Source organism: Pseudomonas sp. F(2018), from assembly GCF_005508865.1.
Classification (GTDB): domain Bacteria; phylum Pseudomonadota; class Gammaproteobacteria; order Pseudomonadales; family Pseudomonadaceae; genus Aquipseudomonas.
In genome coordinates this window covers 330442-380878 of record NZ_SCOM01000005.1, presented here as the reverse complement: position 1 = coordinate 380878, position 50437 = coordinate 330442, and the positions used below count along the sequence as shown (strand labels likewise).

49 protein-coding genes (1 of these 49 cut by a window edge) are annotated in these 50437 nt (G+C 65.3%); 24 read left to right on the top strand and 25 right to left on the bottom strand.

What is annotated here, in order from left to right:
- Positions 1-125 precede the first annotated feature (125 nt).
- A complete protein-coding gene (gene tyrS / locus FFS62_RS21275) occupies positions 126-1325 on the bottom strand; it encodes a tyrosine--tRNA ligase (RefSeq protein WP_137974850.1) in 1200 nt (399 codons plus the stop codon).
- Positions 1326-1506: 181 nt separating this feature from the next.
- Here tyrS and FFS62_RS21270 point away from each other — a divergent pair, with 181 nt between their 5' ends.
- Together FFS62_RS21270 and FFS62_RS21265 are read left to right on the top strand one after the other, a co-directional pair.
- Positions 1507-2910 carry a peptidoglycan DD-metalloendopeptidase family protein gene (locus tag FFS62_RS21270; RefSeq protein WP_137974849.1) on the top strand — a complete coding sequence of 468 codons (1404 nt, stop codon included), beginning with the start codon at positions 1507-1509 and terminating at the stop codon, positions 2908-2910.
- Between the two features lies 1 nt (position 2911).
- A complete protein-coding gene (locus FFS62_RS21265) occupies positions 2912-4003 on the top strand; it encodes an anhydro-N-acetylmuramic acid kinase (protein WP_137974848.1) in 1092 nt (363 codons plus the stop codon).
- A gap of 61 nt (positions 4004-4064) precedes the next feature.
- On the opposite strand, the gene erpA is transcribed toward FFS62_RS21265, so the two are convergent.
- Positions 4065-4415 (bottom strand): iron-sulfur cluster insertion protein ErpA, encoded by a 351-nt coding sequence (erpA, locus tag FFS62_RS21260; RefSeq protein ID WP_043308183.1) that lies wholly within the window; start codon positions 4413-4415, stop codon positions 4065-4067.
- 167 nt (positions 4416-4582) lie between these two features.
- Positions 4583-5617: an N-acetyl-gamma-glutamyl-phosphate reductase gene (argC, locus tag FFS62_RS21255; protein ID WP_137974847.1), complete on the bottom strand. Its 1035-nt coding sequence runs from the start codon at positions 5615-5617 to the stop codon at positions 4583-4585.
- 137 nt (positions 5618-5754) lie between these two features.
- On the opposite strand from argC, the gene hemJ reads away from it, so the two are divergent.
- The 4 genes from hemJ (at position 5755) to FFS62_RS21235 (ending at position 9049) form a co-directional block, all read left to right on the top strand.
- Positions 5755-6180 (top strand): protoporphyrinogen oxidase HemJ, encoded by a 426-nt coding sequence (gene hemJ, locus FFS62_RS21250; protein ID WP_137974846.1) that lies wholly within the window; start codon positions 5755-5757, stop codon positions 6178-6180.
- Positions 6181-6197: 17 nt separating this feature from the next.
- Complete coding sequence (locus FFS62_RS21245; protein ID WP_137974845.1) at positions 6198-7160, top strand: nitronate monooxygenase family protein; 963 nt, start codon at positions 6198-6200, stop codon at positions 7158-7160.
- A gap of 89 nt (positions 7161-7249) precedes the next feature.
- A complete protein-coding gene (locus FFS62_RS21240; RefSeq protein ID WP_137974844.1) occupies positions 7250-8239 on the top strand; it encodes a DUF805 domain-containing protein in 990 nt (329 codons plus the stop codon).
- Between the two features lie 3 nt (positions 8240-8242).
- Positions 8243-9049 (top strand): SDR family oxidoreductase, encoded by an 807-nt coding sequence (locus tag FFS62_RS21235; protein ID WP_137974843.1) that lies wholly within the window; start codon positions 8243-8245, stop codon positions 9047-9049.
- Here FFS62_RS21235 and FFS62_RS21230 read toward each other — a convergent pair.
- The gene (locus tag FFS62_RS21230; protein ID WP_137974842.1) at positions 9046-10527 is read right to left on the bottom strand and encodes an AAA family ATPase; all 1482 of its coding nucleotides are present in this window, start codon (positions 10525-10527) and stop codon (positions 9046-9048) included. The genes FFS62_RS21235 and FFS62_RS21230 overlap by 4 nt on opposite strands.
- A 71-nt stretch (positions 10528-10598) precedes the next feature.
- Here FFS62_RS21230 and FFS62_RS21225 point away from each other — a divergent pair, with 71 nt between their 5' ends.
- Positions 10599-10937 carry a histidine triad nucleotide-binding protein gene (locus tag FFS62_RS21225; protein WP_137974841.1) on the top strand — a complete coding sequence of 113 codons (339 nt, stop codon included), beginning with the start codon at positions 10599-10601 and terminating at the stop codon, positions 10935-10937.
- An 82-nt stretch (positions 10938-11019) separates the two neighbouring features.
- Complete coding sequence (gene coq7 / locus FFS62_RS21220) at positions 11020-11667, top strand: 2-polyprenyl-3-methyl-6-methoxy-1,4-benzoquinone monooxygenase (protein ID WP_137974840.1); 648 nt, start codon at positions 11020-11022, stop codon at positions 11665-11667.
- 54 nt (positions 11668-11721) lie between these two features.
- Here coq7 and speD read toward each other — a convergent pair whose 3' ends face one another.
- Complete coding sequence (gene speD, locus FFS62_RS21215) at positions 11722-12516, bottom strand: adenosylmethionine decarboxylase (RefSeq protein WP_137974839.1); 795 nt, start codon at positions 12514-12516, stop codon at positions 11722-11724.
- A 212-nt stretch (positions 12517-12728) separates the two neighbouring features.
- On the bottom strand, positions 12729-13154 hold the full coding sequence (locus tag FFS62_RS21210) for an OsmC family protein (RefSeq protein ID WP_137974838.1): 426 nt from the start codon (positions 13152-13154) through the stop codon (positions 12729-12731).
- Between the two features lie 234 nt (positions 13155-13388).
- Between FFS62_RS21210 and crp the strand changes: the two genes are divergently transcribed.
- Positions 13389-14033, top strand: a complete 645-nt coding sequence (crp, locus tag FFS62_RS21205) for a cAMP-activated global transcriptional regulator CRP (protein WP_137974837.1) — start codon at positions 13389-13391, stop codon at positions 14031-14033.
- Positions 14034-14201: 168 nt separating this feature from the next.
- Here the strand turns inward: crp and trpC are convergent, their stop codons facing one another.
- The 13 genes from trpC to FFS62_RS21140 form a co-directional block, all read right to left on the bottom strand.
- A complete protein-coding gene (gene trpC / locus FFS62_RS21200) occupies positions 14202-15035 on the bottom strand; it encodes an indole-3-glycerol phosphate synthase TrpC (protein WP_137974836.1) in 834 nt (277 codons plus the stop codon).
- Complete coding sequence (trpD, locus tag FFS62_RS21195) at positions 15032-16078, bottom strand: anthranilate phosphoribosyltransferase (protein WP_137974835.1); 1047 nt, start codon at positions 16076-16078, stop codon at positions 15032-15034. Before trpD ends, trpC begins: the two co-directional genes overlap by 4 nt.
- Entirely contained in the window at positions 16078-16671 is a 594-nt protein-coding gene (locus FFS62_RS21190) for an aminodeoxychorismate/anthranilate synthase component II (RefSeq protein ID WP_137974834.1), read from the bottom strand. The genes trpD and FFS62_RS21190 overlap by 1 nt, the downstream gene beginning before the upstream one ends.
- Positions 16672-16682: 11 nt before the next feature.
- Positions 16683-18161, bottom strand: coding sequence for an anthranilate synthase component I (gene trpE / locus FFS62_RS21185; protein WP_137974833.1), 1479 nt, complete (start codon positions 18159-18161; stop codon positions 16683-16685).
- A 73-nt stretch (positions 18162-18234) separates the two neighbouring features.
- The gene (locus FFS62_RS21180; protein WP_137974864.1) at positions 18235-19008 is read right to left on the bottom strand and encodes a phosphoglycolate phosphatase; all 774 of its coding nucleotides are present in this window, start codon (positions 19006-19008) and stop codon (positions 18235-18237) included.
- A gap of 38 nt (positions 19009-19046) precedes the next feature.
- Positions 19047-19721, bottom strand: coding sequence for a ribulose-phosphate 3-epimerase (gene rpe, locus FFS62_RS21175; RefSeq protein WP_137974832.1), 675 nt, complete (start codon positions 19719-19721; stop codon positions 19047-19049).
- A 113-nt stretch (positions 19722-19834) separates the two neighbouring features.
- A complete protein-coding gene (locus tag FFS62_RS21170; protein ID WP_137974831.1) occupies positions 19835-20662 on the bottom strand; it encodes an ABC transporter permease in 828 nt (275 codons plus the stop codon).
- Positions 20663-20768: 106 nt separating this feature from the next.
- Positions 20769-22016 (bottom strand): ABC transporter permease, encoded by a 1248-nt coding sequence (locus FFS62_RS21165; protein ID WP_137974830.1) that lies wholly within the window; start codon positions 22014-22016, stop codon positions 20769-20771.
- A gap of 123 nt (positions 22017-22139) precedes the next feature.
- Positions 22140-23195 carry an ABC transporter substrate-binding protein gene (locus tag FFS62_RS21160; RefSeq protein ID WP_137974829.1) on the bottom strand — a complete coding sequence of 352 codons (1056 nt, stop codon included), beginning with the start codon at positions 23193-23195 and terminating at the stop codon, positions 22140-22142.
- A gap of 43 nt (positions 23196-23238) precedes the next feature.
- A complete protein-coding gene (locus FFS62_RS21155) occupies positions 23239-24348 on the bottom strand; it encodes an ABC transporter ATP-binding protein (RefSeq protein WP_137974828.1) in 1110 nt (369 codons plus the stop codon).
- Between the two features lie 138 nt (positions 24349-24486).
- The gene (locus FFS62_RS21150; RefSeq protein ID WP_371920166.1) at positions 24487-25524 is read right to left on the bottom strand and encodes an ABC transporter substrate-binding protein; all 1038 of its coding nucleotides are present in this window, start codon (positions 25522-25524) and stop codon (positions 24487-24489) included.
- Between the two features lie 115 nt (positions 25525-25639).
- Positions 25640-26269 carry a response regulator transcription factor gene (locus FFS62_RS21145; RefSeq protein ID WP_137974826.1) on the bottom strand — a complete coding sequence of 210 codons (630 nt, stop codon included), beginning with the start codon at positions 26267-26269 and terminating at the stop codon, positions 25640-25642.
- Positions 26266-28638: a PAS domain S-box protein gene (locus FFS62_RS21140; protein ID WP_137974825.1), complete on the bottom strand. Its 2373-nt coding sequence runs from the start codon at positions 28636-28638 to the stop codon at positions 26266-26268. Before FFS62_RS21140 ends, FFS62_RS21145 begins: the two co-directional genes overlap by 4 nt.
- 106 nt (positions 28639-28744) lie before the next feature.
- Here FFS62_RS21140 and FFS62_RS21135 point away from each other — a divergent pair, with 106 nt between their 5' ends.
- Positions 28745-29743 (top strand): alpha/beta hydrolase family protein, encoded by a 999-nt coding sequence (locus tag FFS62_RS21135; protein ID WP_137974824.1) that lies wholly within the window; start codon positions 28745-28747, stop codon positions 29741-29743.
- Between the two features lie 17 nt (positions 29744-29760).
- On the opposite strand, the gene FFS62_RS21130 is transcribed toward FFS62_RS21135, so the two are convergent.
- From FFS62_RS21130 to FFS62_RS21120, 3 genes are read right to left on the bottom strand one after another with little or no spacing between them, the layout of a single operon-like run.
- Positions 29761-30537, bottom strand: a complete 777-nt coding sequence (locus FFS62_RS21130) for a TerB family tellurite resistance protein (RefSeq protein ID WP_137974823.1) — start codon at positions 30535-30537, stop codon at positions 29761-29763.
- A 1-nt stretch (position 30538) separates the two neighbouring features.
- Positions 30539-31210, bottom strand: a complete 672-nt coding sequence (gene murU / locus FFS62_RS21125; RefSeq protein WP_137974822.1) for an N-acetylmuramate alpha-1-phosphate uridylyltransferase MurU — start codon at positions 31208-31210, stop codon at positions 30539-30541.
- Positions 31207-32232: an aminoglycoside phosphotransferase family protein gene (locus tag FFS62_RS21120; protein ID WP_137974821.1), complete on the bottom strand. Its 1026-nt coding sequence runs from the start codon at positions 32230-32232 to the stop codon at positions 31207-31209. Before FFS62_RS21120 ends, murU begins: the two co-directional genes overlap by 4 nt.
- Before the next feature lie 127 nt (positions 32233-32359).
- Here FFS62_RS21120 and FFS62_RS21115 point away from each other — a divergent pair, with 127 nt between their 5' ends.
- The 11 genes from FFS62_RS21115 (at position 32360) to FFS62_RS21065 (ending at position 46381) form a co-directional block, all read left to right on the top strand.
- Positions 32360-35128 (top strand): LPS-assembly protein LptD, encoded by a 2769-nt coding sequence (locus tag FFS62_RS21115; protein ID WP_137974820.1) that lies wholly within the window; start codon positions 32360-32362, stop codon positions 35126-35128.
- A complete protein-coding gene (locus FFS62_RS21110) occupies positions 35103-36401 on the top strand; it encodes a peptidylprolyl isomerase (protein ID WP_137974819.1) in 1299 nt (432 codons plus the stop codon). Before FFS62_RS21115 ends, FFS62_RS21110 begins: the two co-directional genes overlap by 26 nt.
- 105 nt (positions 36402-36506) lie before the next feature.
- Positions 36507-37502 carry a 4-hydroxythreonine-4-phosphate dehydrogenase PdxA gene (gene pdxA, locus FFS62_RS21105; RefSeq protein ID WP_137974818.1) on the top strand — a complete coding sequence of 332 codons (996 nt, stop codon included), beginning with the start codon at positions 36507-36509 and terminating at the stop codon, positions 37500-37502.
- A 78-nt stretch (positions 37503-37580) separates the two neighbouring features.
- On the top strand, positions 37581-38393 hold the full coding sequence (gene rsmA, locus FFS62_RS21100; protein ID WP_137974817.1) for a 16S rRNA (adenine(1518)-N(6)/adenine(1519)-N(6))-dimethyltransferase RsmA: 813 nt from the start codon (positions 37581-37583) through the stop codon (positions 38391-38393).
- A gap of 31 nt (positions 38394-38424) precedes the next feature.
- A complete protein-coding gene (apaG, locus tag FFS62_RS21095) occupies positions 38425-38805 on the top strand; it encodes a Co2+/Mg2+ efflux protein ApaG (RefSeq protein WP_137974816.1) in 381 nt (126 codons plus the stop codon).
- Positions 38805-39629 carry a symmetrical bis(5'-nucleosyl)-tetraphosphatase gene (locus tag FFS62_RS21090; RefSeq protein WP_137974815.1) on the top strand — a complete coding sequence of 275 codons (825 nt, stop codon included), beginning with the start codon at positions 38805-38807 and terminating at the stop codon, positions 39627-39629. Before apaG ends, FFS62_RS21090 begins: the two co-directional genes overlap by 1 nt.
- On the top strand, positions 39626-39955 hold the full coding sequence (gene glpE, locus FFS62_RS21085) for a thiosulfate sulfurtransferase GlpE (RefSeq protein WP_137974814.1): 330 nt from the start codon (positions 39626-39628) through the stop codon (positions 39953-39955). The genes FFS62_RS21090 and glpE overlap by 4 nt, the downstream gene beginning before the upstream one ends.
- A 277-nt stretch (positions 39956-40232) precedes the next feature.
- Positions 40233-42155 carry a PrkA family serine protein kinase gene (locus tag FFS62_RS21080; RefSeq protein ID WP_137974813.1) on the top strand — a complete coding sequence of 641 codons (1923 nt, stop codon included), beginning with the start codon at positions 40233-40235 and terminating at the stop codon, positions 42153-42155.
- 73 nt (positions 42156-42228) lie between these two features.
- Positions 42229-43500 carry a YeaH/YhbH family protein gene (locus FFS62_RS21075; protein WP_137974812.1) on the top strand — a complete coding sequence of 424 codons (1272 nt, stop codon included), beginning with the start codon at positions 42229-42231 and terminating at the stop codon, positions 43498-43500.
- A gap of 10 nt (positions 43501-43510) precedes the next feature.
- Positions 43511-45076 (top strand): SpoVR family protein, encoded by a 1566-nt coding sequence (locus FFS62_RS21070; RefSeq protein WP_137974811.1) that lies wholly within the window; start codon positions 43511-43513, stop codon positions 45074-45076.
- A 75-nt stretch (positions 45077-45151) separates the two neighbouring features.
- A complete protein-coding gene (locus FFS62_RS21065; protein WP_137974810.1) occupies positions 45152-46381 on the top strand; it encodes a multifunctional CCA addition/repair protein in 1230 nt (409 codons plus the stop codon).
- Here FFS62_RS21065 and folK read toward each other — a convergent pair.
- On the bottom strand, positions 46378-46911 hold the full coding sequence (folK, locus tag FFS62_RS21060) for a 2-amino-4-hydroxy-6-hydroxymethyldihydropteridine diphosphokinase (protein ID WP_137974809.1): 534 nt from the start codon (positions 46909-46911) through the stop codon (positions 46378-46380). The two genes, FFS62_RS21065 and folK, sit on opposite strands and share 4 nt — an antisense overlap.
- The gene (folB, locus tag FFS62_RS21055) at positions 46908-47261 is read right to left on the bottom strand and encodes a dihydroneopterin aldolase (RefSeq protein WP_137974808.1); all 354 of its coding nucleotides are present in this window, start codon (positions 47259-47261) and stop codon (positions 46908-46910) included. The genes folK and folB overlap by 4 nt, the downstream gene beginning before the upstream one ends.
- 75 nt (positions 47262-47336) lie before the next feature.
- On the opposite strand from folB, the gene plsY reads away from it, so the two are divergent.
- A complete protein-coding gene (plsY, locus tag FFS62_RS21050; RefSeq protein ID WP_137974807.1) occupies positions 47337-47906 on the top strand; it encodes a glycerol-3-phosphate 1-O-acyltransferase PlsY in 570 nt (189 codons plus the stop codon).
- Between the two features lie 170 nt (positions 47907-48076).
- On the opposite strand, the gene tsaD is transcribed toward plsY, so the two are convergent.
- Entirely contained in the window at positions 48077-49102 is a 1026-nt protein-coding gene (gene tsaD, locus FFS62_RS21045) for a tRNA (adenosine(37)-N6)-threonylcarbamoyltransferase complex transferase subunit TsaD (RefSeq protein ID WP_137974806.1), read from the bottom strand.
- 204 nt (positions 49103-49306) lie between these two features.
- Here tsaD and rpsU point away from each other — a divergent pair, with 204 nt between their 5' ends.
- Both rpsU and dnaG read left to right on the top strand, forming a co-directional pair.
- Positions 49307-49522, top strand: coding sequence for a 30S ribosomal protein S21 (gene rpsU, locus FFS62_RS21040; RefSeq protein WP_021702507.1), 216 nt, complete (start codon positions 49307-49309; stop codon positions 49520-49522).
- 169 nt (positions 49523-49691) lie between these two features.
- A protein-coding gene (dnaG, locus tag FFS62_RS21035) for a DNA primase (RefSeq protein ID WP_137974805.1) crosses the window boundary here: on the top strand, positions 49692-50437 show its 5' portion. It continues 1249 nt past the right edge of the window; 746 of the gene's 1995 nt are visible here — the first part of the coding sequence; its start codon is at positions 49692-49694; the stop codon falls past the right edge of the window.

Sequence of the window (50437 nt, the reverse complement as noted above, 5' to 3'; positions counted from 1 at the left end):
CCGGTCAATCTCTTTTTTTCATCCAACTCTTTGAATTTCAAGGAGTTTTCCGAGAGAACTGCGCCGGAAGTGGTGCGCATTATAGGGGACCAAATCTAACCGTCAACTCCTTTATGCAAAGATTTTCACTCTGCCTTCAAAGAGATGCGCGCGAAGGCCTTCTTGCCGGCCTGACACACATGACTGGAGCCCAGTTTGAACATGAAGCTGCGATCAACCACCTCGCCATCCACCTTCACGCTGCCAGCATTCAACAGGTCGCGAGCGGCGGCGGCATTCTTCACCAGGCCTGCCTTATTAAGGGCGGAGGAGATCGGCATCTCTTCTATAGAGAGCAGCTCGACTTCCGGCAGGTCGTCCGGCAGCTCGCCATCCTTCAGGCGATTGCCCGCAGAACGGTGCGCACTGGCGGCAGCCTCTTCACCATGGAAGCGAGCCACTATCTCTTCGGCCAGCTTGATCTTGATGTCACGCGGATTGGCGCCATTGGCCACATCGACCTTGAACTGCTCGATCTCTTCCATGGAGCGGAAGCTCAGCAGCTCGAAGTACCGCCACATCAGCGAGTCAGGCATCGACACCAGCTTGCTGTACATGACTCCAGGCGCTTCCTGGATACCTATATAGTTGCCCAGCGATTTGGACATCTTCTTCACGCCATCCAGCCCCTCGAGCAGCGGCATGGTGACGATGCACTGGGACGGCTGACCGTAGGAACGCTGCAACTCGCGCCCCATCAACAGGTTGAACTTCTGATCGGTGCCACCGAGCTCGACATCTGCACGCAGCGCCACCGAGTCGTAGCCTTGCACCAGCGGATAGAGGAATTCGTGGATGGCGATCGGCTGATTGCCTTCGTAGCGCTTCTGGAAGTCGTCACGCTCGAGCATGCGCGCCACGGTGTACTGCGAAGCCAGGCGAATGAAGTCGGCCGGAGTGAGCTTGTCCATCCAGGTGGAGTTGAACGCCACCTCGGTCTTGGCCGGATCGAGGATCTTGAATGCCTGGTTCTTGTAGGTCTCGGCGTTATCCAGCACCTGCTCGCGGGTCAGCGGTGGGCGAGTCGCGCTCTTGCCACTGGGGTCGCCGATCATTCCGGTGAAGTCACCTATAAGGAAGACCACCTGGTGCCCCAGATCCTGGAACTGGCGCAGCTTATTAATAAGCACGGTGTGCCCCAGATGCAGATCGGGCGCGGTCGGATCGAAACCGGCCTTGATCCGCAGCGGCTCGCCACGCTTGAGCTTCTCGACCAGTTCGGACTCGACCAGAACTTCTTCTGCACCGCGCTTGATCAGCGCCAGCTGCTCTTCAACCGACTTCATGACAGGACCCGTGCTACCCGCAAACCAAAAAGGGAACCAACCATACAAGATCACTGACCAATTACAAGCTCTACGCCAGGGGTGTGCCGCTGGGCCGATGCATGGCCTGCAGGGTTGCCTATAGTGAAATTTGATTATATTTTAGACAGTTAATGCACTCTTCCAAGAAACACCCTGAGCCATGACGCATTCTGTACCCAAAGCCACGTCCTATCCGCGGAGCCACTTGCTGGCAGCCAGCGGTATTGCGGCGCTGCTGAGCCTGGCCTTGCTGGTGTTCCCGTCGCGCGAAGTCGAAGCCAAGAAGACCTACCTGAGCCTGGAGCTGGACAACGGCTCCGAGCAGATCGTGCAAGAGAAGGATGATCTCCGACCCGATCAAGCCGCCGCGGAATCGCCTTTCGCCGATAACAAGAACAGCGCCAAAGCAGACGCGAATAAGAAGAACGAAGAAGCACAGCTCACCCAACCCACCGATCCGCTGCAGAAGAGCGTCACCGTCGCCAACGGCGATACGCTGTCAACCGTATTTTCTCGCGTCGGCCTGGATGCCAATGCCCTGCACGAAGCCATTGGCAGCAGCAAGGACGCCAAGCGCTTCAGCCGTCTGCACGTGGGTCAGGTGCTGGACTTCAAGCTCACGCCTGACGGCAAGCTGGAGCGCATGGGCAGCAAGCTGAACGACCTGGAGAGCATCTCCCTGACGCGCAGCGACAAGGGCTTCTCCTTCAAGCGCGAACTGGTCAAGCCGGATGTGCGCACCTCGTATGCCCATGGTGTGATCAACAGCTCGCTGTTCCTCTCCGCCAAGCGTGCCGGGCTGTCGCACAGCCTGACCATGGACCTGGCCAACGTCTTCGGCTACGACATCGACTTCGCCCAGGACATCCGCGAAGGCGACGAATTCGAGCTGATCTACGAAGAGCACGTGGTCAACAACAAGCAGGTCGGCAACGGCAACATCCTCTCCGCACGCTTCACCAACCGCGGCAAGACCTACACCGCCGTGCGCTACACCAGCAAGCAGGGCGTGACCAGCTACTACAACGCCGACGGCATGAGCATGCGCAAGGCGTTCATCCGTACCCCGGTGGATTTCGCCCGCATCAGCTCGAAATTCTCCATGGGCCGTCGCCACCCGATCCTGAACAAGATCCGCGCGCACAAGGGCGTCGATTACGCTGCACCTCGCGGCACGCCGATCAAGGCCGCCGGCGATGGCCGCGTGCTGCTGGCCGGACGCAAGGGCGGCTACGGCAATGCCGTGGTCATCCAGCATGGCAACAGCTACCGCACCCTGTACGGGCATATGCAAGGCTTCGCCAAGGGCGTGCGCACCGGCAGTACCGTCAAGCAGGGGCAGATCATCGGCTACATCGGTACCACCGGCCTGTCGACCGGACCGCACCTGCACTATGAGTTCCAGGTCAACGGTCGTCATGTCGATCCGCTCAGCCAGAAACTGCCGATGGCCGACCCCATCGCTCGCAACGAGAAGCAGCGCTTCCTGCAGCTGAGCAAGCCGCTGATGGCGCGCATGGACCAGGAAAAGGCCACCATGCTGGCCGCCAACAAGCAGCCCTGATATGCCGCGCTACCTGGGGGTAATGTCCGGCACCAGCCTCGACGGACTGGACATCGCCCTGATCCAGCAAGATACCCGCCCCACGCTCCTCGCCCATCACTACATCCCCATGCCCGACGCCTTGCGCGCCGAGCTGCTGGGACTATGCACCTCGGGCCCGGACGAGCTGGCACGCTCCGCCATTGCCGAGCAGTGCTGGGTAGAGCTGGCGGCCGCCGGCATCAATGCGCTGTTGCAACGCGAAGGGCTGAGCGCGAGCGATATCCGCGCCATCGGCAGTCATGGCCAGACGGTGCGCCACGAACCCGCCCGCGGCTTTACCGTGCAGATCGGCAATCCGGCCCTGCTGGCCGAGCTGACCGGCATCGACATAGTCGCCGACTTCCGCCGTCGCGACGTGGCCGCAGGCGGCCAGGGGGCGCCGCTGGTTCCGGCCTTCCACGAAGCGCTGTTCGACAGTGACGAGCAACCCAAGGCCGTGCTCAATGTCGGCGGCTTCAGCAATCTCAGCCTGATCGAGCCGGGCCAGGCCGTGCGCGGTTTCGACTGCGGACCGGGCAACGTGCTGCTGGATGCCTGGATCGGCAAGGTGCGTGGCGATGCGTTTGATCGCGACGGCGCCTGGGCGGCCAGTGGCCAGCCCAATGCGGCGCTGCTGCAAGCGCTGCTGAGCGACCCCTATTTCGCCACGCGCGGCCCGAAGAGCACCGGGCGCGAGCTGTTCAATCTGCCCTGGCTGGAAAACCACCTGGCCGAGTTCCCCGCAGCGTCGCCCGCCGATATTCAGCGCACCCTGCTGGAGCTCACCGCACGCAGCATCGTCGACTCGCTGCAGCAGGCTCAGCAGGACACCGCCGAGTTGCTGGTGTGCGGCGGCGGCGCACACAACGCTGCATTGATGCAGCGCCTACAGGAACTGTTGCCGAGCTGCGAGGTAGCCAGCACCGCCGAGCGCGGCGTGCCTCCGGACTGGGTCGAGGCCATGGCCTTCGCCTGGCTGGCGCACTGCTGCCTGGAGCGCATCCCGGCCAACCGCCCCAGCGTCAGTGGAGCGAAGGGACCACGAGTGCTCGGGGCGATCTACCCGGCCTGATCAGGCCAGTTCCATAAACGAAAAAGCCGCGCAGATGCGCGGCTTTTTTCATGCGAATGGCTCAGATCGAGAAGGACGAACCGCAGCCGCAGGTGGTGGAAGCATTCGGGTTGTTGATCACGAAGCGCGAACCTTCCAGGCCTTCCTGATAATCCACCTCGGCGCCGGCCAGGTACTGGAAGCTCATCGGGTCGACCACCAGGCTGACACCCTCGCGCTCGACGATGGTGTCGTCATCGGCCACATCCTCATCGAAGGTAAAGCCGTACTGGAAACCCGAGCAACCACCGCCGGTGACGAACACACGCAGCTTCAGGCGCGGATTGCCCTCTTCATCGACCAGGCTCTTCACCTTGTTCGCCGCGCCCTGGGTGAAAATCAGGGGGGTTGGAGTGAAGGTCTCGACGCTCATCTTGCTGCTCTCCCGGCGCCAGGCGCCATGTTACGTACTGCACGGGCGGCGATTATCCGCTTACCCGAGCAAATTGGTCAATTATTGCGCGATGACAGGAGCGAAGCTCCTGCTTCTTAGATTGGCGCGCCTGCGACGAATTCAAGTCGTCGCAGGCGCAACCTCGATCAGGGCAGCAACGCGGCGTGGGACAGGCCCAGGCGCTCGTCCAGGCCGAAGAGGATGTTCAGGTTCTGCACCGCCTGGCCGGACGCGCCCTTGACCAGGTTGTCGATGGCCGACAGCACCACCACCAGCTCGCCGCCCTGCGGACGGTGCACAGCGATGCGGCAAACATTGGCACCACGCACGCTGCGGGTCTCCGGATGGCTGCCCGCAGGCATCACGTCGACGAAAGGTTCGTTGGCGTAGCGCTTCTCGAACAGCGCCTGCAGGTCGACGCCGCGATCGGCGACGGTGGCGTACAGGGTGGCATGGATGCCACGGATCATCGGCGCCAGGTGCGGCACGAAGGTCAGGCCGACCGGGCCGTTGGCGGCGCGACGCAGGCCCTGACTGATCTCCGGCAGGTGACGGTGGCCCTTGACCGAGTAGGCCATCATGCTCTCGCTGGCCTCGCACAGCAGCGAGCCGACCTTGGCACCGCGACCGGCGCCGCTGACGCCGGAGGCACAGTTGGCGATCAGGCGGCTGTTATCGGCCAGGCCGGCCTCCAGCAGCGGAAGCAGGCCGAGCTGGGTGGCGGTCGGGTAGCAGCCGGGCACGGCGATCAGGCGCGCGCCCTTGATGGCCTCGCGATTCACTTCCGGCAAGCCGTAGACCGCTTCCGGCAGCAGCTCCGGCGCGCCGTGCGGCTGGCCGTACCACTTGGCCCACTCCTCGGCGTCCTGCAGACGGAAGTCGGCGGACAGGTCGATCACCTTGGTGCCGGCGGCCAGCAGCTCGCCGGCCAGGGCATGGGCCACGCCGTGCGGGGTGGCGAAGAACACCACGTCGCAGGCACCGAGGGTGGCCACGTCCGGCACGCTGAAGGCCAGATTATCGTAGTGGCCGCGCAGGTTGGGGTACATGTCGGCAACCTTGACCCCGGCCTCGGAACGCGAGGTGATCACCGCCACTTCGGCCTGCGGATGCTGGGCCAGCAGACGCAGCAGCTCCACTCCGGTGTAACCCGTGCCGCCGACGATTCCGACCTTGACCATTGCATAACCCCCGCAGAGAGACCGATAAGAAAGGCTGCCGATGATAAAGCCCATGGCCCCGGCGGCCAACCTCAAGGGTGACGCGCGACCACGGCTTTCTCTACTATCGGCGACAAATATCCCGCTGGAAGTCGCTAATGCTCTATCTCTGGGTCAAGGCCCTCCACATCATCGCCATGGTCTGCTGGTTTGCCGGGCTGTTCTACCTGCCGCGCCTGTTCGTCTACCACGCCTCGGCCGACGACGTGCCCAGCCAGGAGCGCTTCTGCGTGATGGAGCGCAAGCTGTACCGCGGCATCATGAACCCCTCGATGATCGCCACCCTGGTCTTCGGCGGCTGGCTGCTCTACCTCAGCCCGGCCTGGCTGCAGCAGGGCTGGCTGCACGCCAAGCTGCTGCTGGTGGTACTGTTGGTCGCTTATCACCATGTCTGTGGTGCGCAACTCAAGCGCTTCGCCCGCGGCGAGAACGTTCGCGGCCATATGTTCTACCGCTGGTTCAACGAGGTGCCGGTGCTGTTCCTGCTGGCGATCGTGATTCTGGTGGTGGTCAAACCCTTCTGAGAACAAGAGGAACGCCCATGTCACTGCCCGCCCTGCTCGATCAACGCCTGCGCCTGCCGGTGGTGGCCGCTCCGATGTTCCTGGTGTCCACCCCACCCCTGGTGCTGGCCACCTGTCACAGCGGCGTGGTCGGCAGCTTCCCGGCCCTGAACCAGCGCGAGAGCGCCGGCTTCAAGGCGTGGCTGGAAGAGATCGAAGCAGGATTGAAGCCGGACTCGGCACCCTATGCGGTCAACCTGATCGTGCACGGCAGCAACCCGCGTCTGCAGGCGGACCTGGCCATCTGCGTGGAGCACAAGGTGCCGGTGGTGATCACCAGCCTCGGCGCGGTGAAGGAAGTGGTCGACGCCGTGCACAGCTATGGCGGCCTGGTGTTCCATGACGTGACTACCCGCCGCCACGCGGAAAAGGCCGCCGAGGCCGGCGTGGATGGCTTGATCGCGGTGGCCGCCGGCGCCGGTGGCCATGCCGGCACCTGGAGCCCGTTCGCCCTGATCGCCGAGATCCGCCAGTTCTTCGACAAGACCCTGCTGCTCTCCGGCTGCCTCAACCACGGCCACGAGATTCTCGCCGCCCAGTTGCTGGGCGCCGATCTGGCCTACATGGGCACGCGTTTCATCGCTACCCGCGAGAGCAATGCCGACGGCGACTACAAGCAGATGATCCTCGACGCCCGCGCTGCCGATATCGTGCACACCCCGGCGGTGTCCGGTGTGCCGGCCAGTTTCATGCGCCAGAGCCTGGAAAAGGCCGGCTACGACCTGCAGCGCCTGCAGAACAAGGGCGACATCAACTACGGCGAGAAGCTCAAGCCGATCAACGACGAAGCCAAGGCCTGGAAGACCGTCTGGTCGGCTGGTCAGGGCGTCGGCGGCATCGACGACCTGCCGACGGTAGCCGAGCTGATCGCCCGCCTGGATGCCGAATACCGTGCTGCCCAGGGCCAGGCCGGGCAACTGACGCAACGCTGGCCGCGCTGAGCAGAAAACTGCGCAGCAGGTCGCTTGTTCGCGCCCGGCAAAGCCCCTAGGCTCTAGCCACTTCTCAATGACGTAACAGGGATGCACGCATGACGGATACTCGCTACAAGATCGTCTTCGACGGCCAGCTGATGCCGGAGATGACACTCGACACGGTGAAAGACAACCTGGCCCGCCTGTTCAAGAGCGACCAGAGCAAGATCGACGCCCTGTTCAGCGGCTCGCCGGTAGCACTCAAGCGTGACCTGGCGGAGGCGGAGGCGGACAAGTACTTGGCCGCGCTGCGCCAGGCTGGAGCACTGGTGCGCAAGGAAACGGATCTGGCCGCGGGCCTCAGCCTGGTCGATACCGATGACCACAGGGAGCCAGAGCCTGCCATCAGCAGCGAAACCATGAGCTGCCCGAAATGCGGCCATGAGCAGGCCAAGGCCACCGAGTGCTCGGCCTGCGGCATCATCGTCGAGAAGTACCTGGCCCGCCAGGCAACGCTGCCGGTAACTCCGGCGCCTGCTGCAATGGAAAGCGCCTCGCCCTATAGCACACCGAAATCTGAAGTCGGCGAAGCGATGCCGGAGTATGGCGAGCTGAAAGTATTTACGGTGAATGGCCGGATCGGCCGCGTGCGCTACCTTGGCTGGTCGATGGCATTGATGCTGATCGCCCTGCTGGGCTACGGCATTGCAGCCGGCGCTATGGCCGTTTCGCCCATAGTCGGTGGCATCCTGATGATTCCGCTGGTGATAGGCGGCGTGGTGGTCAGCGTGATGATCGGCGTGCAGCGCTTGCACGATATCGGCTGGTCCGGCTGGCTCTGGCTGCTCAACTTCGTACCGGTGGTGGGCAGCGTGTTTGCCCTGCTGATGCTGGTCATCCCGGGCACCCAAGGTGCCAACCGCTATGGCCCACCGCCACCGCCAAACAGCGGCGGCGTGATCGCCCTGGCCTGGTCGCTGCTGCTGGTACCGATACTGGGCATTCTCGCGGCCATCTCGATCCCGGCCTATCAGGAATATGTCGACCGTGCCGAGCAGGCTCAGCAAGAACAACAGCTGCAGTACGCCCCGGAAGGCGAGGAGTAGACCTTGAGCGGTTACGCCCTGATTACCGGCGCCTCCAGCGGCCTCGGCCTGGCCCTGGCCGAGGCTCTGGCCCGGCGTGGGCGTAACCTGATCCTGGTGGCGCGCCAGCGTGACGCGTTGGAAAGCATCGCATGCGAGCTCAGCCAGCGCTTCGGTATCGAGGCCCTGTTTCGCGTCTGCGACCTGACCGAGCCGCTGCAGCTCACCGGCCTGATTCAGGAGCTGGAGCAAGGCGAGCGGCACATCGACCTGCTGGTGAACAATGCCGGTATCGGCAGCGCCGGCCTGTTCGTCGAGCAGGACTGGGGACGCGAGCAGGAGCTGATCGAGCTCAATATCCTGGCACTCAGCCGGCTGTGCCATGCCCTGGGCCTGGAGATGAAGCGGCGCGGTGCCGGGCAGATTCTCAACGTGGCCTCCCTGGCCGCTTTCCAACCGGGCCCGCTGATGAGCAGCTACTTCGCCAGCAAGGCTTATGTGCTGCACTTCTCCGAGGCGCTACGCAGCGAGCTGGCGCCGTTCGGGGTAAAAGTCTCGGTGCTCTGCCCAGGTCCGGTGGCCACCGCCTTCTTCCGTCGCGCCGAATTGTACAGCGGTGGACTGGAGCGCCAGCAGCAACTGGCCAGCCCCGAGGAGATCGCCCTGGTCGCCTTGCGCGGCCTGGACCGCAACAGCGCCATCATCATCCCCGGCTGGCGCCATCGCCTGGTGCCGCAACTGCTGCGCCTGACGCCGCGGGCGCTGGTGCGCCACGTGGCGATGAAGATGGTGCGCCCGCTGCTGCCACGCACTCGCGCCGAGCAACCCTAGTCGGCGCTCACCGTGCGCCCGTCGGCCCAGGCCCGCAGCTCCGTCAGGCGCTCGGCCATGACCACCGACAGTGGCGCCGTCCCCTGAATGTTGCTCAGCAACAGCGCCTGATCCACCGACTGCTGGCGGGCCTGGGCGGCATACAGGGCGCTGACCACCACCTGCTCGATCTCCGCACCGGCGAACCCTTCGCTGGCCTGCGCCAGTGCCTGCAGATCGAACTGCTCCGGCAGCAGCTCACGGCGGCGCAGATGGATGGCGAAGATCTCCGCGCGTACCTCGGCGCTCGGCAGGTCGACGAAGAACAGCTCGTCGAAGCGCCCCTTGCGCACCAGTTCCGGCGGCAGGCGGTCGATGGCGTTGGCGGTGGCGACCATGAACACCGGCGACTTGCGCTCGGCCATCCAGGTCAGCAGGGTGCCGAGCACGCGCTGGCTGACGCCGTCGTCGTTGCTACCGGTGGCCAGGCCTTTCTCGATCTCGTCCATCCACAACACGCAGGGCGCCATCTGCCCGGCCAGCTTGAGCGCCTCGCGCAGGTTGCGCTCAGTCTCGCCGAAAAACTTGTTGTACAGGGCGGCGAAGTCCAGGCGCAGCAACGGCAGGCCCCAGAGACCGGCCACCGCCTTGGCCGCCAGGCTCTTGCCACCGCCCTGCACGCCCACCAGCAACATGCCGCGCGGGATATCGGCGCCCTTGCCGTTGAGGAAAATATCCTGGCGCTCACCCAGCCAGCGCTTGAGGTTGTTCAGCCCACCGACCTCGGCGAAGCGCGCGGTGTCGTACTCGAAGCTGAGCACGCCTTCCAGATCGAGGAGCTGGAACTTGGCCTTGTTGAGCTCCGGCAGGTCTTCCTGGGTAATGGCACCGTCATCGCAGATCACGTTGCGCGCCAGCGCCCGCGCCTCGGCGTGGCTCATGCCGCGCAGGTTCTTCACCACCTGCTGCAGGGTGCGGTTGTCGCTGCGTACACGCGCGCCACGGTTGCGTTCGCTCCAGCGCGTGGCCTCTTCACGCACCAGGGCCAGCAGCTCTTCCTCGGTCGGCAGCGCCAGGCTGAAGCGCGCGGCATAGCGCTGCACCTCGGCCGGCAGCTTGAGCGCGTGCGAGACCAGCACCAGGGTCGGCTTGTGCGGCGCCTCGCTCATGGCGATCTCCTTGAGCAGACGCACCAGCTTGGGATTGTCGACCAGGAACGGGTGCAGGTCGCACAGCACATAGATGTTCGGCGTCGGATCGGCCTTGATCAGGCGCAGCGCCTGCTCCGGCTCGCGGCTGTCCAGCTCACCCACCGGCTCGCCGCCGAAGGCCAGGCGCTGCAGGCCCTCGGTCACCGCCCAGGTGTAAATGCCGAGGCCGCGCTTGATCGCCAGCGAGGTGAGGGTCTCCAGCACCCGCGGCTCGTCCCAGGACTCGATCACCACCAGTTTGACGCGGGACTCCAGGACCAGGCCCAGATCGTGGACATCGTTCTTCAACACGCACTCCTTGTGCTGTCTGCCGACACTATTAAACTCGCAGGATACCCAAAGCCGCCGGAGGAAAGCGCGTGGACTGCCTGTTCTGCAAGATAATCGACGGCACCATTCCCGCCCGCAAGCTCTACGAGGACGACCAGGTACTGGCCTTCCACGACATAGGCCCGCAGGCGCCGGTGCATTTCCTGGTGATCCCCAAGCGCCATATCGCCACCCTCAACGAGCTGAGCGAGGCGGACCGTCCGCTAGCCGGGCATATCCTCTATACCGCCCAGCGCCTGGCCGCCGAACAGGGCTGCGCCGAAGGCTTCCGCGTGGTGATGAACTGCAACGACCTGGGCGGCCAGACCGTGCACCACATCCATATGCACGTGCTCGGCCAGCGGCAGATGCACTGGCCACCAGGCTGAGCGGCAGCGACCCATTGTCGCCGGTCAAAAATCTGTCCAGACCTTCAGGTAAACTGCCGGCATGCTTTCCGTGGAGATGGCCATGAGCAACGAACGCCAGTTTTCCCCCGTCGACCGTCTGTTGATCCAGGCCGATGCCGCCATGCGCACCCTGCTGCCGTTCAGCGGTGCACCGGCGCGGCCGTCGCCGGCCATCCTGCAGAACGAGTCCGATCTGAGCGACGAAGACGCTCGCCACGTCGCCGGGCTGATGCGCATCAACCACACCGGCGAGGTGTGCGCCCAGGCGCTGTACCAGGGCCAGGCACTGACCGCCAAGCTGCCGGAAGTGCGCAAGGCCATGGAGCATGCCGCCGACGAGGAAGTCGACCACCTGGCCTGGTGCGAGCAGCGCATCCGCGAACTGGGCAGCCACCCGAGCGTGCTCAACCCTCTGTTTTATGGCCTGTCCTTTGGCGTTGGCGCGGTTGCCGGACTGATCAGCGACCGGGTCAGCTTGGGCTTCGTCGCCGCCACCGAGGATCAGGTGGTCAAGCACCTCGACGAGCACCTGGAGCAGATCCCGCAGGACGATGCCAAGACCCGCGCCATCCTCGAGCAGATGCGCGATGACGAGGAACAGCACGCCACCAGCGCCATCGACGCCGGCGGCCTGCGCTTCCCGGCGCCGGTGAAGTTCGGCATGAGCCTGCTGTCGAAAGTGATGACCAAGAGCACGTACAGGATATAAAGCGGTAGACATGAAAAAGGGCGCCGATCGGCGCCCTTTTTCGTTGCGGGAGAATCAGCGCGGCATATTGCGCGCGTAGAAGATCTCCAGCATCTCGTGACGCACCCGCTCTTCCACCTGCTGGCGCTGCTCGGCGGTCAGGTTGCGGGTGGCGTCGCCGAACAGGTAGTTGTCCAGCTCGAAGTTCTTGAGCAGCATCTTGGTGTGGAACAGGTTCTCCTGGTACACGTTCACGTCCGTCATCTGGTACGCGTCCTGGGTATCCTCGGAGAGGTAGTTCTGGATCGAGTTGATCTCGTGGTCGATGAAGTGCTTCTTGCCTTCCACGTCGCGGGTGAAGCCGCGCACGCGGTAGTCGACGGTGACGATGTCCGAGTCGAACTGGTGGATCAGGTAGTTGAGCGCCTTCAGCGGCGAGATCACGCCGCAGGTCGACACGTCGATGTCCACTCGGAAGGTCGCGATGCCCTCGACCGGATGGATCTCCGGGTAGGTGTGCACGGTGATGTGACTCTTGTCCAGGTGCGCCAGGATGGTATCCGGCAGCGGCCCCGGGGATTCCTCGATCTGGCTGGCGGTGGGTTCCACCGGTTGCTCGGAGATCAGGATGGTCACGCTGGCGCCTTGCGGGTCGTAGTCCTGACGGGCGATGTTCAGGATATTGGCGCCGATGATGTCGACAACATCGGTGAGGATCTGCGTCAGCCGCTCGGCGTCGTACTCGGTGTTGATGTACTGGACGTAAGCCTGCTGGTCTTCCGGCGTTTCCGCGTAGCAGATGTCATAGATGTTGAAGCTCAAGGTCTTCGTCAGGTTGTTGAACCCGTGGAGCTTGAGTTTGCTTTTCACCGTTGGAGATTCTCTTGGTTGGTGCGGCTCTGCCGCGTGATCGAGCATGCCCGTCAGCTGCGAATGGCTCAGCTGCGTAGGACGGTTAACACCTCTTCGCGATGGCGATTGGTTTTGGTTGGGGCGCAGGCCCCGAAAAGGGCCGCGCATTATGCAGATCGACGGCCGTGGCGGCCAGAGTCTGCGCCCGCTTTATGATGGCCGGATGACCGTCAGGCGCCGAGCTCGACTATCTCGTAGTCGTGGGTGATTTCCACGCCGGCGCGGCCGAGCATGATCGAGGCCGAGCAGTACTTCTCCGCCGATAGCTCCACCGCACGCTTGACCTGCGACTCCTTCAGGCCGCGGCCCTTGACCACGAAGTGCAGGTGGATCTTGGTGAACACCTTGGGATCCTCGCCCGCGCGTTCGGCCTCGAGGAAGGCCTCGCAGCTCTCCACCGGCTGGCGCGCCTTCTTCAGGATGCTGACCACGTCGAAGTTGCTGCAGCCGCCCAGGCCGATCAGCACCATCTCCATGGGACGCACACCGAGGTTGCGACCGCCGGCCTCGGGCGGGCCGTCCATCACCACTACATGGCCGCTGCCGGATTCGCCGAGGAACATGGCCTCGCCGGCCCATTGAATGCGCGCTTTCATCGCCTGGACTCCACTGCCCGAAAAAGGCGCGTAGCTTATCACAGCGTCTTATTTCACCCGGCCGTCGCATTTACGGGCAATGGGCCATTACCAGTGATGACTGCGTCGCAAATTCGCGTTGCTGGCCCCTGCGTGTCTGTTAAGCTGGCGACGGATAACTGGCACACTTGTTCGGATAACTAATAAGAAATTCGCCTGCTGGACAAAGGCTTACTCAAATTTCGGGACTCGGGCATGGTAGCTATTACCCTTACACCAAAGATCAAGAACATCGACAAGCTGCTCGCGCACTGTCACCGCCGTCGCTATACGGCAAAGAGCACCATCATCTATGCGGGGGATCGTTGCGAAACCCTGTTCTTCATCATCAAAGGTTCGGTCACCATTCTCATCGAGGATGACGACGGCCGCGAGATGATCATCGCCTACCTCAACCCCGGCGACTTCTTCGGCGAGATGGGGCTGTTCGAGAAGGAAGGCACCGAGAAAGAACGCAGCGCCTGGGTCCGCGCCAAGACCGAGTGCGAGGTGGCGGAGCTGAGCTACGCCAAGTTCCGCGAGCTGACCCAACAGGACCCGGAGATTCTCTACGCCCTGGGCAGCCAGATGGCCGACCGCCTGCGCAACACCACGCGCAAGGTAGGCGACCTGGCCTTCCTCGATGTCACCGGCCGCGTGGCCCGCACCCTGCTCGACCTGTGCAAGCAGCCGGACGCCATGACGCATCCGGACGGCATGCAGATCAAGATCACCCGTCAGGAAATCGGCCGCATCGTCGGCTGCTCCCGCGAGATGGTCGGCCGCGTGCTCAAGTCCCTGGAGGAACAGGGCCTGGTGCATGTGAAAGGCAAGACCATGGTGGTGTTCGGCACCCGCTGATCGGGCTGCTGCGCGTCGGCGAGTCGTTGTCGCAAGCTGCTTCGGGATGCTCATTTACTGCATGTAAACTCCGCTCCCTCAGCAGCTTGCTCCTAGCCTCGCTCTAGCTCGCCAGTCTCGACAAATGAAAAAGCCCGCCAATCGGCGGGCTTTTTTATGCAGGCCAGATCAGTCCGGGTCGACGCCCGGCACCACGCGGCTACCGGCGAAGAACAGGCGTTTGAGCTCGGTGCCCGGCTCCTCGGCGCGCATAAAGGCCTCGCCGACCAGGAACGAGTACACCTCGTTGATCTCCATCAGCTCCACGTCGGCGCGGGTGAGGATGCCGCTCTCGGTGATCACCAGGCGATCGCGCGGAATGCGCGGCAGCAGGTCGAGGGTGGTCTCTAGGCTGACTTCGAAGCTGTGCAGGTTGCGGTTGTTGATACCCACCAGCGGCGTGTCCAGGGTGTTCAGCGCACGCTCCAGCTCGTCACCGTCGTGCACTTCAACCAGTACGTCGAGGCCGACGTCCTTGGCGGTGGAGGCCAGCTCGGCCATGCGCACGTCATCCAGCGCCGAGACGATCAGCAGCACGCAGTCGGCGCCCAGGGCACGCGCCTCGACGATCTGGTACGGGTCGATCATGAAGTCCTTGCGGATCACCGGCAGCGAGCAGGCGGCGCGGGCCTGCTGCAGGTACTCGTCGGCACCCTGGAAGAAGTCGATGTCGGTGAGTACCGACAGGCAGGCCGCGCCGCCGGCCTCGTAGCTCTTGGCGATCTCGGCCGGGACGAAGTTCTCGCGCAGCACGCCCTTGCTCGGCGAAGCCTTCTTCACTTCGGCGATCACCGCGGCCTGCTTCTGCGCCACCCGCTCCTGCAGGGCGCGGGCGAAGCCGCGCACCGGGTCGGCGCCACGCGCCTGCGCCTCGACCTCGGCGAAGCTGACGCGGGCGCGGCGCTCGGCCACTTCCTCGGCCTTGCGGGCGAGGATCTTCTCCAGCACGGTTGGAATGCTCACCCTTCGTTCTCCACACGAAATACCGCGGTAAAGGACACCAGCTCGTCCAGCTTCTCCCAGGCCAGGCCGGTGTGCAGGGCGTCCTGCGCCAGCTGTACGCCTTCCTTCAGACTAGTCGCCAGATCGGCAGCGTAGAGCGCGGCACCGGCATTCAGCACGATCATGTCGGCGGCCTTCTGGCCATGTTCGGTCTTGCGCCGGCCGAGGGCGTCGCGGATCAGCGCCAGCGAGCCCTGGGCGTCTTCCACGGTCAGGCCCATCAGGGTCTGGCTCTTGATCCCGAAGTCCTCGGGCTGGATGCGGTACTCGCTGACCACGCCGTCCTTCAGTTCGGCGACATGGGTCGGCGCGGCCAGGCTGATCTCGTCCAGGCCATCCTGCGCGTGCACCACCAGCACATGCTTGCTGCCCAGGCGCTGCAGCACTTCGGCCATGGGCCGGCACAGGGCCTGGCTGAACACGCCGATCACCTGGTGCTTGACCCCGGCCGGATTGGTCATCGGGCCGAGCATGTTGAAGATGGTGCGCAGGCCCAGCTCGCGACGCGGGCCGATGGCGTGCTTCATGGCGCCGTGATGGGCCGGGGCGAACATGAAGCCGACTCCCACGGACTCAACACAGCGCGCCACCTGCTCGGGCTTGAGGTTCAGGTACACGCCGGCGGCTTCCAGCAGGTCGGCGCTGCCGCTCTTGCCGGACACGGCACGGTTGCCGTGCTTGGCCACGCGGCCGCCGGCTGCGGCAACCACGAAGGCGGCGGCGGTGGAGACGTTGAACACGTTCATGCCGTCGCCACCGGTGCCGCAGGTGTCGACCAGGCGCTCGGCGTTGATCTGCACCGGCGCGGCCAGCTCGCGCATGACGGTGGCGGCCCCGACGATCTCGTCGATGGTCTCGCTCTTCATGCGCATGCCCATGAGGAAGGCGCCGATCTGCGCGTCGGTGCACTGGCCGGTCATGATCAGGCGCATCACGTCCTGCATCTCGGCGGTGGACAGGTCCAGCTGGTTGACCACCCGGTTGAGGGCTTCCTTGATATCCATCAGCGCACTCCACCTTGTTGTTTGAGGAAGTTGGCGAACAGTTCGTGACCCTGCTCGGTAAGGATGGATTCCGGGTGGAACTGCACGCCCTCGATGTTCAGGGTCTTGTGGCGCAGGCCCATGATCTCGTCCACCGAGCCGTCCGCATGCTGGGTCCAGGCGGTGACTTCCAGGCACTCCGGCAGGGTTTCCAGCTTGACCACCAGGGAATGGTAGCGGGTCACGGTGAGCGGCATGTTGAGGCCGGCGAAGGCGCCCTTGTCTTCGTGGAACACCGGGCTGGTCTTGCCGTGCATCACCTGGCGCGCACGCACCACGTCGCCGCCGAAGGCCTGGCCGATGCTCTGGTGGCCCAGGCACACGCCGAGGATCGGCAGCTTGCCGGCGAAGTGCTTGATCACTTCCAGCGACACGCCAGCCTCGGTCGGCGTGCACGGGCCGGGCGAGACCACGATGCGCTCGGGCTTCAGTGCCTCGATCTCGGCAATGCTCAGCTCGTCGTTGCGGATCACGTGGACATCGGCACCCAGCTCGCCCAGGTACTGCACCACGTTGTAGGTAAAGGAGTCGTAGTTGTCGATCATCAGCAGCATGGTTGGGCCCCTTACTCTACGGACTGTTCGGCGAGGCTGACCGCGCGGAACATGGCGCGGCGCTTGTTCAGGGTTTCTTCCCACTCCAGGGACGGCTGCGAGTCGGCGACGATGCCGGCGCCGGCCTGCACGTGCAGCTCACCGTCCTTGATCACCGCGGTACGGATGGCGATGGCGGTGTCCATGTTGCCGTTCCAGGCGAGATAACCCACGGCGCCGCCGTAGACCCCACGCTTGACCGGCTCCAGCTCGTCGATGATCTCCATCGCCCGCACCTTCGGCGCACCGGACAGGGTGCCGGCCGGCAGGATGGCGCGCAGGGCGTCCATCGCGCTCAGGCCTTCCTTCAGATGGCCGGTGACGTTGGAGACGATGTGCATCACGTTGGAATAGCGCTCGATGACCATCTGCTCGGTGACCTTCACCGTGCCGGTGCTGGAGACGCGGCCGACGTCGTTGCGGCCGAGGTCAATCAGCATCAGGTGCTCGGCGATCTCCTTGGCGTCGGACAGCAGGTCCTTCTCCAGCTCGATGTCGGCTTCCTCGGTGGCGCCGCGCGGACGGGTGCCGGCGATCGGCCGTACGGTGACCAGGTTGTCCTCGACCCGCACCAGCACCTCCGGCGAGCTGCCCACCACGTGGAAGTCGCCGAAGTTGAAGAAGTACATGTAGGGCGTCGGGTTGATGCAGCGCAGCGCGCGGTACAGGTCGATCGGTGCGGCCTGGAACGGGATCGACATGCGCTGGGAAATCACCACCTGCATGCAGTCGCCGGCGAGGATGTATTCCTTGATCGCGCCGACCGCGGCCTCGTAGTCGTCACGCTTGAAGCTGGAGACGAAGTCCGGTTCCTTGCCGGCCGGCTTGCTCAGGTCCACACCCAGGCGCGGGGTGATAGGCCTGCGCAGCTTGTTGAGCAGCTCACGTAGCTGGGCCTGGCCTTGTTCGTAGGCGTCGGCCTGGGCCGGGTCGGCGAGGACGATGGCGTGCATCTTGCCGGCCAGGTTGTCGAACACCACCACGGCGTCAGAGACCATCAACAGGATGTCCGGAGTGCCCAGCGGATCGGGGTTCGGGCACTGCGCCAGCTTCTTCTCGACGTAGCGCACGCTGTCGTAGCCGAAGTAGCCGACCAGGCCGCCGTTGAAGCGCGGCAGACCGGCAATGGTCGGCACCTTGTAGCGCGCCTTGAACTGCTCGACGAAGGCCAGCGGGTCTTCGCTTTCCAGGCTCTCCACCTCGACGCCGTCGACACGCACGCTGATCTGGTGACCATGCACGCGCAGCACAGTACGCGCCGGCAGGCCGATGATCGAGTAGCGGCCCCACTTCTCGCCGCCCTGCACGGATTCCAGCAGGTAGGAGTTGGGAGTGTCGGCCAGCTTGAGGTAGATCGACAGCGGGGTGTCGAAGTCGGCCAGGGTTTCGAATGCAAGCGGAATGCGGTTGTAGCCGTCGGCGGCCAAACGCAGGAATTCTTCGCGGGTCATGCTCTGCCTCGTGGTATGAGGAGGTGAAACGGATGTTGGGCAAACGCGCCGGAACCAGCCGGCCAGGAGAAAATCAGGCGCGCCAGCGCCAACGGGCCAGGGCCTTGATGACTTTCATCCATTGTTTGCTGGCAACTACCACGATGCTGTCTCGATGAGGCGGGTAATCGGAAGAGTCCGGCGACATTAGCGCAGCGTCATCGGCCGCGCAACCGGGCAGCAGCTGGCGCAGATCGTCGAGCACCCGAGCCGGGTTCTCCTCGGCGATCGGCCGGCCGTGGTTGTAGCCGTAGCTCAGGGCCACGCAGGGCACGCTGGCGGCGCGGGCGGCCAGCACGTCGTTGCGCGAGTCGCCGATGAACAGGGCGCGCTCGGGCTCGACGTTGGCCAGGCGCATGACGAACAGCAGCGCCGCCGGGTCGGGCTTCTGCTGCGGCAGGGTGTCGCCACCGATGATCCAGCGGAAGTAGCGGCCCAGCTTCATCTCGTCCAGCAGCGGGGCAACGAAGCGCTCCGGCTTGTTGGTGATCAGCGCCAGCTCCACGCCCTGCTTCTTCAGCCACTTGAGGGTAGAGGTGACGCCCGGGTAGACGGTGCTCAGCGCATGGCTGCCGGAGTAGGCCTCGTTGAACAGCTCCAGGGCCTGCTCGGTGTCGGCGTCGCTGATCTCGGTGTGCTCGATGGCACCGGCCAGGGCGCGGCGCACCAGCACGCGGGCACCGTTGCCGACCCAGTCGCGCACCCGCTCGACGCCGGCCGCAGGGCGACCGAGCTGCACCAGCATGCGGTCGATGGCGGCAGCCAGGTCGGGCACCGAATCCACCAGGGTGCCGTCCAGATCGAACATCACCAGGCGCGGCAGGTTCCCTTCGAACAACTCGTGGATCACGCGCGCACCTGGGCCAGTTCGGCACGCATGGCGTCGATCACCGCCTTGTAGTCGGGCTGGTTGAAGATGGCCGAGCCGGCGACGAAGGTGTCGGCGCCCGCCTCGGCGATCTCGCGGATGTTCTTCACGTTGACCCCGCCGTCGATCTCCAGACGGATGTCGTAGCCAGAAGCGTCGATCAGGGCGCGGGCCTCGCGCAGCTTGTCGAGGGTGGCGGGGATGAACTTTTGCCCGCCGAAGCCGGGGTTGACGCTCATCAGCAGGATCATGTCGACCTTGTCCATCACGTACTTCAGGCAGTCCAGCGAGGTAGCCGGGTTGAACACCAGGCCAGACTTGGCGCCGCCGTCGCGGATCAGCTGCAGCGAGCGGTCGATGTGCTGGGTGGCTTCCGGGTGGAAGGTCACGTAGGTGGCGCCGGCGTCGATGAAGTCGCCGATGATGCGGTCGACCGGCGACACCATCAGGTGCGCGTCGATCGGTGCGGTGATGCCGTACTTGCGCAGCGCCGAGCAGACCATCGGGCCGATGGTCAGGTTGGGCACGTAGTGGTTGTCCATCACGTCGAAGTGGACGATGTCGGCGCCGGCGGCGAGCACCTTGTCGACCTCCTCACCCAGGCGGGCGAAATCGGCGGACAGGATCGACGGGGCGATGGCGAAGGGCTGCATGCGAACCTCAGGCATGAATCACGGTGGCGCGATTGTAGCCTGAGTCGGTCGCGAAGGCTGTTGTCACACGTCAGTGAACGCCTGCGACTTCCGCCGCAGGCGCTGCAGCCGCGTCACTCGGGCATGGCGGTACGCAGTTTCTCACTGCGCCCGCGCAGCCATTCCAGGGTCAGCAGCATGACCACCGAGAAGGCGATCAGCAGGGTGGCGGCGGCGGCGATGGTCGGCGACAGGTTCTCGCGGATGCCGCTGAACATCTGCCGTGGCAGGGTGGCCTGCTCGGGGCCGGCGAGGAACAGGGTCACCACCACTTCGTCGAACGAGGTGGCGAAGGCGAACAGCGCACCGGAGATCACCCCGGGGGCGATCAGCGGCAGGGTCACCCGGCGGAACGCGGTGATCGGCGAGGCGCCCAGGCTGGCGGCGGCGCGCACCAGGTTGTAGTTGAAGCCCTGCAACGTCGCGGACACGGTGATGATCACGAAGGGCACACCGAGCACGGCGTGCACCAGGATCAGCGAGGTGTAGCTGTTGCCCAGGCCCAGCGGGGCGAAGAACAGGTAGCTGGCCACACCAACTATGACCACCGGGGCGACCATCGGCGAGATCAGCAGGCTCATCACCAGCGCCTTGCCGCGGAACTCGCCACGGGTCAGGCCGATCGACGCCAGGGTGCCGAAGACCATCGCCAGCACCGTGGCGGCCGGTGCCACGATCATGCTGTTCTTCAGCGAGCGCATCCACTCGGCCGAAGTGAAGAACGACTCGTACCAGCGCAGGGAGAAGCCCTGCAGCGGGTAGACCAGGAAGCTGCCGGAGTTGAACGACAGCGGGATGATCACCAGCACCGGCAGGATCAGGAACAGCAGCACCAACGCGCACAGGCCACGGTGGGTCCAGAACCAGGCGCGCTCGACGGGGGACTTGTAGGGGCTCAGCATCTGCATTCTCCAATCAATCTCTAGCGGGGCTTTCGCCCCTCTCCCGCTCTGCGGGCACCCTCTCCCCAAGGGGCGAGGGTCATCAGTTGGCCTGCTAGGCAGGCTTTTATCCCAAGCGCAGGCGGCTCGCGCCCACCAGCCAGCTGTACACCACGTAGAGCAGCATGGTCGCCAACAGCAGCAGGCCGCCCAGCGCCGTGGCCATGCCCCAGTTGATGGTGCTGTTGGTATAGAAGGCGACGAAGTAGCTGATCATCTGGTCGCCCGGGCTGCCCAGCAGCGCCGGGGTGATGTAGTAGCCGATGGACAGGATGAACACCAGCAGGCAGCCGGCGCCGACGCCGGCCAGGGTCTGCGGGAAGTACACCCGCCAGAAGCTGGCGAAGGGATGGCAGCCGAGCGAGATGGCGGCGCGCATGTAGCTCGGCGAGATGCCCTTCATCACGCTGAAGATCGGCAGGATCATGAACGGCAGCATGATGTGCACCATGGCCACGTACACGCCGGTGCGGTTGAACACCAGCTGCAGCGGCGCATCGATCACGCCCATGGCGATCAGCGCGCTGTTGATCAGGCCGCCCGACTGCAGCAGCACGATCCACGCCGCCACGCGGACCAGGATCGAGGTCCAGAACGGCAGCAGCACCAGGATCATCAGCAGGTTGCTGGTACGGGTCGGCAGGTTGGCCAACAGGTAGGCCAGGGGGTAGGCCAGCACCAGGCAGATGGCGGTGATTACCAGGCCCATCCAGAAGGTGCGGGCGAAGATATCCAGATAGATGGCCTGGTCCGGGGTGGCGGACGCCAGCTCGCCCAGATCATCGATGCGATGGTCGAGGGACGCCAGCAGGAAATAGGGGGTGACACCACTGTCGTTGCGACGAATCACCTGCCAGTAGGCCGGGTCGCCCCAGCGCTCGTCGAGGTTCTCCAGCGCATCTTTATAGGAAGCCGGCTCCTGCTTGAACGGCAGGGCGCGACCGGTCTTGGCCAGCAGGCTGCGGTAGCCGGCCAGCTCCATGTTCAGGCGTTTGGAAAGATCGCCGATGGTCTGGTTCTTCCGTGCCTCGGCCAGGTCAAGAGCCAGGGCCTGGTACACCGGCTCCTCGGGCAGGCCGCGACCATCCCAGGTACCGATCGCCTCGACGGTGCGCGGCAGGCTGCCGACCACCTCGGGGTTCTCCACGCTCTTGTACAGCAGGATGCCGATCGGCAGCAGGAACACCACGAAGAGGAACACCAGCAACGGCAGGATCAGGCCCTGAGCCTTGAGCCGGTTGATGCGCTCGGCGCGGGCCAGCTTCTGCTTCAGCGTCAGACCGGCGAACTCGGTGAGGGATACGGTAGTGGCCATCGCGGGCTCCAGAAACACCGGGACAAAGCGCCCTCGCCCAACAGCGGGCGAGGGTCAGGAGGGACGGGGGAGCGTCCCTCCAACCAACTCCCCTTCACCAGGAAGGGGCACTGCACGGGATACTTACTTGGCCGCCCAGGCGTTGAAACGCTGCTCCAGCTGCTCGCCGTAGTCGGCCCAGAAGGTCACGTTCATGGCCACCTGGTTGGCGATATTTTCCGGCGTGGTCGGCATGTCCTTGAGCAGCGCCGGGTCGAGCAGCTCGACGGCCTTCTTGTTGGCCGGGCCGTAGGCGATGTTCGACGAGTACACCTTCTGCTGCTCCGGCTGCACGCTGAACGCGGCGAAGGCCTTGGCGGCGTCGGCATCCTTGGCACCTTTCGGGATGGCCCAGGAGTCGAAGTCGTAGATGCCGCCGTTCCACACCACCTTCAGGTTGCTCTCCTTCTGCACGGCGGCGATGCGGCCGTTGTAGGCGGAGCTCATGACCACGTCGCCGGAGGCAAGGAACTGTGGCGGCTGGGCGCCGGCTTCCCACCACTGGATGTGCGGCTTGATCTGGTCGAGTTTCTTGAAGGCGCGATCCTGGCCTTCTTGGGTGGCGAGCACGCTGTAGACGTCTTTCGGCGCCACGCCGTCGGCCATCAGGGCGAATTCCAGGGTGTACTTGGCGCCCTTGCGCAGGCCGCGCTTGCCCGGGAACTTGGCCACGTCCCAGAAATCGGCCCAGCTGCTCGGGGCAGCGGAGAGCTTGTCGGCGTTATAGGCGAGTACGGTGGACCACACGAAGAAGCCCACGCCGCACGGCTGGATGGCACCTTCGATGAAGTCGTCGGCACTGCCGAACAGAGCCGGGTCCAGTTCCTCGAACAGGCCCTCGTCGCAACCACGGGACAGCTCGGGCGACTCCACTTCCACCAGGTGCCAGGACACGCTGCTGGTGTCGACCATGGCTTTGACCTTGGCCATCTCGCCGTTGTACTCGCCGGCGATCACCTTGCCTTTGCCGGCCGCTTCCCACGGCTGGTAGAAGGCCTTGGTCTGGGCGTCCTTGTTGGCGCCACCGAAGGAGATCACCGTCAGGTCGGCGGCCATCGCCTGGCTCGCGCCGAGCAGGCCGAGGGCCAGGGCCCCGCTGCTGAAACCATGGCGACGGAAGATGCTGCGGATATTGCTCATTGTTGTTTTCTCCACTGTGCAGGGTTGGTAATGCCTGGCGCCGTCACTCGACGATCAGAGGGTCTAGCGCCCTTACGTGCTCCACATGCCAGCCGAGCGGCACCACGTCGCCCACGCCCAGGGCGGGGTCGAGCTCGGCGATCGGCTGTTTGACGAAGAAGCTGGGGTTGCCACACACCTCCATGCGGATGCGCACGTGGTCGCCCAGGTAGATGAACTCGGCCACCCGGCCGCTGAAACGGTTGGCGCAGCTCTCGCTGGCGCTGTTGATGCGCACCCGCTCGGGACGGATCGACAGGCTCACCGGTGCGCCCGGCGCGCCGACATTCACCGCCAGCGCCTGTACCTGCTCGCCACGGGCGGTGCGCACGGTGCAGCGCTCGCCATCACGGCTGACCAGCTCGCCGGCCAGGCGATTGTTCTCGCCGATGAACTGGGCGACGAAGGTGTTGCGCGGCGCCTCGTAGAGGTCGCGCGGCGGGGCGATCTGCTGGATCTCGCCCTGGTGGAACACCGCCACCCGGTCGGACATGGTCAGCGCCTCGCCCTGATCGTGGGTCACGTAGACCACGGTCACGCCCAGGCGCTGGTGGATGTGCTTGATCTCCATCTGCATGTGCTCGCGCAGCTGCTTGTCCAGCGCGCCGAGCGGCTCATCCATCAGCACCAGCTGCGGCTCGAACACCAGCGCGCGGGCCAACGCCACGCGCTGCTGCTGGCCGCCGGAAAGCTGCGCCGGGTAGCGGTGGCGGAAGTTGTCGAGCTGCACCATGGACAGCGCGCGCTTGACCCGCTCGGTGATGTCGGTCTTGTTCATGCCGCGCACGATGAGCGGGAAGGCCAGGTTCTCGGCCACCGTCATGTGCGGGAACAGCGCGTAGTTCTGGAACACCATGCCAATGTCGCGCTTGTGCGGCGGCACGTTGTTGATGGCGCGCCCGGCCAGGAGGATCTCGCCGGCGGTGGGCGTCTCGAAACCGGCCAGCATCATCAGGCTGGTGGTCTTGCCGGAACCGGACGGCCCGAGCAGGGTGAGGAACTCGCCCTTGCGGATATCCAGATTGAGGTCTTTGACGATCAGGCTTTCGCCGTCGTAGCTCTTCTGCACGCCCTTGAAGCTGACGAGCACGTCGCTGGAAGCATTCTCGGCCATCACACACCTTTGTTCTTGTTGCCGTGCTGTAAGACTAGAAAGCCCTGCAGCCGGCGCAAATCGGGCGGTATGAGAGATTGCTATAAGGCGGAAGGAGGAGGCGCTGTAGGGATTGCCCTACAGCACCAACACTTGCGATCAGCGCTCGGCCCAGCGGGCGAAACGCTCCTCCAGGGCGGCGCCGTTGGCGGCCCAGAAGGTCGCATCCATGCCCACGCCGCCGGCCAGATTGGCCGGGGCGGTGGGCAGGTTGGCGCGGACCTTGGGGTCCAGCGCGGCAATGGCGTGGCGGTTCACCGGGCCGTAGGCGATGTTCTCGGCGAAGCGCCGCTGCGGCTCCGGCTGGCTGGCGAAGGCGACGAAACGGCGCGCCTGGTCGGCCTTGCCGAGACCCTTGGGCAGCGCCCAGTAGTCGAAGTCGTAGATGCCGCCGTTCCAGCTCAGGGCCAGTTGCGGCTGCTCGGCCTGGGCGGCGGCGATCCGGCCGTTGTAGGCCGAACTCATCACCACGCGGCCGTCGCCGAGCAGGCGGATCGGCTCCACGCCGGTCTTCCACCAGTGCAGCTGCGGCTTGAGCTCGTCCAGCTTGCGGAAGGCACGATCCTGGCCCTCGGCGCTGGCCAGCACCCGGTATACGTCCTTGGCCGGCACACCGTCGGCCATCAGGGCGAACTCCAGGTTGTACTTGGCACCCCAGCGCAGGGCGCGCTTGCCGGGGAAGCGCTTGGTGTCCCAGAAGTCGGCCCAGCCCTGGGGCGCGCCTTTCACCTTGGTTCCGTTGTAGGCCAGCACCGTGGACCAGACGAAGATGCCGACGCCACAGGGCTGCACCGCGCCAGGCAGGTAGTCGGCGGCATCACCGAGCAGCTTGGGATCGAACTTCTCGAACAGGCCGTCCTCGCAGCCGCGTGCCAGCTCCGGGGCCTCCACCTCGACCACGTCCCAGGACACGTGGCTCATCTGCGCCATTTTGCGCAACTTGCTCAGGTCGCCGTTGTAGGACCCATGCACCACGCTGGTCCCGGTGGACTTCTTGAACGGGTCGTAGAAAGCGGTGCGCTGCGCCTCCTTGTTGGCCCCGCCGAAGGAAATCACCGTCACGTAGTCGGCGTGGGCCGGCAGCGCGGCCGCCAGAAGGCTGCCTGCAAGGTACTTCTTGTACATCTTGTTCCCCATTGCATCGATGCCCTGGAAACGGGCGAAAGGCTTGCGCCAGAGCGGTCGCCGCGAAAGGTGACCAATCAGCCACGAAGCGACTGCAATGTAAAGAGGTGCAAACGAGGAACTTGTCTCAGATCAACTTGTGCTCGACCGCGTACTTCACCAGATCGGCCACCGAGTGCAGATTGAGCTTCTGCATCAGGCGCGCCTTGTGGGTGCTGATGGTCTTGCTGCTGACCGACAGCTGCTGGGCGATCTCGTTGACCCCCTCGCCGCGCACCAGGCGTTCGAACACCGAAAACTCGCGCTCGGACAGCAGCGCATGCGGCGGTCGCGAGTCGGTCAGGCCGACCTCGAAGACCATGCGGTCGGCCAGCTCCGGGTCGATATAGCGGCCACCGGCGGCCACCTTGCGGATGGCGGTGAGCAGCAGCGCCGGGTCGCTGTCCTTGGTGGCGTAGCCGGCGGCGCCGATCTTCAGGGCGCGGGCGGCCATCTGCGCCTCGTCGTGCATGGACAGCACCAGCACCGCCGGCGGCTCGCTCAGCGCACGGATGCGCGGAATCGCTTCCAGGCCGTTGACGCCGGGCATGGAGATATCCAGCAGCACCACCTCGCAGGGGGTATGGCGCAGGGTCTCCAGCAGCTGCTCGCCATTGCAGGCCTCGCCGGCGACGACGAGATCCTTGGCCAGGCCGATCAGCTGCTTGATGCCCTCGCGGACGATGGTGTGGTCTTCGGCCACCAGTACTCGAATCACGCTACGACCTCTTCATCCAGTGCCACACGCACGCTCAGGGTGGTGCCCTCCCCCGGCGCGCTGTCGATGTCCAGGCTACCGCCGAGCATCAGCACGCGCTCGCGCATGCCGACCAGGCCGAAGGATTGTGCGCGCTGGGCGGCCGTGTCGAAACCCCGACCATCGTCACTCACCCGCAGGCACAGCTCGCCGCCCTGCACCTCCAGGTCGATCTCCACCGTGTGCGCCTGGGCATGCCGCAGCACGTTGGTCAGCGCCTCCTGCAGCACGCGGAACAGGCCGATGGCCTTGGCGTCCGCCAGCGCCGGCACCTGCTCCGGCACCCGCACCAGGCAGGGAATGGCGCTGCGCGCCTCGAAGCGCCGGGCCTGCCATTCGATGGCCGAGGCGATGCCGGCATCGAGGATCGGCGGACGCAGCGCCGTGGCCACGTCGCGCACCAGCTGGAACAGGTTGGCGATCAGCTTCTTCATGCTGTCCAGGCGCGCCTGCAGGCCGGCGTCGAGGCCGGCGTAGGCCAGTTCGCACATGGAGGTCTCCAGCTTGAGCACGGTGAGCACCTGGCCCAGCTCGTCGTGCACCTCGCGGGCGATGCGCGCCTTCTCCTCCTCACGCACGCTCTCCAGGTGCGCCGACAGCTCGCGCAGCTGGGCGCGCGACTCGGCCAGCTCCAGCTCGATGGCCTTGTTGTCGCTGATGTCCCACACCACGCCGTCCCATACCACGTGCTCGGCGCTGAGCTGGCGGGCGCTGGCCTTGATATCGGCCCAGCGCACGCGACCGTCGCGGGTGAGGATGCGGCCCTGCCACTGCCAGTCGCTGGCGGCCTCGATGGCAGCGTCCTGAGTGGCGTGGTAGGCGGTGCGGTCCTCGGGGTGGACCAGGCTGCGGATGCCGAAGTCCACCGCCATGATGGTCGCCGGCGGGTAGCCGACCAGCTGCTCGCTGCCCTCGCTGATAAAGGCGAAGTCCACCGGCGCACCGGGCAATGGGCGCTCCAGGCGGAACACCAGGCCCGGCACGTTGCCGGCGATGCCCTTGAGCCGCGCCTCGCTCTCCTCCAGGGCGGCGTGGGCACGGCGCCGTTCAGTGACATCGGTGAGGTAGACCACCAGGTACTCGGCCTCGCGAAAACGCAGGAAACCCAGGGTCACGTCCGCCGGCATCCAGCTGCCATCGGCGCGGATGCAGTTGCTCTCGAAGCTCAGCGCGCCCTCCTCGTGCTGGCGCACGCGCTTCCACAGGCCGAGCCAGCGGTCCATGCCCAGGTTCGGCTCGAAATCCTGCAGCGGCCTATCGACCATGGCGTGGCTGTCGTAGCCGAGCATCTCGGCCACCGCCTGGTTGGCGTAGCGCACGCGGCTGTCCCAGTTGACCCAGAGGATGCCGACCGTGCTGTGGTCGAGGGAGAACTGCGCCAGGCGCAGCGCCTCTTCGGCCACCTCGCGCCGGGCCAGGGTCGCGCGCGCCTCCAGCAGGCGCTTCTCCAGGCCGCCGCGCTGGCGGCGCAGCACGCCGAGCAGGGCCAGGCTGACCAGCAACAGCAGGCCGAGCAGCAGGCTCAGGTTGCGCCAGAACAGCGGCGACTCGCCGAGGCTCGGCGTGCGGGCCGTCAGCCAGCGCTGCTGCAATTGCTCCAGCTGCTCGGCCGGCAACTGGCGCAGGCCGGTGTCGAGGATGGTCGCCAGCTCGGGCCAGTCGCGACGGGTACCGAGGCGCAGCAGCTGCGGCAGGCCAACGTCGGCAATCACGGTGAGGCCGACGAACTCGCTCTCCTGACTGAGGCGGCTGAGCTGCGCCTGGTCGATCACCGCATAGCGCGCCCGCTGCGCCAGTACCGCGCGCAGCGCCTCGCGGTCGGAGGGCTGGGCCTGCAGGCGCAGGTTGAAGTAGTTGCCGCGCAGGTAGTCGGCCACCACGCTGGGCTCGCGCACGGCCAGCGGCTCGCGCTCGCCGAGGTTCTCCAGCTCCACACCCAGTTCGCCCAGGCGCTCGCCCACCAGCAGATGGGGAACGCGCAGGTAGGGATCGGAGAACTGCCACAGGCGCAGGCCGGCGGGGGTCTGGGTCAGTCCCGGGGCAAAATCGACGCGCCCGGCACGCAGGGCCTGGTCCAGCGCCGCCTGGTCGGCATAGCCGAGCCAGCTCAGCTCGACGCCGAGGGACTTGGCCAGCGCCTCGCTCAGCTCGACATTCAGCCCGCTGAGTTGCTGCTGGCGGCGCTGGTACTCGGCATAAGGCGCCTGCAGCACCACGCCGGCGCGCAGCCGCGGATGCTCGGCCAGCCAGGCACGCTGCGCCGCATCCAGCTCGACCGCCTGGCCCAGCAGGGGAAACAGCAACAGCAGCCAGCACAGCAGTCGAATCATGCGCACAGCGTCGATCCACATCATCTCGGGTCCGCTTTCTACCTTACCTGACAAACCGCGGTGAAGCGCTTAGGCTGCTAGAACCTCCCGCTACCGAAGTGCTGAGATGCGCCGTCCAGTCCTGCCGACACTCCTGGCCCTGTGCCTGACCCTCGCCCTGCCCGTGCATGCCGAGGAAGAAGCCCCGACTCCCGCCGAAACGCCTGCCGGCGAAGCCCCCAGCGAGGGCGCCGCGCCTGCCGAGGCGCCACGCCAGCCGCTGGAAGAGCGCGTCGAGGACAACGCCGCAGGGCTCGAGCGCCAGCTGCCCAGGGACGAACAGCAGACCCTGCAGGCTGGCGAGGAGAAATTCCTCGCCCTGTGGAAGCCGGCCAACGCACCGGAGTCCAAGGGCGTGGTGATCCTGGTGCCGGGCGCCGACGAGAGCGCCGACTGGCCTCAGGCGATCAAACCGCTGCGCCTGAAGCTGCCGGATGTCGAATGGAGCACGCTCAGCCTGAGCCTGCCGGACAGCAAGGCCGCGCCACTGCCGGAAGCGGTGCTGCCGCGCGCGCCGGAACCGGTGACCGTCGATACCGCCACCGCGCCGGCCGAGGGTGCCGCGCCAGACCCGGCGACCGAAGGCGCGACCAGCGGTGCCCCCGCCGAGGCCGCGCCGCCCGCCGCCACACCCGCGCCGCCTGCGGTCGACCCGGCCGAGCGCATCTTCGCGCGCATCCAGGCCGGCATCGCCTTCGCCGAACAGCAGGACGCCAAGAACATCGTGCTGCTCGGCCATGGCGACGGCGCCTACTGGGCCGCGCTCTATCTCAGGGAGCGCAAGCCCGAGCAGATCAAGCAGCTGGTGGTGGTCGCACCGCAGCTGCCCGGCGGGCAGACCCCGGCGCTGGACGAGCTGATTCCCGGCCTCAAGCTGGCCACCAGCGATTTCTTCTACAAGGACCTGGCCGCCGATCGCGGCAGCGCGGTACGGCGCAAGCAGGCCAGCAAGCGCCTGGCCCATGACGGCTACACGCAGATCGCCCTCAAGGCCCTGCCGGGCAACCTGGAAGCCGAGCAGGAGCAGCTGTTCCGCCGGGTGCGCGGCTGGCTGGAGAAACAGTAGACCGCAGGTGCGGGCCGCTAGCGGAAGCCGTGGCGCTGGCGCACCAGCTCGTAGGCGATCTGCAGCTCGCGGGTCTTGTCGGTCGCCGTACGCAACTGCGCCGCGGTGGCGCCGGAGCCGGCCAGCTTGTCCGGGTGGTGGCGACTGATCAGGCGGCGGTAGGCGCGCTTGATCACCGCCGGCTCGCTATCCATCTGCACGCCGAGCAGGCGCAGGGCCGCCTGGTAATCGCTGGACTTCACCTGCGGCACTTGGCGCGCCGGCTCGTACTCGGCGGCCAGGGTCTTCAGCGCCTCGCGCTTCCACTCCAGCCAGAGCCCCCACTGCTGGATCAGCCGGGACTCCGCCTCGCTCACCCGGCCATCGGCCCAGGCCATGCGCCAGCAGGTGCGCAGCAGCGTTTCACCCCGTTCCGGGCGCTCGTGCAGCGCACGCAGCGCGGCGCGCAACTCCTTGTCGTCGACCTGCTTGCCGCGGTTGAAGGCCTGCATGGCGCGCCGCCGGCCCGGCTCATCCAGGCCCAGGCGCTGCATCTCGTTGCGCGCCGCCTGGATATGACTGTCGAGCACCCGGCCGTCGCTCTTGGCCAGCCGACCGACCAGCATGAACAGCAGGTCCTCGTCGTCCAGCGGCGGCGGGCGCTTGGCACCGAGCAACTCGCGCAGATGATCGAGGGACTGCAGGCGCAGACGGCGATCCAGCACCTGGCCGAGCAGACCGCCGAGCAACGCGCCGGGGATGCTGGCGATCGCCAGCCCCGCCGCCGCGCCGATCAGTGTCGCCGGCCAGAGCATGTCAGGCTTCCGCCGCCAGCAGGCGCTCGACGTCCGCCAGGCGCTCGTGGGTGCCGACGTCGACCCAGCGACCGGCGAAGTGCTCGCCGCTGACCTGACCGTCGGCCATGGCGGCGCGCAGCAGCGGCGCCAGCTTGAAGGCCCCCGGCTGGCAGCCAACGAACAGGCGTGGATGCAACACGGCCATGCCGCTGTAGGTGAAGCTGGCCTCCCCGTCGGCGGCATCCGCCACGCGACCGCTCTGCAGGCGGAAGTCGCCGCTCGGGTGGTGGACGGGGTTATCCACCAGCACCAGATGGGCCAGACCCTGCAACGGACGGCGCAGGGCGGCGAAGTCGTAGTCGGTCCAGATATCGCCATTGACCACCAGGAACGGCTCCTCGCCCAGCAGCGGCAGGGCCTTGAAGATGCCGCCGCCGGTTTCCAGCGGCTCGCCCTCGGCCGAATAGACGATGCGCAGACCGAAGCGGCTGCCGTCGCCCAGGTAGTCCTCGATCTGCTGGCCGAGCCAGGCGTGATTGATCACCAGCTCGCTGAAACCGGCGGCGGCCAGGGCACGCACATGGAACTCGATCAGTGGAATGCCGCCGGCACGCACCAGGGGCTTGGGCGTGTGCAGGGTCAGCGGCCGCAGGCGTTCGCCCTTGCCCGCCGCGAGAATCATCGCCTTCATGCCGGTTGCTTCTCCCGCTGTGGCAGGCTGGCCAGCAGTTCACCGAGCACGGCCAGTTCGGGGCGCCGCGCCAGCACCGCCTCTATATAGGAGAAGAAGCGCGGCACATCGTTCAGGTACTTGGGTTTGCCGTCGCGATGGCAGATGCGGGCGAAGATGCCGATCACCTTGAGGTGGCGCTGCACGCCCATCAGGTCACTGGCGCGGTGGAACTCGGCGAACTGGGCCGGTACCGCGAGGCCGGCATCACGCGCCAGGTGCCAGTAGCGCTGCAGCCAACCGATCACCCTTTCCTCGGGCCAGCTGAGGAAGGCGTCCTTGAACAGGCTGGTGACGTCATAGCTGATCGGGCCGTGCACCGCGTCCTGGAAATCGAGGATGCCGGGGTTGGGCTGGCTCAGCATCAGGTTGCGCGGCATGTAGTCGCGATGGACGAATACCCGCGACTGGGCCAGGGCGCTGCCCACCAGCAGATCGCAGACCTGCTGCCACTGGCCGCGCTGCGCTTCGTTCAGTTCCACGCCGAGATGACGCTGCAGGTACCAGTCGGGGAACAGCTGCAGCTCGCGGCGCAGCAGGGCATCGTCATAGGGCGGCAGCTGACCCTCGACCGGCAGTTTCTGGAAGGCCACCAGGGCCTGCAAGGCCTTGTCGAACAACGCATCGGCGTTGTCCGCGTTCAGCACCTCGAGCCAGGTTTGCGAGCCCAGGTCGTCCAGCACCAGGAAGCCACGTTCCAGATCCTGGGCCAGGATGCGCGGCACATGCACGCCCGCCTCGGCCAGCATGGCGGCGACCTTGACGAAGGGCCGGCAGTCTTCCTGGGGTGGCGGTGCGTCCATCAGGATCAGGCTGCGGCCCTCGGCCTGCCAGCGGAAATAGCGGCGGAAACTGGCGTCGCTGCTGGCCGGAGCCAGGCTCGCGGAGGGTACTTCGCCCCAGCCTTCGCCTTGAAACAGGGCGGGTAGACAGTCTTGCAGCCAGCTCTGCAGGAGCTGGAGACGCACATCTTGATCGGGCATTACAGGGGTCTCCGACGGCGCTAGCCGTTGCGCGGGTCATGCTTTATTATCCAGCATCTTTTTCAGCCCATCGAGAGGCGTGCGGCCCCCGCGGGTCGAAGGCGCGCAGGAAGCCCGGAAAAACAAGATGGCAGTAAAACTCCCCCTGTTCCGTAAAAAATTCCCGTTGCTGGTGACCGGCAGCCTGCTGGCTCTGCAACCTCTGGCCTCGCCTTTCGCTATTGCCGCCGAGCAGTACGACTGCTCCGCCTCCGCCTCCGGCGGCTGGGCCTGCTCGCCGAAGAGCAATGCCGCTGCCGCACTGCCGCGCCCGCAGCACAGCGCCACCGCCGTCAGCTCCGTTGCCGGCACCGGTGCCGCCCAGTCGGCCGATGGCCAGGCGCAGGGTGAGCAGGCGGTACTGGTCACCGAGAGCAAAGGCCGCGCCCTGAGCAGCCGCAGCGCCGACTACAGCCACCTGGACTGGGTCCCGCGCGACAAACTGAGCGCCGCGCAACTGGCGGAAGTCGGCCCGTACTGCGAAGGCTCCTACGTCGAGCCGCTGCGCCCGGGCATGAGCGACGACACGCCGATGGACGAGGCGCCGCTGTTCGTCTCGGCCAAGGCTTCGCGCTACGAGCAGGAGAAGGAAGCCGCCACCCTCGCCGGTGACGTGGTCCTGCGCCAGTCGAGCATGCAGATCGAGGCCGAAGAGGCCACCCTGCACCAGGCCGAAAACCGTGGCGAGCTGAAAGGCAACGTGCGCATTCGCGACAACGGCATGCTGGTGGTCGGCGACCGCGCCGAGATCCAGCTGGACAATGGCGAAGCCAAGGTCGAGAACGCGGAATACGTGATCCACAAGGGCCACGTCCGCGGCAATGCGCTCTACGCAAAACGCGAAGAAAGCGCCGTCGTCCGCCTCAAGGACGGTACCTACACCCGTTGCGAGCCGGGCAACAACGCCTGGCACCTGAAGGGCAACAACATCAAGCTGGACCCGGCCACCGGCTTCGGTACCGCGACCAACGTGACCCTGCGGGTGAAGGACATTCCGGTCTTCTACACCCCGTACATCTATTTCCCGATCGACGATCGTCGCCAGTCCGGTTTCCTTGCGCCGGGCATCAGCTCGTCGAGCGACAACGGCTTCACCCTGTCGACGCCGTACTACTTCAACATCGCACCGAACTACGACGCCACCCTCTATCCGACCTACATGGCCAATCGCGGCCTGATGATGGAAGGCGAGTTCCGCTACCTGACCAAGGGCAGCGAAGGCCAGGTCGGTGGTGCTTACCTGGACGACCAGGAAGACGAGCGCGAGCTGCAGTCGGAGTACGAAGACCAGCGCTGGATGTACAACTGGCAGCACAAGCAGGGCCTGGATGAACGTCTGCTGGCCGAGATCGACTACACCGATATCAGCGATCCCTATTACTTCCAGGATCTGGAAAGCGACCTGGAAAATCTCGAGACTCCGGACTTCCTCAATCAGCGCGGCACGCTGAGCTGGCGCGGCGACTCCTTCACTGCCCGCCTCAATGCCCACGCCTATGAGCCGACCAGCGTCGTCGACGTCACCCCATACGAGCGCCTGCCTCAGCTGACTCTGGATGGCATGCTGCCATTTCAGCCGGGCGGCCTGAACTTCACTTACGGCACCGAGTACGTACGCTTCGACCGCGACCTGCGTAGCGGCAATTTCATCGACGAAGATGGTAATCCGGAGCCCTGGTACGACAACAACGTCCGTGGCCTGGCTCGCTCCACCGGCGAGCGCATCCATCTCGAGCCTGGCGTCAGCCTGCCACTCGACTGGACCTGGGGCTATATCAAGCCAAGCCTGAAGTACGCCTATACCCAGTACGATCTGGACCTTGACTCCATCGGCAAGGCCCAGGTCGGCGGCGACTTCGAGGATTCTCCGGATCGCAGCGTGCCGATCGCCAGCATCGACAGCGGCCTGTACTTCGATCGCAATACCCAGTGGTTCGGTACCAATTATCGCCAGACCCTGGAACCGCGCGCCTATTACCTGTACGTGCCGGAAGAAGATCAGGACGAAATTCCGGTGTTCGATACCGGCGAGTACCGCTTCAACTATGCATCGCTGTTCCGCGACAACCGCTTCTCTGGCCACGACCGCATCGGCGACGAGAACAAGCTGTCGCTGGGTGTGACCACTCGCTGGATCGAGACCAATGGCTTCGAGCGCCAGCGCTTCAGCATTGGCCAGGCTATCCACTTCGCCGACCGCAAAGTGCAGATGCCTGACATTGACTATCGCACCCGTGACGACGCTACGTCCGATCTCTCGCCCTACGCGCTGGAGTACATGTACCGCTTCAACCGCGACTGGCGCCTGACCTCGGACTTCAACTGGGACGGCGAGGCCCACCGCACCCGCTCCGGCAGCCTGATGTTCCACTATCAGCCGGAAGACAATCCGAACAAGGTGATCAACGCCGGCTACCGCTATCGCGACGACACCATCCGCTACGACCAGGCCAGCGGCAACTGGACCTTTGGTAGCGACTTCGGAGTCGAGGGGCAGCCGAACTTCATCGAGGACTATTACAAGATTCAGCAGCACGACTTCTCGGTCATCTGGCCGATCGTGTCGCAATGGAACGTGATCGCCCGCTGGCAGCATGACTACGCCCGCAATCGCACACTCGAAGCCTTCGGCGGCTTCGAATACGACAGTTGCTGCTGGAAGCTGCGCCTGATCAACCGCTACTGGATCGACTACGAAGAAACCAGTCTCAATCCGGACGTAAACGAGGAGCCGGATCGCGGCATCTTCCTGCAGATCGTCCTCAAGGGCCTCGGCAACGTGCTGGGCGGCAAGACTGAGAGTTTCCTCGATAAAGGCATTCAAGGTTACCGTGAACGTGAAGAACAAGCTTTCTGATTGCCTGCGCCCGCTGTTGCTGGGCGCAGTTTTCCTCGCTTCCGCCGCACAGGCGCAGCTCCAGTCCATCGACCGTGTAGTCGCCATCGTCGACAACGACGTGATCATGTATAGCCAGCTGGACCAGCGCCTGCGCGAGGTCGAGCAGACCATCGGCAAGCGCGGCGGCCAGCTGCCGCCGCAGGATGTGCTGCAACAGCAGGTGCTGGAGCGCCTGATCGTCGAGAACCTGCAGCTGCAGATTGGTGATCGCTCCGGCATCCGTATCACCGACGAAGAACTGAACCAGGCCATGGAAGGTATTGCCCAGCGCAACCGCCTGAACCTGGACCAGTTCCGCGCCGCCCTGGCCCGTGACGGCCTGTCCTACGACGAGGCCCGCGAGCAGATCCGTCGCGAGATGGTCATCAGCCGCGTGCGCCAGCGTCGTGTGGCGGAGCGTATCCAGGTGACCGATCAGGAAGTGCAGAACTTCCTGTCCTCGGACCTGGGCGAGATGCAGCTGTCGGAAGAATTCCGCCTGGCCAATATCCTGATCCCGGTTCAGGAAGCGGCCTCTCCGGACGAGATCCGCGCAGCCGCACAGAAGACCTCCGAGGTCTACGACAGCCTGCGCAATGGCGCCGACTTCGCCCAGACGGCGATGTCCAGCTCCGCCAGCGAGAACGCCCTGGAAGGCGGCGAGATCGGCTGGCGCAAGGCCGCCCAGCTGCCACCGGCGTTCGCCGAGATGATTCGCGCCCTGTCGGTCGGCGATATCACCGAGCCGGTTCGCACTCCTGGCGGCTTCATGATCGTCAAGCTGCTGGACAAGCGCGGCGGCGACACCCTGGTACGCGATGAGGTTCACGTGCGCCACATCCTGATCAAGCCCAACGAAGTACGCAGCGAAGAAGAGACCCGCCGCCTGGTGGAGCGCCTGTACCAGCGCATTGTCGCCGGCGAGGACTTCACCACCCTGGCCAAGAGCTTCTCCGAAGACCCGGGTTCGGCGCTGAATGGCGGCGATCTCAACTGGATCGACCCCAACACCCTGGTCCCGGAGTTCCGCGAAGTGATGGCCAAGACTCCGAGTGGCCAGCTGTCCGAGCCATTCAAGAGCCCCTACGGCTGGCACGTGCTGGAAGTCCTCGGCCGACGCGCCACCGACAGCAGCGAGCAGTACCGCGAGCAGCAGGCGATGAACGTCCTGCGCAACCGCAAGTACGACGAAGAGCTGCAGGCCTGGCTGCGCCAGATCCGCGACGAAGCCTACGTCGAGATCAAGCTCTGATCGCCTGATCGCAGTGAAAGAGCCCGGTTCCGCCGGGCTTTTTTTCGCCTCGCGCCTTTGCGCGTACAGTATTCCTCTCCGACCCGGTATTCCCACGAGGCCGCCATGACCACTTCCCGCCTGTTTGCCCTGACTCCCGGCGAGCCCGCCGGCATCGGCCCGGACCTGTGTCTGCTGCTGGCGCGCGAGGTGCAGCCCGAGGCGCTGGTGGCCATCGCCAGCCGCGACCTGCTGTCCGAGCGCGCGCAGCAGTTGCGACTGAGCATCGAGCTGATCGGCGTCGGTCCCGGCCAATGGCCGAGCGCCCCGGCTCCGGCTAGCAGCCTGTATATCTGGGATACGCCCCTGGCGGCTCCGGTAGTGGCCGGCGAACTGGACAAGGCCAACGCCGCCTATGTACTGAATACCCTGACCCGCGCCGGCCAGGGCTGCATCGACGGCACTTTCGCCGGGATGATCACCGCCCCCGTGCACAAGGGCGTGATCAACGAGGCCGGCATTCCCTTCTCCGGCCACACCGAATTCCTCGCCGAACTGACCGCCACCGAGCAGGTGGTGATGATGCTGGCGACCCGCGGCCTGCGCGTGGCCCTGGTGACCACTCACCTGCCGCTCAAGGACGTAGCCGCCGCGATCACCGACGAACGCCTGGCCCGCGTAACTCGCATCCTGCACGCCGACCTAGTGGAGAAGTTCGGTATCGCCAACCCGCGCATCCTGGTCTGCGGCCTCAATCCGCATGCAGGAGAGGGTGGCCATCTGGGTCGCGAGGAGATCGAGGTGATCGAGCCGACCCTGGAGTTGTTGCGCAGTGAAGGCCTGAATCTGATCGGCCCGCTGCCGGCCGATACCCTGTTCACGCCCAAGCACCTCGACCGTTGCGACGCGGTACTGGCCATGTACCACGACCAGGGCCTGCCGGTGCTCAAGTACAAGGGCTTCGGCGCGGCGGTCAACGTCACCCTGGGCCTGCCGATCATCCGCACCTCGGTCGACCACGGCACCGCGCTGGATCTGGCCGGCAGCGGCAAGGTCGATACCGGCAGCCTACGGGTCGCGCTGGAGACCGCCTACCAGATGGCCAGCGCACGCCGCGCTTAGAGCCTGAGCCCGCGGCTGCTAAACTGCCGCTCTTTGCATTGCGCTTTGAGCTTGTGCTTGAAGCTTGGAGCCGTACCGATGTCCGAATACCAACACCGCGCGCGCAAGCGCTTCGGCCAGAACTTCCTGCACGATGCCGGCGTGATCCACCGCATCCTGCGCGCCATTCACGCCAAAGAGGGCGAGCGCCTGCTGGAGATCGGCCCGGGCCAGGGCGCGCTGACCGAAGGCCTGCTGGGCAGCGGTGCGCAGCTCGACGTGATCGAGCTGGACCTCGACCTGATCCCCATCCTGCAGAGCAAGTTCGGCGACAACCCGCGCTTCAAGCTGAACCAGGGCGACGCGCTGAAGTTCGACTTCGCCCGCCTGGACGCCGCCCCCCACAGCCTGCGCGTGGTCGGCAACCTGCCGTACAACATCTCCACCCCGCTAATCTTCCACCTGCTGGACAACGCCCCGCTGATTCGCGACATGCACTTCATGCTGCAGAAGGAAGTGGTCGAGCGCCTGGCCGCCGAGCCGGGTGGTGGCGACTGGGGCCGCCTGTCGATCATGGTCCAGTACCACTGCCGGGTGGAGCACCTGTTCAACGTCGGCCCGGGGGCCTTCAACCCGCCGCCCAAGGTCGACTCGGCCATCGTCCGCCTGGTGCCGCATGAAACCCTGCCGCACCCGGCCAAGGACCATCGCCTGCTCGAGCGGGTGGTGCGCGAGGCCTTCAACATGCGCCGCAAGACCCTGCGCAACACCCTCAAGCAACTGCTGCCGAACGAGGCCATCGAGGCCGCCGGCGTGGACGGGGGCCTGCGCCCGGAACAGCTGGACCTGGCCGCCTTCGTGCGCCTGGCCGATCAGCTGGCCGACCGCCAGGCCAGCGGCCAAGCGGACTAAACTGCCCTTTCAGCCTGTCGAGTTTGTTCAGATGGCCGACCCGCGTTACCAGATCGACGTCAGCGTCGAGACCCGCTACCTCCCGGAGCAATCGACTCCGGAGCAGAACCGCTATGCCTTCGCCTACACCGTGACCCTGCACAACGGCGGCACCGAGGCGGCCAAGCTGCTCAGCCGCCACTGGATCATCACCGACGGCGACGGCCGTGTGCAGGAAGTCCGCGGCGCCGGCGTGATCGGCCAGCAGCCCCGCCTGGAGCCAGGCCAGAGCCACACCTATAGCAGCGGCACGGTGATGGCGACCAAGGTCGGCAACATGCATGGCAGCTACCAGATGGTCACCGACGACGGCAAACGCTTCGATGCGCCCATCGCCCCATTCCGCCTGGCCATGCCGGGGGCCCTGCACTGATGGCCACTTATGCGGTGGGCGACCTGCAGGGCTGCCTGCAACCGCTGAAGTGCCTGTTGCAGCGGGTCGCCTTCGACCCAGCCCAAGACAAGTTGTGGCTGGTCGGCGACCTGGTCAACCGCGGCCCGGAGTCGCTGGAGACCCTGCGTTTTCTTTATTCGATCCGCGATGCGTTGGTCTGCGTACTCGGCAACCACGACCTGCATCTGCTGGCCGCGGCGCACAACGTCGAGCGCCTGAAGAAGAACGACACCCTGCAGGAAATCCTCGACGCCCCGGACCGGGGGGACCTGCTCGAATGGCTGCGCCGGCAGAAGCTGATGCACCATGACGAGCAGCGCGACATCGTCATGGTGCACGCCGGCATCCCGCCGCAGTGGACGCTGAAGAAGGCACTCAAGCGCGCCGCCGAAGTCGAAGAAGTGCTGCTCGACGATGCCCGCCTGCCGCTGTTCCTCGACGGCATGTACGGCAACGAGCCGGCCAAGTGGGACAGCGATCTGCACGGCGTCACCCGCCTGCGGGTGATCACCAACTACTTCACCCGCATGCGCTTCTGCACCGAGGACGGCACCCTCGATCTGAAGAGCAAGGAAGGCGTGGGCACCGCCCCGCCCGGCTACGCGCCCTGGTTCGCCTGGCCCGAGCGCAAGGCACGTGGGCAGAAGATCATCTTCGGCCACTGGGCGGCGCTGGAAGGCAACTGCGACGAACCCGGCCTGTTCGCCCTCGACAGTGGCTGCGTGTGGGGCGGCGCCATGACCCTGATGAACATCGACAGCGGCGAGAAATTCCGCTGCGACTGCAAGGAGACTCCCGCATGAGCGACTTCAAACGCATCCCCCCGGAGCAGGCCCAGGCCCTGCGCGAGCAAGGCGCCGTGGTGGTGGACATTCGCGACCCGCAGAGCTTCGCCAATGGTCATATCAGCGGCTCCCGGCATCTCGACAACCACAGCCTAGCGGACTTCATCGCCAAGGCCGACTTCGATGCACCGCTGATCGTCTCCTGCTACCACGGCAACTCCAGCCAGAGCGCCGCCGCCTACCTGGCGCACCAGGGCTTCGCCGAGGTGTACAGCCTGGATGGCGGGTTCGAACTGTGGCGCAGCCAGTATCCGGATCAGGTCTCCAGCGGCGACACCGAGTAAATTTTTCTGCGCGGCGCAAAGTCGCGCCAGCCGCTGCCTGCAGGCTACTTACCGACGAGCGGTTACGTCTTGTCACCATCTCTACACGCTTGACGCCGCCGAAACCGAACTACGCTTAGGGCGAGGCCATCCAGAAGGAAGAGCCGGCAAACCGGTTCCGGGCCATCGGTAGCGTCTTTATGGTGTCAGGGGGATTTCCAACGGCTGAGTAGCCGTCCACCCGTGCACCCGCCCGAATGACCCGCCCCGGCTCCACGCAAGCGAGCGAGGTGCAGTCATGAGTATTTTCAGCCACTTCCAGCAACGATTCGAGGCGACTCGGCAGGAAGAATATTCCCTGCAGGAATATCTGGAGCTGTGCAAAACGGACCGCAGCGCCTATGCCACCGCTGCCGAACGCATGCTGATGGCGATTGGCTCGCCCGAGCTGCTGGACACCTCGGTCGACCCGCGGCTGTCGCGGATCTTTTCCAACAAGGTGATCCGCCGTTACCCGGCCTTCGCCGACTTCCACGGCATGGAAGAGTGCATCGACCAGATCGTCTCCTACTTCCGCCATGCCGCTCAGGGCCTGGAGGAGAAGAAGCAGATCCTCTATCTGCTGGGTCCGGTAGGCGGCGGCAAGTCGTCGCTGGCCGAGAAGCTCAAGCAGCTGATGGAACACATCCCCTTCTACGCCATCAAGGGCTCGCCGGTGTTCGAGTCGCCGCTCGGCCTGTTCAACCCGGACGAGGACGGCAAGATCCTCGAAGAGGAATACGGCATCCCGCAGCGTTACCTGCGCACCGTGATCTCGCCCTGGGCCAGCAAGCGCCTCAACGAATTCGGCGGCGACATCAGCAAGTTCCGCGTGGTCAAGCTGCATCCCTCGATCCTCAACCAGATCGCCATCGCCAAGACCGAGCCGGGTGACGAGAACAACCAGGACATCTCCGCCCTGGTGGGCAAGGTGGATATCCGCAAACTCGAGGAATTCCCGCAGAACGACGCCGACGCCTACAGCTACTCGGGCGCCCTGTGCCGGGCCAACCAGGGCCTGATGGAATTCGTCGAGATGTTCAAGGCACCGATCAAGGTGCTGCACCCGCTGCTGACCGCCACCCAGGAGGGCAACTACAACAGCACCGAGGGCCTCGGCGGGCTGCCCTACAGCGGCATCATCCTGGCCCACTCCAACGAGTCCGAGTGGCACAGCTTCCGCAACAACAAGAACAACGAGGCGTTCATCGACCGCATCTACATCGTCAAGGTGCCGTACTGCCTGCGCGTCACCGACGAGGTGCGCATCTACGACAAGCTGCTGATCAACAGCTCCCTGGCCAACGCCCACTGCGCGCCGGACACCCTGAAGATGCTCGCCCAGTTCTCCACCCTGTCGCGCCTGAAGGAACCGGAGAACTCCAACATCTACTCGAAGATGCGCGTGTACGACGGCGAGAACCTCAAGGACACCGACCCCAAGGCCAAGTCGATCCAGGAATACCGCGACTCCGCCGGCGTCGACGAAGGCATGGCCGGGCTGTCGACCCGCTTCGCCTTCAAGATCCTGTCCAAGGTCTTCAACTTCGACCCGCACGAGATCGCCGCCAACCCGGTACACCTGCTCTATGTGCTGGAGCAGCAGATCGAGCAGGAACAGTTCCCCGCCGAAACACGGGAGAGGTACCTGCGCTACATCAAGGAATACCTGGCGCCGCGCTACATCGAATTCATCGGCAAGGAGATCCAGACCGCGTACCTGGAGTCCTACAGCGAGTACGGCCAGAACATCTTCGACCGCTATGTGCTGTACGCCGACTTCTGGATCCAGGATCAGGAATACCGCGACCCGGAGACCGGCGAGATCCTCAACCGCGTGGCCCTCAACGAGGAGCTGGAGAAAATCGAGAAGCCGGCCGGCATCAGCAACCCGAAGGACTTCCGCAACGAGATCGTCAACTTCGTGCTGCGTGCCCGCGCCAACAACAACGGCAAGAACCCCACCTGGCTCAGCTACGAGAAGCTGCGCGTGGTGATCGAGAAGAAGATGTTCTCCAACACCGAGGATCTGCTGCCGGTCATCAGCTTCAACGCCAAGGCCAGTAAGGAGGACCAACAGAAGCACAACGACTTCGTCACTCGTATGGTCGAACGTGGCTACACCGAGAAGCAGGTGCGCCTGCTGTCCGAGTGGTACCTGCGGGTTCGCAAGTCGCAGTAACCCGCCGTCGGCGCGCCGCCCCAGGCGGCGCCGACTGCCGTGCGCCCTTGGGAGCACGCGCTAAGGAGACGTCATGAGCTACGTGATCGACCGGCGCCTGAACGGCAAGAACAAGAGCACGGTGAACCGCCAGCGCTTCCTGCGGCGTTACCGTGAGCACATCAAGAAGGCCGTCGAGGAGGCGGTCAGTCGGCGCTCCATCACCGACATGGAGCACGGCGAGCAGATCAGCATTCCCGGCCGCGACATCGACGAGCCGGTGCTGCACCACGGCCGTGGCGGCCGGCAGAACGTCGTGCACCCGGGCAACAAGGAGTTCAGCGCCGGCGACCATGTGCCACGCCCCTCTGGCGGCGGTGGCGGACGCGGGCCGGGCAAGGCGAGCAACTCCGGCGAAGGCATGGACGAGTTCGTGTTCCAGATCACCCAGGAGGAATTCCTCGATTTCATGTTCGAGGACCTGGAGCTGCCCAACCTGATCAAGCGCCACCTGACCGGCACCGACACCTTCAAGACGGTGCGCGCCGGCATCAGCAACGAGGGCAATCCCTCGCGCATCAATATCGTCCGCACCCTGCGCTCGGCCCATGCCCGGCGCATCGCCCTGTCCGGATCCAGCCGCGGCAAGCTGCGCGAGGCCAAGGCCGAGCTGGAGCGGCTCAGGCGCGAGGAGCCGGACAACTTCGGCGACATCCAGGAAATCGAGGCGGAGATCGAGCGCCTCAGCGCGCGCATTCACCGCATCCCGTTCCTGGACACCTTCGACCTCAAGTACAACCTGCTGGTCAAGCAGCCCAACCCCAGCTCCAAGGCAGTGATGTTCTGCCTGATGGACGTGTCCGGCTCCATGACCCAGGCGACCAAGGACATCGCCAAGCGCTTCTTCATCCTCCTGTACCTGTTCTTAAAGCGGAACTACGAGCGCATCGAGGTGGTGTTCATCCGCCATCACACCAGCGCGAAAGAGGTGGATGAAGAGGAATTCTTCTATTCACGGGAAACCGGCGGCACCATCGTCTCCAGCGCCCTAAAGCTGATGCAGGAGATCATGGTCGAGCGCTACCCGACCAACGAGTGGAACATCTACGGCGCCCAGGCCTCGGATGGGGACAACTGGAACGACGACTCGCCGGTGTGCCGCGACATCCTGATCAACCAGATCATGCCGTTCATGCAGTACTTCACCTACGTCGAGATCACCCCGCGCGAACACCAGGCGCTGTGGTACGAGTACGAACAGGTCAGCGAGACCTTCGCCAATTCGTTCGCCCAGCAGCAGCTGGTTTCCGCCGCGGACATCTACCCGGTGTTCCGCGAGCTGTTCCAGCGCCGCATGGTCACCTGAGGGCCGCCCCATGAGCGCAGCCGAGAAAAGACGCCAGCCGCTGTCCACCGGCTCGGAATGGACCTTCGAGCTGATCCGCGCCTACGACCGCGAGATCGCGCGCATCGCCGAGCGCTATGCGCTGGACACCTACCCCAACCAGATCGAGGTGATCACCGCCGAGCAGATGATGGATGCCTACGCCTCCGTCGGCATGCCGCTGGGCTACCACCACTGGTCCTACGGCAAGCACTTCCTGGCCACCGAGAAGGGTTACTCGCGCGGGCAGATGGGCCTGGCCTACGAGATCGTGATCAATTCCGATCCGTGCATCGCCTATCTGATGGAAGAGAACACCATGTGCATGCAGACACTGGTGATCGCCCACGCCTGCTACGGCCACAACAGCTTCTTCAAGGGCAACTACCTGTTCCGCACCTGGACCGACGCCAGCTCGATCATCGATTACCTGGTGTTCGCCAAGCAGTACATCATGCAGTGCGAGGAGCGCCACGGCATCGACGCGGTGGAGGAGCTGCTCGACTCCTGCCACGCCCTGATGAACTACGGCGTGGACCGCTACAAGCGCCCCTATCCGATCTCCGCCGAAGAAGAACGGCGCCGGCAGAAGGACCGCGAAGAGCACCTGCAGAAGCAGATCAACGATCTCTGGCGCACCATTCCCAAGAGCTCGCGCAAGGGCCACGATCACGACAGCAAGCGCTGGCCGGACGAGCCGCAGGAGAACATCCTGTACTTCCTCGAGAAGCACGCGCCGCTGCTGGAGCCCTGGCAGCGCGAGGTGGTGCGCATCGTGCGCAAGATCGCCCAGTACTTCTACCCGCAGCGCCAGACCCAGGTGATGAACGAAGGCTGGGCCACCTTCTGGCACTACACCCTGATGAACGACCTGTACGATGAGGGGCTGGTCACCGAAGGCTTCATGATGGAGTTCCTCCAGTCGCACACCGGGGTGATCTACCAGCCCGGCTTCGACAGCCCCTACTACAGCGGCATCAACCCCTACACCCTGGGCTTCGCCATCTACTGCGACATCCGCCGCATCTGCGAAAAGCCTACCGAGGAGGACAAGCGCTGGTTCCCGGACATCGCCGGCAGCGACTGGCTGTCCACCCTCAAGTTCGCCATGGCCAACTTCAAGGACGAGAGCTTCATCCTGCAGTTCCTCTCGCCCAAGGTGATCCGCGACCTCAAGCTGTTCAGCGTGCTCGACGACGACCAGCAGGAAGACCTGCTGATCCCGGCCATCCACGACGAGCCGGGCTACCGGCAGATCCGCGAGACCCTGGCCGCCCAGTACAACCTGGGCAACCGCGAGCCCAATGTGCAGATCTTCAGCGTCGACCGTCGCGGCGATCGCTCACTGACCCTGCGCCACCAGCAACACGACCGCAAGCCACTGGGCGACTCTACCCAGGAGGTACTCAAGCACCTGCACCGCCTGTGGGGCTTCGACATTCACCTGGAGAGCATGCGCGGCGATCAGGTGGTCGGCGTGCAGCACGTCCCCCCCAGGGGCGAATCGAGTGACGACAACGAATACCCGCGCCTCGACTTGGTGATCCCGCCCATCTGACTCCTTTGAGCGCAGGAGACGAGGAAGCGCCAGCCGACACTTTCGCTTATCCTCCGCCGCAACGGAGGAATCGACATGCAGATCTACAAGGTTGGCGGCGCAGTGCGCGACCGCCTGCTCGGCCGCGACGTCAGCGACATCGACTGGGTGGTGGTGGGTGCCACTGCCGAGGCCATGCAGGCCCAGGGCTTTCGCCCGGTGGGCGCCGACTTCCCGGTATTCCTCCACCCGCAGACCGGCGAGGAATACGCCCTCGCCCGCACCGAGCGCAAATCCGGCCAGGGCTACGGTGGCTTCACCTTCCACGCCAGCCCGGACATCACCCTCGAAGAAGACCTGACCCGTCGCGACCTGACCATCAATGCCATGGCCGAGGACGATGACGGCCAGGTGATCGACCCCTATGGCGGCCTGCAGGATCTCCAAGATCGCCTGCTGCGCCATGTCTCTCCGGCCTTCGCCGAAGACCCGCTGCGGGTGCTGCGCGTCGCGCGCTTCGCCGCTCGCTATGCACCACTGGGCTTCCGGGTGGCCGACGAGACCCAGGCACTGATGCGCCAGCTGGCCGAATCCGGTGAGCTCAAGGCGCTGACGCCCGAGCGCAGCTGGAAAGAAATATCCCGCGCATTGATGGAGCCGCGGCCGGACGTGTTCATCCAGGTGCTGCGCGACTGCGGCGCCCTGGCCGAACTGCTGCCAGAGGTCGACGCGCTGTTCGGCGTGCCGCAGCCCGAGGCGCACCACCCGGAAGTGGATACCGGCGTGCATTGCCTGATGGTGCTGCAGCAATGCGCCCAGCACGAACAGCCGCTGACCGTGCGCTGGGCCTGCCTGCTGCATGACCTGGGTAAGGGCCGTACGCCGCCAGAGGAATGGCCGCGACATATCGCCCACGAGCATCGCGGGCTCAAGCTGATCGACGCGGTGAACCGGCGCTGCAAGGTGCCCAAGGACTGCGCCGAGCTGGCCCTCTTGGTCGGCGAATACCACACCCACTGCCACCGCGCCCTGGAGCTACGCGCCAGTACCCTGCTGGAGCTGCTGCAGAGCTTCGATGTGTATCGCCGGCCGCAACGCTTCGAGGAGTTCCTCGCCGCCTGTGAGATGGACGCCCGCGGCCGCCTGGGCCTGGAGCAGCGCGACTATCCGCAATCCGCCTACCTGCGCGGCGCCATGCAGGCCGCCCGCGCGGTGGCAGTACAGCCGCTGGTGGAACGAGGGTTCAAGGGTGCGGAGCTGGGCGAGGCGCTCAAGGGCGAACGCCTGAAGGCACTCAAGGCCTACAAGGCAGGAGCCGGCGCTTAAATCGGCGCGGGATTGGCTCGAATCAACGCGGCCGGGGTCAGCTCGGCGCCACGCCACCGGAAGGACACCGGCCATAGCTGCTGGTCGATCTGCGCCTCGCCCCACAGCTCGACCAGCGGCCGGCCAACCACGGGATGAATTTCCTGCGGCGCCAGCAGGGCCAGCGGCCAGAGCACGAAGGCGTTCTTCAGGATCTCCGCCCGCGGCAGTATCAGGCCGTCGAAGTTGCCCGCCAGGCCGTCGTACAGCAGCACGTCGATGTCCAGCGGCAGCCCCTTGCGCTCGGGGGCATAGCGACCGTTGTCGGCCTCGATGAACTTGAGCCGGCGATCCAGCTCGTGCAGCGGCAAGTCGGTGTTCGCGCTGACCACCAGGTTGTAGAAGTTGCCGCTCTTGATCCCCACCGGGCGACTCTCGAACACCGGCGAGCAGCGTAGTTCGCCGAGCAGCTCGCTCAGGGCATCCAGTCCGGCCGTGAGCAGGCGCTCGCGATCGATGTTGCTGCCGAGGCCCAGAAAGACTTGAGTCATGCGCGGCTACGCTCGATTTCCACGCCCACCGCGCGGGCGGCGGGGTTGGCGCCGGGCTTGGTCACCTTGAGGCGCAGCCAGGGCGAGCCGAACTGCGCCAACAGGCTCTCGGCCAGGCGCTCGGCGAAGGTCTCCACCAGTTCGAACTGGGCGGTAGCGGCGAACGCCTGCACATGCTGGTGGACCGCGGCGTAGTCGAGGGCCTTGCTCAGATCGTCGGTGGAGGCGGCCGGGCGAATATCCCAGGCGAACGTCAGGTCCAGCAGCAGGCATTGGCGAATGCCGCGCTCCCAGTCGTAGGCCCCGATCAGGGTGTCGACTTCCAGACCTTCGATGAAAACCTTGTCCAAACCTCGTCTCCGCTGCACGACAAGACCCTTGTCCCGCCGCTAGAATCGGGGCTCCCTCGCCCCGGAATGGATACCATGCTCTGGCTGCTGGCACTGCTCGCCTATCTGCTCGGCTCGCTGTCCTTCGCCATCCTGCTCAGCCGCCTGAGCGGCGGGCCGGACCCACGCGCCAGCGGCTCGGGCAACCCCGGCGCCACCAACATGCTGCGGGTGGCCGGCAAGAAACTGGCCGTACTCACGCTGCTCGGCGATCTGCTCAAGGGCCTGCTGCCGGTGCTGGTCGCCTACCTGCTCGGCCTCGACATCCAGCAACAGGCCTGGATCGGCCTGGCCGCCGTGGTCGGCCACCTCTACCCGCTGTACTTCCGCTTCAAGGGCGGCAAGGGCGTGGCCACCGCCGCCGGCATGCTGCTCGGCCTGTATCCGCCGGCCGCCCTGCTGGCCCTCGCCGCCTGGGCGCTGACCTTCTATCTCACCCGCACCAGCTCGCTGGCCTCGCTGATCGCCACGCCGCTGACCCTGCCCCTGCTGGCTTGGCAGCAACCGGCAGCGCTGCTGCCGATGTGCGTGCTGACCGGGCTGATCGTCTGGCGCCATCGCGGCAATCTACGCGACCTCATGGCCGGACGCGAACGGCATTTCTAAGAGCCCGCTCTGGTACTGGCTGCGCGTCGGCTGAACTGCGTTAAAAGCCGCCCGGGACGCGGCGTCTCGGAATGCTCATTTACCCACGTAAACTGCGCTTCCTCGGCGACTTTTGCCTTGTTCCGCTCTAGCTCGCCAGCACCGGAGCAGACTCTTGCTAATTTATCGGCTCATATGGCCGGCAGGTGCTCCATCGGCCAACGTGCCTGCACCTTGATCTCCGGCCCCTCGTGCTGGCCGGCCAGCAGGCGCTGGCAGCCGGCATAGGCGATCATCGCGCCATTGTCGGTGCAGAAGCGCGGACGGGCGTAGAACACCTTGCCCTTCAGTCCGGCCAGCATGTGTTCCAGGGACCTGCGCAGGGCCTGGTTGGCACTCACGCCGCCGGCGATCACCAGGCTGTTCAGCCCGGTCTGCTTGAGCGCGCGCTTGCACTTGATGGTCAGCGTATCGACCACCGCTTCCTGGAACGCCAGGGACACATCGGCGCGGGTCTGCTCGCTGGCATCGCCGGCGTCGCGGCACTGCTGCCAGGTGTTGAGGGTGAAGGTCTTCAGGCCGCTGAAGCTGAAGTCCAGGCCGGGCCGGTCGGTCATCGGCCGCGGGAAGGTGAAACGCCCCGGCGTGCCGCTTTCCGCCAGACGGGCGATTTCCGGACCGCCCGGATAATTCAGGCCCATCAGCTTGGCGGTCTTGTCGAAGGCCTCGCCGGCGGCGTCGTCCACCGACTCCCCGAGCAGCTGATAGCGACCGATGCCATCGACCCGCACCAGCTGGGTATGCCCACCGGAGACGAGCAAGGCGACGAACGGAAACGCCGGCGGCTGCTCTTCCAGCATCGGCGCCAGCAGATGACCTTCCATATGGTGCACGCCCACCGCCGGAATGCCCCAGGCGAACGCCAGGGCCTGGGCACAGGAGGCGCCCACCAGCAGCGCCCCGACCAGACCGGGGCCGGAGGTATAGGCGATGGCCTCGATCTGCGTGGCCTCGACGCCCGCCTCGCCCAGCACCTGGCGAATCAGCGGCAGCATGCGTTTGACGTGGTCGCGCGAGGCCAGCTCCGGCACCACGCCACCATAGACGCGATGCAGGTCGATCTGGCTGAACAGCGCCTCGGCCAGCAGGCCGCGCTCGCTGTCGTAGAGGGCGACGCCGGTTTCGTCGCAGGAGGTTTCCAGTCCCAGCACTAGCATGGGTTCGAACCTTCAAAAACTGGGCTAAATAAGGAGGCGCGCATGATAATCGCCGCCCCCGGCACCGGCCAGCGCTTTTCGATCAGAGGCTTTGCATTCCACGGCGCGAGGCGTTAATATCCGCAACCCTTGAAAACCGACGTATTCCCGTGCCCTAGCCGGATCGCGTCGTCCATTCGGTAAAACAGTGAAGGTACGACCTGGATGCCAGCCGTCAAAGTTAAAGAGAACGAACCCTTCGACGTAGCTCTGCGTCGTTTCAAGCGCTCCTGCGAGAAGGCCGGTGTCCTGGCCGAAGTTCGTAGCCGCGAGTTCTACGAGAAGCCCACCACCGAGCGTAAGCGCAAAGCCGCTGCCGCTGTTAAGCGCCATGCCAAGAAAGTGCAGCGCGAGCAGCGTCGCCGCGAGCGTCTGTACTGAGTTATCAGTCGCGCCGCTAAGGCTTCCGCAATGCCCGGCTTATGCCGGGCTTTGCATTTTCAGGCTGCAGCTCGCCTCAAGCTCCATCGACTCCGCTTCGCCGACCGGCGAATGACCGGAGTTTTTTCGTTTATGCTCCCGCCTTCGGCAACCGCACGCTGACGACTCCATGGCCGGCCTGATTCCGCAATCCTTCATTGATGACCTGCTCAACCGCACCGACATTGTCGAGGTGGTGAGCTCGCGCATCCAGCTGAAGAAGGCCGGCAAGAACTACACGGCCTGCTGCCCATTCCACAAGGAGAAGACCCCCTCCTTCAGCGTCAGCCCGGACAAGCAGTTCTACTACTGCTTCGGTTGCGGCGCTGGCGGCAACGCCCTCGGCTTCGTCATGGACCACGACAGTCTGGACTTCCTCCAGGCAGTCGAGGATCTGGCCAAACGCGCCGGCATGGACATCCCGCGCGAGGAAGGCGGCCGCGGCCGCACGCCGCGCCAGCCCACCGACTCGCCGCTCTACCCGCTGCTGACCGCCGCCGCCGACTACTACCGCCAGGCCCTGAAGAGCCATCCGACGCGCAAGTCGGCGGTGGAGTACCTCAAGGGCCGCGGCCTGACCGGCGAGATCGCCCGCGACTTCGGCCTCGGCTTCGCCCCGCCCGGCTGGGACAACCTGCTCAAGCACCTGGGCGGCGACAGCCTGCAGCAGAAGGCAATGATCGACGCCGGCCTGCTGATCGAGAACGCCGAGAGCGGCAAGCGCTACGACCGCTTCCGCGACCGGGTGATGTTCCCCATACGTGACAGCCGCGGGCGCATCATCGCCTTCGGCGGCCGCGTACTCGGCGACGACAAGCCGAAATACCTGAACTCCCCCGAGACCCCGGTATTCCACAAGGGCCAGGAACTCTACGG

Excerpts from the sequence above, each read along its gene's own strand:
- tyrS (WP_137974850.1), bottom strand. The coding sequence starts at position 1,325 with ATGAAGTCGGTTGAAGAGCAGCTGGCGCTGATCAAGCGCGGTGCAGAA.
- FFS62_RS21270 (WP_137974849.1), top strand. The coding sequence starts at position 1,507 with ATGACGCATTCTGTACCCAAAGCCACGTCCTATCCGCGGAGCCACTTG.
- FFS62_RS21265 (WP_137974848.1), top strand. The coding sequence starts at position 2,912 with ATGCCGCGCTACCTGGGGGTAATGTCCGGCACCAGCCTCGACGGACTG.
- erpA (WP_043308183.1), bottom strand. The coding sequence starts at position 4,415 with ATGAGCGTCGAGACCTTCACTCCAACCCCCCTGATTTTCACCCAGGGC.
- argC (WP_137974847.1), bottom strand. The coding sequence starts at position 5,617 with ATGGTCAAGGTCGGAATCGTCGGCGGCACGGGTTACACCGGAGTGGAG.
- hemJ (WP_137974846.1), top strand. The coding sequence starts at position 5,755 with ATGCTCTATCTCTGGGTCAAGGCCCTCCACATCATCGCCATGGTCTGC.
- FFS62_RS21245 (WP_137974845.1), top strand. The coding sequence starts at position 6,198 with ATGTCACTGCCCGCCCTGCTCGATCAACGCCTGCGCCTGCCGGTGGTG.
- FFS62_RS21240 (WP_137974844.1), top strand. The coding sequence starts at position 7,250 with ATGACGGATACTCGCTACAAGATCGTCTTCGACGGCCAGCTGATGCCG.
- coq7 (WP_137974840.1), top strand. The coding sequence starts at position 11,020 with ATGAGCAACGAACGCCAGTTTTCCCCCGTCGACCGTCTGTTGATCCAG.
- FFS62_RS21210 (WP_137974838.1), bottom strand. The coding sequence starts at position 13,154 with ATGAAAGCGCGCATTCAATGGGCCGGCGAGGCCATGTTCCTCGGCGAA.
- crp (WP_137974837.1), top strand. The coding sequence starts at position 13,389 with ATGGTAGCTATTACCCTTACACCAAAGATCAAGAACATCGACAAGCTG.
- trpD (WP_137974835.1), bottom strand. The coding sequence starts at position 16,078 with ATGGATATCAAGGAAGCCCTCAACCGGGTGGTCAACCAGCTGGACCTG.
- FFS62_RS21190 (WP_137974834.1), bottom strand. The coding sequence starts at position 16,671 with ATGCTGCTGATGATCGACAACTACGACTCCTTTACCTACAACGTGGTG.
- trpE (WP_137974833.1), bottom strand. The coding sequence starts at position 18,161 with ATGACCCGCGAAGAATTCCTGCGTTTGGCCGCCGACGGCTACAACCGC.
- FFS62_RS21180 (WP_137974864.1), bottom strand. The coding sequence starts at position 19,008 with ATGTTCGATCTGGACGGCACCCTGGTGGATTCGGTGCCCGACCTGGCT.
- rpe (WP_137974832.1), bottom strand. The coding sequence starts at position 19,721 with ATGCAGCCCTTCGCCATCGCCCCGTCGATCCTGTCCGCCGATTTCGCC.
- FFS62_RS21170 (WP_137974831.1), bottom strand. The coding sequence starts at position 20,662 with ATGCTGAGCCCCTACAAGTCCCCCGTCGAGCGCGCCTGGTTCTGGACC.
- FFS62_RS21165 (WP_137974830.1), bottom strand. The coding sequence starts at position 22,016 with ATGGCCACTACCGTATCCCTCACCGAGTTCGCCGGTCTGACGCTGAAG.
- FFS62_RS21160 (WP_137974829.1), bottom strand. The coding sequence starts at position 23,195 with ATGAGCAATATCCGCAGCATCTTCCGTCGCCATGGTTTCAGCAGCGGG.
- FFS62_RS21155 (WP_137974828.1), bottom strand. The coding sequence starts at position 24,348 with ATGGCCGAGAATGCTTCCAGCGACGTGCTCGTCAGCTTCAAGGGCGTG.
- FFS62_RS21150 (WP_371920166.1), bottom strand. The coding sequence starts at position 25,524 with ATGGGGAACAAGATGTACAAGAAGTACCTTGCAGGCAGCCTTCTGGCG.
- FFS62_RS21140 (WP_137974825.1), bottom strand. The coding sequence starts at position 28,638 with ATGATTCGACTGCTGTGCTGGCTGCTGTTGCTGTTTCCCCTGCTGGGC.
- FFS62_RS21135 (WP_137974824.1), top strand. The coding sequence starts at position 28,745 with ATGCGCCGTCCAGTCCTGCCGACACTCCTGGCCCTGTGCCTGACCCTC.
- FFS62_RS21130 (WP_137974823.1), bottom strand. The coding sequence starts at position 30,537 with ATGCTCTGGCCGGCGACACTGATCGGCGCGGCGGCGGGGCTGGCGATC.
- murU (WP_137974822.1), bottom strand. The coding sequence starts at position 31,210 with ATGAAGGCGATGATTCTCGCGGCGGGCAAGGGCGAACGCCTGCGGCCG.
- FFS62_RS21120 (WP_137974821.1), bottom strand. The coding sequence starts at position 32,232 with ATGCCCGATCAAGATGTGCGTCTCCAGCTCCTGCAGAGCTGGCTGCAA.
- FFS62_RS21115 (WP_137974820.1), top strand. The coding sequence starts at position 32,360 with ATGGCAGTAAAACTCCCCCTGTTCCGTAAAAAATTCCCGTTGCTGGTG.
- pdxA (WP_137974818.1), top strand. The coding sequence starts at position 36,507 with ATGACCACTTCCCGCCTGTTTGCCCTGACTCCCGGCGAGCCCGCCGGC.
- rsmA (WP_137974817.1), top strand. The coding sequence starts at position 37,581 with ATGTCCGAATACCAACACCGCGCGCGCAAGCGCTTCGGCCAGAACTTC.
- apaG (WP_137974816.1), top strand. The coding sequence starts at position 38,425 with ATGGCCGACCCGCGTTACCAGATCGACGTCAGCGTCGAGACCCGCTAC.
- FFS62_RS21090 (WP_137974815.1), top strand. The coding sequence starts at position 38,805 with ATGGCCACTTATGCGGTGGGCGACCTGCAGGGCTGCCTGCAACCGCTG.
- glpE (WP_137974814.1), top strand. The coding sequence starts at position 39,626 with ATGAGCGACTTCAAACGCATCCCCCCGGAGCAGGCCCAGGCCCTGCGC.
- FFS62_RS21080 (WP_137974813.1), top strand. The coding sequence starts at position 40,233 with ATGAGTATTTTCAGCCACTTCCAGCAACGATTCGAGGCGACTCGGCAG.
- FFS62_RS21075 (WP_137974812.1), top strand. The coding sequence starts at position 42,229 with ATGAGCTACGTGATCGACCGGCGCCTGAACGGCAAGAACAAGAGCACG.
- FFS62_RS21070 (WP_137974811.1), top strand. The coding sequence starts at position 43,511 with ATGAGCGCAGCCGAGAAAAGACGCCAGCCGCTGTCCACCGGCTCGGAA.
- FFS62_RS21065 (WP_137974810.1), top strand. The coding sequence starts at position 45,152 with ATGCAGATCTACAAGGTTGGCGGCGCAGTGCGCGACCGCCTGCTCGGC.
- folK (WP_137974809.1), bottom strand. The coding sequence starts at position 46,911 with ATGACTCAAGTCTTTCTGGGCCTCGGCAGCAACATCGATCGCGAGCGC.
- plsY (WP_137974807.1), top strand. The coding sequence starts at position 47,337 with ATGCTCTGGCTGCTGGCACTGCTCGCCTATCTGCTCGGCTCGCTGTCC.
- tsaD (WP_137974806.1), bottom strand. The coding sequence starts at position 49,102 with ATGCTAGTGCTGGGACTGGAAACCTCCTGCGACGAAACCGGCGTCGCC.
- rpsU (WP_021702507.1), top strand. The coding sequence starts at position 49,307 with ATGCCAGCCGTCAAAGTTAAAGAGAACGAACCCTTCGACGTAGCTCTG.